We start from the raw sequence: 45723 nt of genomic DNA, 5'->3' as shown, positions 1-45723 counted from the left end.
TCTCGTTTCCCGCTCCAAATTCAGGATGGTAGATTTCACAGATATCTGCAAATCCGCAATAGAAGTACATATGAAAAAAGCGCCTTTTGGCGCTTTTTTCGTTTCTTCGCTCTCTCTGGCTCATTTTCATCATTACACGGCCTTTGCCAACTCTTTCAGCAATGTTTCCTTACGTTCCATCATGCTTTTTATTGCTTTTTGCTTCACATGACCAAAACCACGTACTTGATCGGGAAGTTCGGCGAGTTTTTTACAGATAGACAAATTATTGAGATCCATTTTTTCTATTAAAAAATCAATGAGTTTTTCATATTCGAGCAGCAAATTTCTTTCCTGTTTACGCTCTTCTTGATAACCAAAAATATCGAATGCCGTACCGCGAAGCGACTTGCATCCAGCCAGAAAGCGAAATACTGGAATGATCCATGAACCATACTCGCTTTTTCCACGTTGGCCTGTACGGGGATCTTTGCGGTTGAAAAGAGGAACGCTGAGGTGAAAACGAATGTTGTCCGTATTATCAAACTGTGAGCGGAGATTATCGAAGAAACCCGTTTTAGTGTAGAGACGCGCAACTTCATATTCATCTTTGTACGCCATGAGTTTGAATAAGTTTTCAACAATGGATTTCGTGAGATCTTCTGCATCAATCTGTTGGGTCGCTATCTGTACTTGGGCGATGCGGCTGAGATAGCGCATGGCATATCGTTCGTTTTGGTATTCAACCAATAGTTGATACCTTTCCATAATCAGATCGTCTAAATTTTTTATGCTTTCTTTCGGGTGGATACCCAGACGTTCCAGCAAAATATCAGGCTGTTCCGCCGCAAGACGGCCTATATCAAAGGCCTTGCGGGCTTTCTCTGCGGCATGCCCCAATGCCTGAATGGCAATGTCGATAGAAGATAGCGCGATTGGGAGCTTGCCCAGTTGCCATGCATAGCCGATCAACACGATATTTGTTTGATTTCTGTCCCCCACCAGATGCGATGCCATGATTTCAGCATCAATTGAACGCAGTGTTTGGATGTGCTGCTTCAGGATATCGAGCATTTTGGGATAGTCTAAATCCAATATGGGATCTCTGAGCATCGTGCCGATTTGGGTTTCATGGGTATTCAGTATGCATTTCGTTAAACCCCGTGACATCACTTCCAGCGAGTTTTGCCCGGTGGCCGCAACCAAATCAGCTGCAATGATCAGATCAGCCCGCCCCTTATCAATTCTGACTTGATGCAACTGGCTTCTGTCGCGACTTAGCCGGACATGGGTTATGGCTTCACCTCCCTTTTGAGCAAAGCCAGTAAAATTGAGCAGGCTGACCGAACAATTATCTAACTGAGCAGCATTTGCCAATAAATGTCCTGCGGTAACAATGCCTGTCCCACCGATACCAACCAATAGAATTTCATAGGGGATCTCCACAGAAGGAACTATTGGTTGTGGTAATCGGGAAACCATTCTTCCCAGATCATCAGAAGAGATGATCCTGCTGAGATCGGGACGGGGATTGGCATTTTCAACCGTGATAAAGCTGGGGCAAAATCCTTTCAGGCAGGATAAATCGGAGTTACAAACGTGTTGATCTATTTTGCGTTTAGTGCCCAGTGGTGTTTTTGTCGGAATGACAGCAAGGCAGTTCGATTGAACCTGACAATCGCCGCATCCTTCACAAACAGATTCGTTAATAACGGCGCGGCGCGGTGCTTTTGGAATCAGGCCACGTTTTCTTTTGCGGCGTAACTCCGTTGCACAGGCCTGATCATAAATGATCACTGTTACGCCAATTGTCTCCCGAAAACGTTTTTGCACATCTTCAAGATAATCTCGACCATAGAGTTTTACCTTATTCGGCAGGCAGTTTTTATCTTTATATTTGTCGAGATTTTCTGTTACGACGGCGACTTCTGACACCCCTTCCGCGAGCATTGAGGAGGCAATTTGCGGGATAGTTATGTTGCCTTCCACTGGTTGCCCGCCGGTCATGGCTACCGCTTCATTGAACAGTAATTTATAGGTAATGTGGCTTCCCGCCGCTACGGACTGACGAATGGCTAAATGGCCGGAGTGAAAATAGGTGCCGTCTCCCAGATTTTGAAATACATGGGAGCGGTTAATAAATGGCGAATGTCCTATCCAGTCGACGCCTTCTCCTCCCATCGGCAGGAGACCGTTTCCTGTGTTGCGATCCATCCAGGCAGCCATGACATGGCATCCGATACCAATTTGAGCTTGGCTTCCTTCAGGCAAACGGGTTGATGTACTGTGAGGGCAGCCCGCGCAGAAATACGGGGTACGTTTTGGCAAACTGCTATTTGGCAAACTGCTATCGTGCGAAGCAGAGGTTGTTGACCATTCTAATGGCACAGAGAGAAACAGGTTGAATTGCTGTAACCATCCGGCAAGGGGAGCAGCGACACGAGAAGGGCGCAATTCAATGTCCGCTGGCAATAATTCTTGGCCAAGATGATTATGCTTGCCTATCAACCTGACATTTTTCTGCAATTTAACCAGTTGATGCGAAAGCAATATTTCAACGACGGCGGCTTTTTCCTCAATGACAAAAATATCAGTGGCCTGTGCTGCGAGTTCGATAAGCAGGGGGGACAGGGGATGAACCAGACGAACATGGAGAACCGCAATTCCTTGTTGTGCCAGTTCCGTTGGTGTTAAACCGCCGGTGCGTAAAACCTCCATGACATCCTGATGAGCTTTGCCTACTGTGACTAATAAGGCTCGTGGGTGTTCACAGGGGGCAAGGAGGAAATCGATGGGGTTAAGTCTGGCAAAAGCTTCAATGGCTTTGAGCTTATAGGCTAGGCGTTTTTCAATTTGCGGGCCGGGGAGATCGGGCCAGCGCCAATGAAGCCCGTCAGGCCCGGGATCAACCTGAGGTATTTTATACTCAGGAAATGGCTTGCCTATTCGGACTGCACCACTTTCCACGACCTCACTGATTGCCTTGAATCCAATCCATGCGCCGCTCACGCGAGAGGCCGCCCAGCCCCATAAGCCGACATCAATGTAATCGGCAACCGATGCCGGATGTAAAATAGGCATACTCCATGACATCAGGCTGATATCGGATTGGTGGGACATCGAAGAGGAGACACAACCGTGGTCATCCCCGACGACAACGAGCACGCCACCATGTGGGGAAGAGCCATAGGCGTTGCCATGTTTGAGGGCATCACCGGAGCGATCCACGCCCGGCCCTTTGCCATACCACATTCCGAAAACACCGCTGACCTGCTTGTCAGGGTCGGATTCTACTTTTTGCGTACCTACCAGAGCACTTGCGGCGAGATCTTCATTAATTGCGGGTTGAAAGCGAATATTTGCTTGAATCAATTCTTTGCTGTGTTGCCATAAAACTTGATCTAAACGAGCCAAAGGTGAGCCTCGATAGCCTGAAACAAACCCTGCTGTACTGAGATTGTGGATTTCATCCATTTCAGCCTGAGCAAGTAAAAGATCGACCAATGCTTCTGTGCCTGTAACGAATTTAGAGTGATAATGTCGAGCCATATCTTTGACCCTCTCTGAAGAGAATAATCATCTAAGTTGCTACTAAAATAGAAGTTAATCTATTTTCCTAACATACTAACGACAAGCATAAATCTTATTAGATGTTATTTAAATGTATTATTTGTGTTGCAAGATGGTTGTTGTTTATTTTAGATAATTGTTTCGATTATGGTACGTATTTTTTGTATTGGAGAGAGAAAGAATATCTTTTGAGCGGTTGATATGATTATGCATGTAAAGGGCTTGCCATCTTAGCGGAACACGTTCATAATGGCGCCCGTTCCTGATGTTCAGCTTCAAAAATCCCATTTTGAAACAAGCAATCAGGTATCTCTGGCTTAGATTAGCCATCAGCGACGCGGGAATAGCTCAGTTGGTAGAGCACAACCTTGCCAAGGTTGGGGTCGCGAGTTCGAGTCTCGTTTCCCGCTCCAAATTATAAAGTCCAAATCCAAATCTTAAAGAAATTTGTTTCCTCACCATTATTTCATCTGTTTTTTCTTATCTTCATTACCGTAATTACCGTAGCCAAATTTTGTTGAAACCAAATCGCTGGCAAATAATCTATGGCATGTGTCAGATTTCGTCATAACAGACTGATATCTTGTGGCAATTTGGCTCCAACATCATTATCTTTCCAACACAATGCTATCCAATCAATTAATGCTGATATTCGGCTGGGCACATAGTGACTTTTCATTCTCAGCAGATGAATCGGCAATGACGGTAATTGCCAGTCAGGCAAGAGTCTGATCAGTTTTTTATTGAGAATGGCCTCATTGAAAAGCCAGGCTGGGCCGGCATGAATTCCGACGCCATGACATACGGCTTGGTATATTGCACCGATATTATTCAGATAAAAATGACCGGATAGATCCACGTGCTCTATGACATGCCCCCGAGAGAGTTGCAAGCGAGTTGGGGAGGCACTTTGATGGAGAGAATAAATCACCGATTTATGATAACTCAAGTCTTGGGGATGTTCTGGTGTCCCGTATTTCAGCAGATATTCAGGGCTGGCACACAATACATTAGACATATTGCCCAGCTTTTTGGCGATCAAAGTCGAAGCCGGTAGTTCTCCGATACGGATGGCAAGGTCGATGCCTTCTTGCCGAAGATCCAAACAGTGGTCTGAAAGTACCAAGTCGAAGGTGATATCGGGATGTTGGCGTTGAAAAAGAGTCAGCCATTGCGTGACATAATGCTCTCCGAAATTCACTGGGGCGGTTATTTTGATCTTTCCAGCCAATGACTTATTGCTGATATCACCCAATACCCCCTCAATTTCGTCCAGCAATGGGCGCATTTGTTCATATGCCACGGTTCCGGCCGCAGTCAGGCTTAATTTCCTGGTCGAACGATTAAGCAATTGGACTTTAAGTTGATGTTCAAGTGTTGCTAAACGTCGGCTGGCAACAGAAGGATCTATATGTAAATCTTTCGCTGCTTTTATCAGGCTGCCTCTTTCAACAATGCGAAAAAAGAGATGCCAGAGAGCCAGGTCATGATTCATGCTATTTCCGCAATTAATATTTGAGAATATAGCAATATTATTGCTGTTTTTACATAAGTAAAATCAAATTTTCGAGAACGCTCTCTATTGATCGAAAAATATTGTGGAGAATGCAGCATGCAAATAGTGCAGAAAAAATCACTGAGCCGTTACTGGGTTTTAGTTTCTGTTTGTATAGCAGGGCTCATTCTGCCCTTGGAATATACTGGTCCAGCAGTGGCTTTGCCTGCGATCCAAAACGAATTGGGTGGCAGCGGAATTGCCTTATCTTGGGTCATTAATGCATTTGCGTTAAGTTTTGGCAGTGCTGTCATGGCTGCGGGGGCATTGGCTGATCAATATGGGCGCAAAAGGATGTTTGTAATAGGCATCGCGGGCTTCACGCTCTTTTCGGTCATTGTCAGCCTTGCCAACAATGTCGTTTTTCTGGATTTAGTCAGAGGATTTCAAGGCCTTTTTGCCGCTTTAGCGATGGCGGGAGGAAATGCATCTTTGGCCCAGGAGTTTGACGAACGTGCAAGAACTAAGGCGTTTGGATTGTTGGGAACGGCCTTCGGTGTGGGATTGGCATTCGGGCCTGTGATATCAGGCTTTTTGGTAGAAGTCTTTGGCTGGCGTTCCGTTTTTCTGCTGGGCGCTGCATTCGGCACCCTTACATTGGTAATTGGCGGACTCCATATGCGAGAGTCTCGAGACCCTGATGCGGCTAAACTCGATATCAAGGGCTTGATCAGCTTTACCTCATTTTTAGTTTTGTTGACCTTTGGCATCATGCAAATTCCGCAAAGTGGAATAGGCAGCTTAACGGTTATCTCGTTACTCGGCGCTGCGATAATAATGTTAGCTGTTTTCATTGCCTGTGAGTTAACCCATGCTCGCCCAATGTTGGATATTTCCCTCTTTCGTTACAAAAAATTTGTCGGAGTACAATTCCTGCCATTGGCAACGGCCGTCTGTTTTATTGTTCTGCTGATATTGTTGCCGCTTCGTCTGATTGGCATTGAAGGCTATAGTGCAATTCAAGCGGGAGAAATGATGATTGCTCTATCAGCCCCAATGCTTTTTGTTCCATTTCTGGCAGCATTACTGAGCCGTTGGGTTTCATCTCCGGTGCTCTCTTGCATGGGGTTAGTGTGCGCAGCCATTGGGCTGGCATGGTTGGCCGATATGCCTGTTGGAACTGAGCCGACAATGCTAATGTTTCCACTATTGTTGATCGGCATTGGCACGGGATTTCCTTGGGGATTGATGGATGACCTTTCAATCCGGGTTGTTCCTATTGAGCGGGCGGGAATGGCGACGGGTATTTTCACGACCATGCGTGCTTGTGGTGAAGCGATCTGTGTGGCAGGCGCACTGGCAACGCTAAATTTCCTTCTGCATGTGGGGTTGAGACAGGCCTTCCAATCACCTTCAAATAAAGTCATTTCGGAGATGTCAAATAATTTGACAACCGGAAATCTTGAGCGTAACAAAGAATTGTTTGCCAGCTTACCGGGACAGGATTTGATGGCCATTTATAGTGACGCTTTCAGTATCCTGACATACTCCTTGATGGGCATAACGCTATTGGCTGTTGCGATTTGCTTTTTGGCCTTGAAAGATGATCGCACAATTGCAAATGCTAAGTAATAATAATAATGTATATTTATGTTGGATTGGTATGTGAAATACTTATCTATAACAACATAAAAATGTATTTGCAGTTATTAAATTAATCTTTAAATATAATTGACAATGCAATAGATTATATTGTATTTTTTTTGTCCACATATAAAAACCAAAAAGGAATAATTTAGTGGCGAATATTATTTATTTAACGATTAATGGTAAGAAGCAAGGTTTAATATCTTCTGGATGTTCATCAGAAAATTCCATTGGAAATCTATACCAATGTGGAAGAGAGGATAAAATATATATTTATGAATTAAATCATTCTTTATCTAGAGAACAAAATGTAAATCACTACCCTATTACGATAAAAAAACCGGTAGATAAGTCAACTCCATTATTAGGAATCGCTATATCAAATAATGAGGAATTAGAATGTGTCTTTGATATGTACAGGACAGATAGTAATGGTGGGTTGTCTCTTTATTTTACTATAAAGGTAACAGGTGCCACCATAAGCAACATAGATATTATTTGCCCTAACTCATTAACTCACAATGATGCTCAACCATTGGAAAGCGTATCTTTTAAATATAAAAGCATAACGTGGCAACATTACTTAGCAGGAACTAGTGGATATAGCATTTGGGATGATAGGGTTTACTAATTATGTATATAAATAGAAATAATAATTATTATTCTTCAATGGGAGCATTGACTGCCAGAAGCGTAATAGAGTCAGCTTTAACTTCATCAAGGTTTCTAGACAATTTCTTAGTAAAACAAAGATTTCAAAACGAAGTAAAAAAATTCACTGACCATAAACTAGATATTATCTCAAGTAAATCATCTTCGGAAGCATCTAAATTACAAGCAATACAGGATTTAAAACAGGAGAAGTCATATTTAACCAATCAAGAAAGCATAATAAGAAATAAAAAGCTAGAAAAATACGCATACATTGGAATGAAAAAAGAAAATGATGCGTATTCTTATGTTTTAAGAGGAATTGGTTTAGTTTCAAGTGCTGTGCAATTTATTACAGGTATTGCTATTGTAACCGCGACGTCTCCAACAGTAGTTGGCTATGTTGCCGGATCATACCTTATAGTTCAAGGAGCTGGTAGTTTTGAGGAAAATTTAACTTCATTACTTGATAATGACGCAGAATATAAAGGCTATTTAAGAAGAGGGTATGAAGACACTTTTGAATTTTTCGGTTCAGATAAAAGAATGGCAAATTTAGTTTATGGTGGAGTAGATATTGCACTATCTGGATATGGGGTGTTTAGAAATGTATTAAAACCAGAAGCGTGGAGATTATTCTATTATATAAAAGAGGATTATGTTACTAGTTACAAAACCATGGGTGGCTATGCTCTTACTTTAGAAATATCAGCAGATGTAGTAACATTAAAATCAATCTACGATACATATAATGATACCGATAATAAAAAATGATTTTTACAGTCGTTTATATTTACGCATAAATATAAACGACTTATAAGATAGCTTAAACGAAGTCATAAATAGAGAAAGTGGCATTAAAATAAGAATAGCTATAACAAGACCTATTATATTTATTTTTTCCGCCATTAAAAAAAAGAAAATCAAAACTGAAAATGACAAAGGAAGCACAACTAATAATCGATAGAAACGACTTTCCAAATTAATCATCTCGTCTAGCAGTGTTGTATTGTCTCTTTGATTTATGGACTTTAATAGTTTTATTTCATTAGAAGTAAAGCCACTTTCTTTTATTAACTCTTCTATGTTTTTATTAGTCATTTTTTCCTTTCCTATATGCTTATACTATAAATAAACACGTGAGTTTAAATTGCTAAATAAAAACTTTATTTCAAATTACTTAGCAATTTTTATCATTATAACTTGATTTTTTTATTATAATCCATTTATTTTTAACTTTTTATTGCTATGAACGATTGCATTTTGGGGCTTGGATTCAGCTAATAAGCTACCGTTTTGTTGGTCAAGTTTTGATAGCATAGTTTTCATCATATGATGGCTGCATATTTAATACTCCGTAGCACAGATGAACTAATTTACGCATCGCAGTTACTAAAACCAACATTTTTGCTTTTCCTTTATTAACCAATCGATTATATAAATCATGGGGCTGTCCTAGATAACCAATATAATCTAGGGTAGTTCCATGAGAAAAAGTCGACTCAGCCAGTATCAGTAAGGGCGGTTATTAGAACTGTTTATTGCTGGTGCTACCGCACGCACAGCCGGTGAACTTGTGGGTGTTCACCGGAATACAGCAGCATACTACTTTCATCGCCTTAGAGTCCTTATCGCTGAGTACGTAGAGCAGCGCTCTATGTTTGATGACGAAATTGAACTGGATGAAAGCTATTTCGATGGGTGGCATAAAGGGCTGCGGGGTGGCGGAGCTGCTGGTAAAGTCCCTGTATTCTGGATCTTAAAACGGGGCGGTAAGGTCTATACAAAGGTTATTCCTGATGCAAAATCGAGAATCTTATTGCCCATTATCGAATCGAAAATTTGCCCTGATAGTGTTGTATATATCAATAATTTTGCCAGTTATGATGTTCTTTATATGAGTGATTTTAAGCACTACCGGACCAATCATGGTACTGAGTTTGTTGACCAAAAAAATCATATCAATGGTATCGAACATTTTTGGAATCAGGCTAAATGTCATTTACGTAAATTTAACGGTCTTCCTAAGGCACATATTGTTTTGTATCTGAAGGAATGTGAGTGGCGATTTAACACTAAAGGAGTAAAGAAGAAATTAGCTATTTTAAAACAAATAGTTAAAGGAAGTATTTAGCTATCATCTAGGACAGCCCCATTTTTAATACATTGCCATAACAGGAGAATAACCATTTAGTAATATAGCAATTACGGCTGTAATACTAAGCTCATCTATCTATTATTAGCTATCACGATGATACTGGAATTTGATATAGCTTTTCCGGCTTATTCACAGGAATATAGCCCAGTGCATTGAAAAGTTATTTTTTAGCACCGGAAAGGCAGTATTCTCATTTATTAGTGATACCAATTTAGTAATACCAATAGATCTCTGCTTTTGTGATATTCAACTGATGTATTTTGTCATATTTTCCCTTGCTAGGGAGGTTATCGTTTTATTAATCATAGGTGCTAATTAAAAATCTCTTTTCTTGACCTTTAAAATCCGTAACTGGCGATAGGAGCCTGGAAGAGATGATAAGAACCGGAGAAAAGTATCTTAATGATTTACGTGATGGGCGAACCATTTTTATTAATGGAGAGAAAATCACAAATCATGTAGATCATCCTGCGTTTAAGAATGCGTTCAGGTCGGTTGCAAATTTATATGATTATAAAGTTGCCCATACCGATAGTATGACTTTTAAGACGGAAACAGGTGAACAAATGAGCCTGTACTGGCAATTGCCGTCTACACCGGAAAAATTAATTGCCCGTGGTCATGCTGCGTATGAATGGGCCAAGCAAACGATGGGGTGGCTGGGGAGAAGCCCCGATTATGTCGCATCGGCGCTGACAGGCATGATGACCCATATTGAGCTGTTTGAGTCTTATTCACAGGAGCGTGCCGATGCTTTGCGAAATTATTTTTCTTATGTGAGTGAGAACGATCTCTATTTGGCTTATGCGCTGATCAACCCGCAAGGCGATCGTTCAAAGACCCCCGGTGAGCACACGAAGAATCTGTATCACACCCTTGGTGTAGTGGAAAAGAATGCGAAGGGCATTATTGTCCGAGGTACAAAAATGCTGGCAACGGGAGCGGTTCTGGCAGATGAGGTGTTGGTTGGTTCACACAAGCCACTCAAGCCGGGTATTGATGAACGATATGCGCTCTCTTTTGCTCTGCCACTCAATACGCAAGGTATCAAAATCCTTTCACGGAAATCTTACGAATTGGGGGTAAATCCGCAGGATTATCCGATATCGTCTCGGTTCGATGAAACAGATTCAATGATCTATTTTGATGACGTGCTGGTGCCGTGGGAAAGAGTCTTTGTCCTTGAAGATATTGAGATGGTTACCAACCAACTGAGGTTAACCGTGTCAGAAGCAATGATGGATATTCAAAGTCTGGCTCGTTATGCCGTGAAATTGCATTTTCTGGCAGGGCTGGCTCAATCCATGGTTGAGGTAAATGGCGTTGTCCAAATCCCTGCAGTCAAAGAATCCCTTGCCCAATTGGCCTGCTATGCAATGCATATTGAGGCATTGTTCAACAGCGCCATCCATTGTCCAAAAGTTTATAACGGATTTTATTTGCCGGATAAAATTCAGCTTGATACGTATCGTGTCATCTCGCAATCAACCTATCCAAAGGTACTGGAAATCATTAGAAAACTGGCGGGTGGCGGTGTTCTAATGCTGCCATCGAGTGAAGCCGATTTAGAGAATGAGGAGATTTTAAGCATCATTGAAAAAGCCCAATATTCGTCTATTATTTCTCCAGTTGAAAGAGTCAGAGTGATGAAATTGGTGTGGGATGTCATTGGGTCGGAGTTTGCGTCAAGGCATCATCAATATGAATTGTTTTATGCAGGTGCTGCTTATCAGACGTTAGGGCGTCTTTATAATCAATATGATTGGGAAGCCTCTCGGGAGTTGGTTGAAAAAATTAAAACGCTCTGAGCGGGCTTTTAGTCAGTCTCTTCGTAAGGGTTTTCGGGCTGGAAAGAGTGCTGGCACATTGATGTTGGCACTTACTATTTTAAATCAACCAACAGAAACTGACCCCAAGACATTCAACAAAAAATGGGCAAAATAAATTGTCGATAAAGCGCTTGCTATCCTGCACCAACAAGTCCATAATGCCGCCTCATTTTTGAAGTGGCAGGGGAAATTTTCTCCACCGGCATCCTGAATGGGTGTATGTTTTTTTGTTTCGCTGCTGATATCTGGTGTTTTCTAGTAAAATTCAATTCTTATTTTTTTATCCACAATATTAAAGGTTACTGCTGTATTGAGTTAGCTGGTGACGCTCAACTTGTTACACAGAGTTATCCACAGGTGCCATTCCTGTACTTTAGTTTTTTAATTTATTTTTCCAAAAAGTAATTTCTTTTTAACTTATTGATTAATTAACTTAATTGACTTTATTCATATAACTCATTGATTGATATTCATGCGGTATTTGTTTCTTGATCAGAAACATATTTTTATTTTATTCACAAGGAAACAGAAGCGCTTTTTAATAACAAATCGGCGTGGTTGATTATTAAGCATCTCTGGGGAGTCCTTTGGTAATTGCACGAATTAATCGTTTTTGTTGTGACGTTTGGACTTCAATTGCATGACTATTACGGCGGGTTATTTGTTGTTCAATGGCCCAGTGAATATGTTCATCCAAAACATCACTCAAACCGATTCTTTTCTCCAGCGCCAAGACAATATTATCTTGATAAGGGGCATTGCCCAAGGCGACAGAAATATTACGCAGCCAGCGCAAATAACCAATGCGGCGGATTGCAGAGCCTTCCGTAATTCGCAGAAATTTCTCTTCACTCCAATTAAATAAATCCAATAATTCCGGAGTATGCAGCGCAGCGCGGGGGCTGAAATCGGTTTCATCCGTCAATTGTGAGAAACGGTTCCACGGGCAAATCAGTTGGCAATCGTCGCAACCATAAATCCGGTTGCCCATTAGCGGACGAAATTCTTCTGGTATCGCGCCTTCCAGTTCTATTGTCAGATATGAAATACAGCGTCGGGCATCAATCGTATATGGCTCAACAATGGCACCGGTCGGGCAGGTGGTCATGCAGGCAACGCAACGTCCACATTGTTCTTCTTGGGGAGCATCAACAGGCAGGGGAAGATCAATCAGTAATTCGCCAAGGAAAAACCAAGAGCCAGATTCTCTATTTAATATAAGTGAGTGTTTACCAACCCAGCCAAGACCGGCTTTTGCTGCCAGAGGACGCTCCATGATCGGTGCAGAATCAACAAAAGGACGAAAATTCAGAGTTCCCTGATAGTCATGGGCGGTGCAATAGTTTTGTATTTGGTCACCCAGTTTTTTAAGACGTTGACGCAGGAGTTTATGGTAATCTCTGCCCAGCGAATATCGGCTGACATATCCCATGTGTGGGTTATTCAGGGTGCTGGCAAACGCTGCCTTTGCGGGTAAATAATTCATGCGTACACTAATAACCCGCAGGGTTCCGGGCAGTAATTCGTGGGGTCGGGCGCGCATCATACCGTGGCGTGCCATCCAGTCCATTTCGCCGTGGTATTGTTTATCAAGCCACTGCTGTAGCCTGGGTTCTTCTACCGATAAATCAGTATCACAGATACCAACTTGCTGGAAACCAAGGGAAATTCCCCATTGTTTGATGTTTGCTGCCAGAAGGTTTAGATCGAGAGGGGTTGCCATGGAATATCAGTTTACTGCTAAAAAAGGAAACGTAGCTTAACATAATGTGATGCGAATGCTGTAGATTGAATATATATCCGTCGTCTTTTAAGTTGCCTTTTTTTTGGCTGAGTTCATTCACTCCGGTCACCGTTTTTATAAGCATACGGTTATCTGTGCTCCCGGAGGTTTATTCCCTTGCCGACGCAACACATCTTGAAATCCATAGGGTATAAAAAATGCAGTGTCGTGGCATTAACAGGTTGAAGATGTTCAATGATAATGTCTGGGTTATGTTACGGTTATTCGTTAAGCTACTTAATAGATAAGCCCATTTTCAGGGCATCATTCAATAAATAAAAATAGATATTATTCGATGAAAGAACTCGTTTTATCACTTCCAAATGAAAATGCCACAGTTGCTTTGGGCAATGCAGTGGCGGCAATCAGCAATCGCGGCTATGTTATTTATTTATATGGTGATCTCGGTGCCGGGAAAACCACTTTTAGCCGTGGTTTCTTGCAGGCCCTTGGTCATCAGGGACATGTAAAAAGCCCGACTTATACGCTGGTCGAACCTTATGCTTTACAGCCACGCCCTGTCTATCATTTTGACCTTTACCGTCTGGCAGATCCTGAAGAGCTGGAATTTATGGGGATCCGTGATTATTTCCATCAGGATTCTATCTGCTTAGTGGAATGGCCCCAGCAAGGCGAAGGCGTTTTGCCAAATGCGGATATTGAGCTGTACTTGAGTTATGACAATGACGGGCGACAGGCGCGTTTTGTCGCGTTATCTGAATATGGTGAAAGTTTGTTGGATAATTTGAAGTCCTGATGAAGGAATACCCGACCATGCTGAATGCCTTTTTCGTGAATGTCTTTTTTGTGAACACCTTTTTTGTGAACATACGCAAAAAATGGCGGGCCCATTGGGTGATAGCCTGTACTTTGTTTGTCATGTTGAGCCAGTTGGTGGTGGCGACGGCCTCAGCAGCAACGTTGTCTGATGTTCATGTAAATAATAGTCCATCTGAAGCGACAGTAACGTTGAAATTTACCGGCGGGCATCCTGACTATCGTTTTTTCCCCCTGAATTCCCCTGAACGTTTGGTGGTCGATATTCGGCAATCCGGCAAGATTGCTGGGCTGCCGATGCACCTATCAGGCCAGAATTTAGTTAAGCAAGTTCGTTCCAGCCGGCCACCAGATGCCCAACATCAGCGAATTGTGCTGGAATTGGCGCATAAAGCTACTGCCAGCTCTGTGGTGAAAAATTCGACAGGTAACTCTCAGGTTGTACTGACGTTGAAAGCCAATGGTTTAGTAAACAAACCATCTGTTTTCAGGAATAACAATACTAAAAACGAAAGTGAGCGTTTGCTTACAGAACCGACCCAGATAGCACAGCCGGAGGTAAAAAAACCGGTAGCAAATCACCTTGGGCAAAATGCGAAAGCCCCGGCTGTCCAAGCAACGAGGGGGAAAGGCATACTCCCGGTTGTGATTGCGATTGATGCGGGACATGGAGGGCAAGATCCGGGTGCCATTGGTCAAAAGGGATTAAAGGAAAAAGAGGTCACGATTCAGGTGTCACGTAAACTGGAAACCCTTTTGCGTGATGACCCGATGTTTAAGCCTGTCTTGACGCGCAATGGTGATTATTTTATCTCGGTAGCCGGTCGTTCTGAAGTTGCCCGTAAGCACAAAGCCAATATGCTGGTATCAATTCATGCTGATGCAGCCCCTAATCGCAGTGCTAAAGGCGCATCTGTCTGGGTGCTTTCGAACCGGCGTGCAAACAGTGAATTGGGAAGTTGGCTGGAGCAACATGAAAAACAATCAGAATTATTGGGTGGGGCGGGAGATGCGCTTGCCAATGGTTCGGATCCTTTTCTGAGCCAAGCTGTGCTGGATTTACAATTCGGGCATTCCCAACGGGTTGGCTATGATGTTGCTGTGCAGGTATTGAATCAGCTCGCAAAAATAGGCGCTTTGCACAAGCGAATGCCGGAACATGCGAGCCTCGGTGTTTTGCGTTCACCGGATATTCCATCCATCTTGGTGGAAACAGGCTTTATCAGCAATTTGTCTGAAGAAGAATTACTGGGTTCGAACCAGTATCAGGAAAGATTGGCTCAAGCCATTCATATGGGATTACGCCACTATTTTCAGGCCAATCCATTGCAGAAAGCCCCAAAATAATCAATATCTGCGAATAAGAACAGGTTTGTAAATAGCATAAATTTAAAAATAATAACTTACTGAAATAGTTAATAAGGTCGAATATGGCTATCAAGATACTCCCTCCACAATTGGCAAACCAGATTGCTGCCGGCGAAGTCGTTGAACGCCCTGCATCTGTAGTAAAAGAGCTGGTGGAGAATAGCCTTGATGCTGGTGCCACCCGCATTGATATTGATATTGAGCGAGGCGGCGCAAAGCTTATCCGGATCCGTGATAATGGGTGCGGGATCGGCAAGCAAGATCTTACTTTGGCGCTTGCCCGCCATGCCACCAGCAAAATTGCCTCTTTGGATGACTTGGAAGCGATTGTCAGCATGGGGTTTCGTGGCGAAGCGCTGGCGAGTATCAGTTCTGTTTCACGGCTGACATTGACCTCTCGCCCGGAAAGCCAGGCCGAAGCGTGGCAATCCTATGCAGAAGGCCGCGATATGGCGGTGACGGTTAAACCCGCTGCCCACCCTGTGGGAACAACGGTTGAAGTGCTGGATCTGTTTTATAACACCCCAGCTCGCCGCAAATTTCTGAGAACGGAGAAGACTGAGTTTGGTCACATCGATGAGGTTGTACGCCGGATTGCGCTGGCACGGCTGGATGTGGCAATCAATCTGAGTCACAACGGAAAGTTGGTGCGCCAGTACCGCCCTGCCAAAGAAGAATCGCAACATGAGCGGCGTTTGGCGGCAATTTGCGGAACCGGCTTTGTGCAGCAATCCCTTGCTTTGTCATGGCAGCATGATTCCCTGTCGATTAAGGGCTGGGTTGCTGATCCCAGCAGTGCCAAGGTCGCGGGAGAGATTCAATATTGCTACGTGAACGGGCGCATGATGCGTGATCGGCTAATTAATCATGCTATTCGCCAAGCCTATCAAGACTTGATCCACGGCGAGCAGCAGCCTGCGTATGTTTTGTATCTCGAAATAGATCCGCATCAAGTGGATGTCAATGTGCATCCTGCGAAACATGAGGTGCGTTTTCACCAAGCTCGCTTGGTGCATGATTTTATTTACCAAGGTGTGGCTGCTGTATTGAAGCAGCGTGGTGCGGGTACTGAACTGGGGTTGGGGCTTCAGGAACCGACAGAAAGCTGGGTGCCGGAGAATCGCCCTTCTGCGGGAGAAAACCATTTTCTAAGGAAGAATACAGAAGCAGAGGTTACTTCTTCCCGTCATCATGATGAGGATGGCCGCCACAAGGAGCAGGAGCGAGATAAACGCCAATATTCCGATCGTGGGGCGTCGCAACCTCATCACGGTGAAAGCTACCAGAAAAAACAAGGCGAGTTGTACCAGAAATTAATACAGGTTGCACCGCCACAGGAAAAGCGTCCTTTATTTCCCGAAAGGCAAACAGCGACAGGCAGCGAAAGCAGCCGTTCTGGCCTTGGCAATAGCCAGAAGCTTAGTTATAGCCCTAATCTTAGCCATAACTCTAAATTGGGGAATAATCACAGTTTCGGCAAGGTTTTGAGTATTTATGCTGATACATATGCTTTGCTTGAATCTCCATCGGGAGTTGGCTTGCTCTCTTTGCCCGTGGCAGAACGCTGGTTGAAGCGGGCACAGTTAACGCCGGGAGAACAGGGGCTTAAACCCCAGCCATTGCTGATCCCGTTGAAACTTGCTCTTAATCAGGCAGAAATGGGCGCCTTAAAGCAGAATAGTGAGCTACTGAAGACTTTTGGTATTGAATCCACAGTCGCTCATGGAAAAGTAACCATTCATGCGGTATCGTTGCCTCTGCGCCAACAGAACCTGCCGAAACTTCTGCCGGAACTGTTGGGTTATCTTGGGGAAAAGTCAGCGGTTTCTGCTGAACAGATTACAATTTGGCTTTCCCGCCATATAGGTAGCGAGCATGAAACGTGGAACGTCGCACAAGCTGTCCAGCTTTTGGCTGATGTCGAGCGTCTTTGTCCCCAATTGGTGGCATCGCCACCAGAAGGATTATTACAATTAATTGACTTACAAGCAGTGGTGGCACTTCTTAATCATGAGTGATGTAAAAACTCAGCATCTGCCGAAAGCTATTTTTATTATGGGGCCAACGGCTTCAGGAAAAACGGCACTTTCAATAGCCTTGCGTCAGCAACTTCCAGTTGAGCTTATCAGCGTTGATTCTGCGCTGGTTTACCGTGGCATGGATGTTGGAACCGCAAAACCTTCAGCAGAGGAGCAATTACAGGCTCCCCATCGCCTAATTGATATTCTCGATCCTGCTGAAGTTTACTCCGCCGCCGATTTTCGCCGTGATGCCCTGAAAGAAATGGCAGATATTACGGCGGCAGGGAGAATTCCACTCCTGGTTGGTGGAACCATGCTATATTTCAAAGCATTGTTAGAAGGATTATCTCCCTTACCTTCGGCAAATTCTGAAATCAGGATGCAAATAGAACAGCAGGCGGAAGAGCTGGGATGGGATGCATTGCATCGGCAATTACAGGAAATTGATCCGGTTGCCGGAACAAGGATTCATCCGAATGATCCACAACGTATTACTCGCGCACTGGAAGTTTTTCGGATTTCGGGTAAAACTCTAACAGAATTGACTGAAACGTCTGGAGAAATATTGCCTTATCAAGTTCATCAATTTGCGATTGCACCTGAAAGCCGAGAAATTTTGCATCAGCGCATCGCCGCCCGTTTTGAACAAATGATCAAATCAGGGTTTGAAGATGAAGTGAAAGCGCTTTATGCTCGTAGTGATTTGCATACAGATTTACCCTCCATTCGTTGTGTCGGTTATCGTCAGATGTGGTCTTACCTCGCAGGCGAGATTTCTCATGATGAGATGGTTTATCGTGGTATCTGTGCGACCCGCCAACTGGCGAAACGCCAGATCACGTGGCTCAGGAGCTGGGACAGTGTGACGTGGTTGAATAGTGATCAACCTAAACAAGCGTTAAATAAAGTAATACAGGTTATTAGTACATAAATTCATTGATTGTGTACAATTATCAGTACAAAGTGTCATTTTTGAGTAGTTACTTTTTCGAACCAATAGGTTCTTAGTTAAAACAACAAATAAGGAAAATATAGAATGGCTAAGGGGCAATCTTTGCAAGATCCATTCCTGAATGCTTTACGGCGTGAAAGGGTCCCGGTTTCTATTTATCTGGTTAACGGCATCAAATTACAGGGTCAGATTGAATCTTTTGACCAATTTGTCATTTTACTGAAAAACACGGTCAGCCAGATGGTTTATAAACATGCCATCTCTACTGTTGTTCCTTCCCGTCCTGTATCACATCATGGTAGCAACCAAGGTGCGACTACTGGCGTTGGAAATTATCATGCTGGTAGTAACCCAGCAGTGCAACAGGAAAGCGATGGTACTGAGTAAATCAGTTGCCGTACCTGACGTAAATAAAAACATAGGTAGGGAGACTTTACCTATGTTTTTCCTATGGATTTTTTACTCAGCCTGAGGGGTTGCACCGTTGTTTGATCGTTATGAAGGCGGAGAATTAGCCGTTCTGGTGCATGTTTTCTTCTCACAGGAAAAAGATACGGAAAATCTCAATGAATTCGAATCATTGGTGACTTCCGCAGGTGTTTCTCCTGTGCAGATTGTAACGGGAAGCCGGAAGGCGCCTCATCCGAAATATTTTGTCGGAGAGGGCAAGGCAGAGGAAATTGCGGAAGCTGTAAAAAACAGCGGCGCAGATGTGGTGCTGTTCAACCACGGCCTCAGTCCTGCGCAAGAACGCAATCTTGAACGATTGTGTCAATGCCGTGTTGTTGATCGCACGGGTGTGATTCTGGATATTTTTGCTCAGCGAGCAAGAACGCACGAAGGTAAATTGCAAGTCGAACTGGCGCAATTGCGTCACCTGTCTACCCGTCTGGTTCGGGGTTGGACCCACCTTGAGCGTCAGAAAGGGGGGATCGGCCTGCGCGGGCCTGGCGAAACCCAGTTGGAAAGTGACCGCCGTATGCTACGTGACAAAATCAAACAGATTTTGGGGCGTTTGAGTAAGGTTGAAAAACAACGGGAGCAAGGGCGTCAGGCGCGTAATAAAGCAGACATACCTACAGTCTCTCTGGTGGGTTATACCAATGCCGGAAAATCAAGTTTATTCAACAGAATAACTGCTGCTGAAGTTTATGCGGCCGACCAGCTTTTTGCCACTCTTGACCCAACGTTGCGTCGAATCGATGTCAATGATGTGGGAGCCGTTGTTCTGGCGGACACCGTAGGTTTTATTCGTCATTTACCCCATGATTTGGTGGCAGCGTTTAAGGCGACTTTGCAGGAAACCCGACAGGCCCGGTTATTGCTGCATGTTGTTGATGCTGCGGATAATCGTCTGGATGAAAACATTATCGCCGTGAACAGTGTGCTGGAAGAGATTGAATCTCATGAGATTCCAACTCTGCTGGTGATGAATAAAATCGATATGCTGGAAGATTTTGTTCCACGCATTGACCGCGATGAAGAAAATCGCCCTGTCAGAATATGGTTGTCAGCCCAGACCGGTGAAGGCATTCCATTACTGTTCCAGGCATTGACCGAGCGTCTTTCAGGTGAAATTGCGCACTACGAATTACATCTTCCACCAGAAGCAGGGCGGTTGCGCAGCCGTTTTTACCAGCTTCAGGCCATTGAGCGTGAGTGGATGGAAGAAGATGGACAGGTTGGTCTGGAAGTCAGAATGCCTATGGTAGATTGGTGCCGTTTATGCAAACAAGAACCCAATTTACCTGACTATGTTGTCTGATTGATTGGCGCAGGGCAACAAACAAGGTATTATTTTACCCGCCATTTCGGTACTTATAGTTATGGAATAGCGGTGATGAAATGGTGGTGATGAGATGACCGTGGCGAAATAACTGTGTCAGAATTGCAGTGATTGATTAGCACGGTCAAAAGTATCACCTGATAATATTGGTTGCTTACAAAAACGATGAAGTTTGTCGTTTCTGCCCATGGAGGCCGCTGTCAGACCTATCAAGGACAGTCAACGGCCTGGGAAGTGGGAAGCCTCACCCATCTGGGTGGAGAGCAGTCACCTCTGAAAAACCAGTGAAAAACTAAAAAGTGGAGCTAAAACATGGCGTGGAATCAGCCCGGTAATAACGGACAGGACCGCGACCCGTGGGGAAGCAGCAATAATAATGGCGGCAACTCCGGCGGCAACAACAATAAAGGTGGTCGAAACCGTGGGGCGACTGATCTCGACGATCTATTCCGTAAACTGAGTGAGAAGCTCAGTGGTCTTGGTGGAAACAAAGGTGGAAATGGTTCTGGGCAGAACTCTAAATTTGGCGGACGTCTCGTTGGTATCGCCGTTGCTGCTGCAGTTGTTGTCTGGGTTGTAAGTGGTTTCTATACGATTAAAGAAACAGAACGTGGTGTGGTTACCCGGTTAGGTAAATTCAGCCATGTTGTTCAGCCTGGCTTGAACTGGAAAATGACGTTTATCGACCGGGTACGTGCGGTTAACGTCGAATCTGTTCGCGAACTGGCGACGAACGGCGTCATGCTGACGTCGGATGAAAACGTTGTACGTGCTGAAATGAACGTTCAGTACCGTGTGACAGACCCTGCTGCCTATCTTTTCAATGTCACTAATCCTGACAACAGTCTGCGTCAAGCAACAGACAGTGCGGTGCGTGGGGTCGTTGGCAAGTATTCAATGGAAAAAATTCTGACGGCAGATCGTACTATTGTACGTAACGATACTCAGAAAGTACTGGAAGAAACTATTCGTCCATACCATATGGGGATCACGCTGTTAGACGTTAACTTCCAGGCTGCGCGCCCACCAGAAGAGGTGAAAGCCGCATTCGATGATGTTATCGCAGCTCGCGAAGAAGAGCAAAAAACCATCCGTCAAGCAGATGCTTATAAAAACTCTGTTCTGCCGATCGCCAATGGTGACGCTCAACGCATCATTGAAGACGCCAAAGCCTATAAGGTCAGTGTCGTCTTGAACGCTCAGGGTGAAGTGGCAAGTTTTGCTAAAATACTGCCTGAATATAAAGCAGCACCAGAAATTACCCGTGAGCGTCTTTACATTGAAACAATGGAACGTGTTCTGGACCATACCCGTAAAGTTATTGCTAATGAAAAAACCAATAACATGCTGGTATTGCCATTAGACCAGGTTCTGCGTAATCAATCTGAGGCACCAAAATCTAACTCAGGCACCAATGTAGCGCCAGAACAGGGCATGACATCGCCTGCAACTTCGACACAAAGGCATTCAAGTTACGATGGCAAATCGAGTTATGGTAATTCAGACTATGGAAATTCAAGCAACCTGCGTAATGATACGCAAAGACTAGGGAGACCATAATCATGCGTAAGTCGTTCGTCTTTGCTATTGTCGCCGTATTGGTTGTGTTGTATTCGTCGGTATTTATCGTATATGAAGGTCAGCGTGGCATCGTGCTGCGTTTTGGTAAAGTAGAGCGTGACTCTGAAAATAAACCTGTGGTTTATCAGCCTGGTCCGCATTTCAAAATTCCATTTATTGAAACTGTTAAAACGCTCGATGCGCGTATCCAGACTATGGATATCAAGGCCGACCGTTTCTTGACAAGTGAAAATAAAGACCTGATTGTTGATTCTTATCTGAAATGGCGCATTAAAGATTTCAGCAGCTATTATCTGGCGACAGGTAATGGGGAAATTTCTCAGGCTGAGCTGCTATTGAAACGTAAATTCAGTGACCGTTTGCGTTCTGAGATAGGTCGTTTGGATGTACGTGGCATCGTGACTGATTCCCGTGGTCGTTTGACGACCGATGTGCGTAATGCACTGAACGAGGGAACCAATGATGATGATTCAAGTGCAGATAGCGATATCGCTTCAGCAGCAGCCCGTATAGAGAAAGAAACGAAAGGCAAGCAAGTCATCCTGAACCCGAATAGTATGGCGGCCCTGGGGATTGAAGTTGTGGACGTTCGTATCAAGCAAATTAACTTGCCGGATGAAGTGTCAGATGCAATTTACCAGCGTATGCGTGCAGAGCGTGACTCTGTAGCACGTCGACATCGTTCTCAAGGTCTGGAAGAAGCTGAGAAGATCCGTGCTGTTGCTGATAAGACGGCAACTGAAATCAAAGCCAAGGCAAACAGCGAGGCATTGGTTCTGCGTGGTGAAGGTGATGCGGAAGCGACTAAACTGTTCGCAGATGCATTCAGCAAAGATCCTGAATTCTATGCATTTATCCGTAGTTTGCGTGCTTATGAGAAGAGTTTCCAGAATGACGGCAACGTCATGGTGCTCAGCCCGGATAGCGATTTCTTCCGTTATATGAAAGCGCCATCCAAGCAACGTCGTCAGGCAAATGACTAATCTAGCTAAGATAACCCAGTGATACTGGCAGTTAAACTGCCTTAAAAATCACTTGGTTGACAAAATGAGGCTGGTGAATCCGGCCTTATGCAAAGCCACTGTAAAAAATTTGCAGTGGCTTTTTTGTGCTCGTTTATCATTACTAATGTTTACTTCGCCACCCATTTATATGACAAAACGAAATAACAGAAGTAACAAAAAATACTGAAAGGTGCTAAATGAGATGGTAGAATCCATTTTTAAGCAACCGAGTGAACTTTTGAAATGGGTAAGAACGTTGTCGTATTGGGCACCCAATGGGGTGACGAGGGCAAGGGTAAAATCGTCGACTTGCTGACTGAACGAGCTAAATATGTAGTTCGTTATCAGGGGGGCCACAACGCGGGCCATACACTAGTCATCAACGGTGAAAAAACCGTTCTCCACTTAATCCCATCTGGGATCTTACGTGAAAATGTCATTAGCATTATCGCAAATGGGGTCGTTTTAGCACCAGATGCTTTGATGAAAGAGATGAAAGAGCTTGAATCACGTGGGGTTCCTGTACGTGAACGCTTGCTGATTTCTGAAGCCTGTCCGTTGATCCTGCCTTACCATGTTGCACTGGACAATGCCCGCGAAAAAGCGCGCGGAGCTAAAGCAATTGGTACAACCGGTCGTGGTATCGGCCCTGCATACGAAGACAAAGTTGCACGTCGCGGCCTTCGTGTTGGTGATTTGTTCGATAAAGAAACTTTCGCAGCCAAGCTGAAAGAAATCATCGAATACCATAACTTCCAATTGGTTAACTACTACAAAGAACCAGCAGTAGATTACCAAAAAACCTTGGATGATATTCTGGCTGTTGCCGATATTCTGACTGGCATGGTAGTTGACGTTTCTGACCTGCTGTACAAAGCAACCCAGAAAGGTGAACTGGTCATGTTTGAAGGTGCTCAGGGCACATTGTTGGATATCGACCACGGCACCTATCCTTACGTGACTTCTTCCAACACCACTGCTGGTGGCGTTGCAACAGGTTCCGGACTGGGGCCACGTTACGTTGATTACGTACTGGGGATCGTGAAAGCATACTCTACCCGTGTTGGAGCAGGCCCGTTCCCAACTGAACTGTTTGATGAAACAGGTGAATACCTGCGTAAGAAAGGTCAGGAATTTGGTGCGACAACAGGCCGTAGCCGTCGTACAGGCTGGTTGGATATCGTTGCTATCCGTCGCGCGATCCAAATTAACTCCCTGTCTGGCTTCTGCATGACCAAACTGGACGTGCTGGATGGTCTGAAAGAAGTGAAAATCTGTGTTGGCTACCGTCAGGCAGATGGCACTGTCATTGATACCACTCCATTGGCAGCAGAAAACTGGGAAGGTTTGGAAGCTGTTTATGAAACCCTGCCAGGTTGGGATGAAAGCACTTTTGGCGTGAAAGAACACAGCCAATTGCCACAAGCAGCATTAAACTACATCAAACGTGTAGAAGAGCTGACTGGTGTTCCTGTTGATATTATTTCTACAGGCCCAGATCGTGCAGAAACTATGATTCTGCGTGATCCATTTGATGCTTAATTGACAGCTTAGTCTTTTTAGTACGCATAACCGGGCTTAATGCCCGGTTTTTGTTTTTAGGTCACTCGTTTTGCTTAATTTTTAAAATAGCCACATAATGATAAACAACTAACGAAAACCAATATATAGACTCCAAATAATTTCCATTCTATTCAGTCTCCCAGAGGTGAGTGTGCAGTTAACCAGTTTTACCGATTATGGATTACGTGCCCTGATTTACATGGCGTCATTGCCGGATGGCCAAATGACGAGCATTACTGAAGTCACAGAGATTTACGGCGTCTCACGTAACCACATGGTAAAGATCATCAATCAACTTAGTCACTTGGGCTTGGTGAATGCTGTCAGGGGAAAAAATGGTGGCATTAGTCTGGGGAAACCTGCCGATGAGATCAGAATTGGTGATGTGGTTCGTTCATTAGAACCGCTGTCACTGGTTAACTGTAGTGCCTGCCAAATCACTCCTGCGTGTCGCTTAAAATCAGTTTTGAATCAAGCGGTAGAGAATTTTTTGGAAGAGTTGGATAAACATACTTTGGCCGATATGGTCAAAGATAATCGTCCCCTTTATCAATTGCTTCTGGCTAAATGAAGTAAGGGGATAAACAGCTTGCTGATGACAACAGAGGAATGACGATGTCAAAAGATCCTTTTCAGGAACGAGAGGCTGAAAAATACGAATCTCCAATCCCAAGCCGTGAATACATCTTGGATATCATTTCTAAACACACCACTCCGGTAAACCGTCAGGAATTAGCACAAGAACTTGAGTTAAACAGTGCAGAGGCACAGGAAGCATTGCGCCGCCGTTTGCGGGCAATGGAACGTGACGGGCAATTGGTTTTTACCCGCCGTCAATGTTATGCATTGCCAGAAAGACTGGATTTGCTGAAAGGGACGGTGATTGGTCACCGTGATGGCTTTGGCTTCCTGCGTGTGGAAGGCCATAAAGACGATTTTTATCTGTCTGCTGAACAAATGAAAATGGCTATCCATGGTGATGTCATTTTGGCGCAGCCTTTGCGTCCGGACAGAAAAGGCCGCATTGAAGTGCGCGTCGTGCGGGTACTGGAACCAAAAAACAGCCAAATAGTCGGCCGTTACTTTATGGATGCCGGCATGGGGTTTGTTGTGCCCGATGATAGCCGACTGAGCTTTGATATCTTGATCCCCAAAGAAGAAATTTGTGGGGCGAGAATGGGGAATGTTGTTGTGGTTGAGCTGACAAGCCGCCCAACTCGCCGCACAAAAGCCATTGGTAAAATAGTGGAAGTTTTGGGTGAAACAATGGGAACGAATATGGCGGTTGAAATCGCCCTGCGTACCCATGAAATTCCCCATAGCTGGCCACCAAAGGTGGAACAGCAGGTCGCCTCTCTGGATGAGAATGTCCCTGAATCCGCCAAGCAAGGCCGTGTCGATTTGCGTGAACTGCCTTTGGTTACGATTGACGGCGAAGATGCCCGTGACTTTGATGACGCCGTTTATTGTGAAAGAAAGCGCGGTGGCGGCTGGCGTTTATGGGTTGCGATTGCGGATGTCAGTTACTACGTTCGCCCGCAAACAGCGTTGGATGCAGAAGCACGCAGCCGTGGTAATTCGGTTTATTTCCCATCTCAGGTTGTACCTATGCTGCCGGAGGTATTGTCAAACGGGCTGTGTTCTCTCAACCCGGAAGTTGACCGCCTGTGTATGGTGTGTGAAATGACGGTTTCAGCGCAGGGCAAACTGTCTTCCTATAAGTTTTACGAAGCAGTGATGAATTCACATGCCCGTTTGACGTATACGAAAGTCTGGAAGATGTTGCAGGGCGATCAGGAGCTGCGTGAGCACTATAAGCCATTGGTGAAGCATATTGAGCACCTGCATGAACTTTATCAGGCATTGGAACATGCGCGTGAAGAGCGTGGTGCGATTTCATTTGAATCTGAAGAAGCCAAGTTCATCTTTAACGCAGAGCGCCGAATCGATCGCATTGAGCCAGTTGTGCGCAATGATGCGCATAAACTTATCGAAGAATGCATGATTCTGGCGAACATCGCGGCAGCCCGCTTTGTTGAAAAACACCGTGAACCTGCATTGTACCGCATTCATGACCGTCCGAGAGAAGAGAGCATCCTGAACCTGCGTACGGTCTTTAATGAGTTGGGTTTGAACTTATTGGGTGGACTGAATCCAGAGCCGAAAGATTATGCGCAATTGATGAAAAACGTTGCCGAACGGCCGGATCATGAATTGTTGCAAACCATGTTGCTGCGCTCGATGAAACAAGCAATCTATGAACCGGAAAATCGGGGGCATTTTGGCTTGGCTCTGCGCGCTTATTCTCACTTTACATCACCGATCCGTCGCTATCCTGATTTGGCGTTGCACCGGGCCATTAAGTACTTGTTGCACAAAGAAACGCTGGAGAGCGAAAAATTAGCGCAAGAAAAGGGGGTGGCTGAACATCGCGGGACACCAACGGGAGGATGGCACAATGATATGGAGCACATGCTGCAATTGGGTGATCATTGCTCCATGACTGAGCGTCGTGCCGATGAAGCAACGCGGGATGTGGCCGATTGGCTGAAATGTGATTTCATGCAAGATCAGGTGGGAAATGTTTTCACCGGCTTGATTACCAGTGTGACTGGTTTCGGCTTCTTTGTCCGTTTGAATGATCTGTTCATTGATGGTTTGGTTCATGTATCAACACTGGATAATGATTATTACAGATACGATAATGTCGGCCAGCGTCTGATAGGTGAATCGTCCGGGCAAACTTATCGCCTCGGTGATGAGGTTGAGATCCGCGTGGAAGCCGTTCATATGGATGAACGCAATATTGACTTCACTCTGCTTTCAACGACACGCAAGGCCCGCAATCAAGGCAAGACTGCACGTGATAAGGCCAAAAAAGGCAAGCCCGAGCGTAAAAATGGCAAAAAAGGCCGTGATAATAAAAAATCCGCCAATTTTGAGCCAGACAGCGCTTTTCGCAACAAAAAGAAAAAAGCGGAAGCGCCAAGCTCTAGTGACACTAAGTCTGGCAATAAGCCAGGCAAAAAGAAAAAGCAGTCAGACAAAACCAAAAAAATTACAGCAAAACTGAAAGCGAAACGTGCGAAAAAAAGCACGGAAAAATAGCCGCATTCAGTCAACATGCAGTAACTAGTTAATCAGTGAATCAGGTATCAGCCAGTCATGAGTGAAATTATCTACGGAATCCATGCCGTTAAAGCGTTATTAGAAAGTGATCCGCAGCGGTTCATGGAAGTTTATGTATTGAAAGGGCGGGAAGATCGTCGTTTAACCCCGTTGCTGCAAGAGTTGGAAAGTGTCGGCATTTCCGTGCAACTGGCTAATCGCCAATGGCTGGACAGCCAGACAGAAGGTGCTGTCCACCAAGGCATTATTGCGCGGGTCAAACCGGGGCGTCAGTATCAGGAAAATGATTTGCCTGATTTGTTGTCCCAACTGGAACGCCCGTTCTTGTTGGTGCTGGATGGTGTCACCGATCCACATAATTTGGGAGCTTGCCTGCGTACCGCGGATGCGGCGGGCGTTGATGCGGTTATCGTTCCCCGTGATCGCTCGGCACAACTGAATGCAACAGCCAAAAAAGTGGCTTGTGGTGCCGCAGAAAGCGTGCCCCTTATTCGTGTGACGAACCTTGCCCGTACCCTGCGTCTATTGCAGGAGCACAATATCTGGATTGTCGGAACGGCGGGTGAAGCAACCCATGCACTCTATGAAAGCAAGCTGACCGGCCCGATGGCGTTGGTGATGGGAGCGGAAGGTGAAGGCATGCGCCGCCTGACGCGCGAGCATTGCGATGAACTGATTAGTATCCCAATGGCGGGGTCAGTTTCTTCCCTGAACGTATCGGTGGCAACAGGAGTTTGCCTGTTCGAAATCGTGCGCCAGAGAAACGCCCAATAAATTTCAAGTTGCATCTGGGCGATTAAGGAAAGGATTAATTCGTCGAAAGCGAATTTTCGCAGCCAAAGCCAAGAAGGGCGTGGCTTGAAAGACGAAGGGGTATCCTCACAAGGCTATCTAACGCCATCGCAAGATGACCTGAAAAAATATAAACGCGTTTTTTATGTACCCATACCTTGAGTTTTTTACATTGTGTGGGTATAGTTACGCGTCAATTTTTCAGCCGTACTAAACACGTTCCTTGCCTCCATGGGCCACGGCTGACCCTGACAGGAGGCTGAATAATCCGTAAGGAGCAATGCTAATGCGTCATTACGAAATCGTTTTTATGGTCCACCCTGACCAAAGCGAACAGGTTCCGGGCATGATCGAGCGTTACAGTGCGACTATCACTAACGCGCAAGGTCAGATTCATCGTCTGGAAGACTGGGGTCGTCGTCAACTGGCTTACCCAATCAACAAACTGCACAAGGCTCACTACGTTCTGCTGAACGTTGAAGCGCCACAAGAAGCGATTGATGAGCTGGAAACTAATTTCCGCTTCAACGACGCCGTTATCCGCAGCATGGTTATGCGCGTTAAACACGCAGTAACTGAAGCATCACCAATGGTTAAGGCTAAAGACGAACGCCGCAGCCGTGATCTGGTTTCAGAAGAAGACCTGATCGATGATGCAGATGAAGCTGGGGATTCTGAAGAGTAATTGCTGTGACAACTAATCGGTTGGTGCTTTCAGGCACAGTGTGCAAGGCACCGATACGAAAAGTTAGTCCTTCCGGTATTCCACATTGCCAATTTGTGCTCGAACATCGTTCACAGCAACAGGAAGCCGGATTCAGCAGGCAATCATGGTGCAGAATACCCGTTATTGCCAGCGGACAATTGTTACAGGAACGTACTCACAGTATAACGGTCGGCAGTCGAATCACTGTTTCAGGATTCATCAACACCCACAATGGGCGCAATGGTCTTAGCAAACTGGTTCTTCATGCCGAGCAGATTGAATTGATAGATTCTGGAGACTAGCCAAATGGCACGTTATTTCCGTCGTCGCAAGTTCTGCCGCTTCACAGCGGAAGGCGTACAAGAAATCGATTATAAAGATATCGCTACGCTGAAAAACTACATTACCGAAAGCGGTAAAATTGTACCAAGCCGTATCACTGGCACCCGTGCAAAATACCAGCGTCAGCTCGCTCGTGCTATCAAGCGTGCACGCTACCTGTCTCTGTTGCCTTACACTGATCGTCATCAGTAATAGGCTCAGTCCATTAACGACTTTGAGAGGATAAGGTAATGCAAATTATTCTGCTTGATAAAGTAGCTAACCTGGGTAGCCTGGGTGATCAAGTTAACGTTAAAGCGGGTTATGCCCGTAACTTCTTAGTACCACAGGGCAAAGCTGTTCCTGCGACTAAGAAAAACATCGAATTTTTCGAAGCTCGCCGTGCTGAGCTGGAAGCTAAGCTGGCTGACGTTCTGTCTGCAGCAGAAGCTCGTGCAGCGCAAATCAGTGCTTTGGGCTCTGTTACCATCGCTTCTAAAGCGGGTGACGAAGGCAAACTGTTCGGTTCTATCGGTACTCGTGACATCGCTGATGCAGTAACTGCTGCTGGCGTTGAAGTATCTAAGAGCGAAGTTCGCCTGCCTAACGGCGTTCTGCGTACTGTTGGTGAGCACGAAGTTGACTTCCAAGTACACAGCGATGTATTCGCAAAATTGAACGTTAACATCGTTCCAGAAGCTTAATCCCTGATTAGGTTTACGAACATGTGACAAAAAAACGCTGGCATTGCCGGCGTTTTTTATTTATTTCACCAGATGAAAACAGATTAAGACCTTTCCCGCGTTTACCCATCCAGATAGTGCTGTTATGCTTGAACCTTCATTCATTTAATAACAGGTATTTTCATGACAAAACCTTCTTTAGAATCTATTGAAGCGCGAGCGAGCTACGGTATTGGCTTGCAAGTTGGGCAACAATTACAGGAATCTGGCTTGCAGGGCCTGGAGCCGGAAGCATTGTTGGCTGGCCTGTGTGATGCACTGGAAAGCCGTGCTCCTGCGATCCCTGTTGAAGAATTGCATCGTGCGCTGCGTGAGATTCATGAACGTGCTGACGGCGTTCGCCGTGAACGTCAGCAAGCGATGGCTGAAGAAGGCAAAACATTCCTGGCAGAAAATGCGCAGCGTGAAGGCGTGAGCAGCACGGAATCTGGCTTGCAATTTTCTGTCCTGACACAAGGTGAAGGTGCAATCCCTGCCCGTACAGACCGTGTTCGCGTTCATTATACTGGCCGCCTGATTGATGGCACGGTATTTGATAGCTCAGTGCAGCGTGGCACACCAGCAGAATTCCCGGTCAGTGGTGTCATTCCGGGCTGGATCGAAGCCCTGACCCTGATGCCAGTGGGTTCGAAGTGGGAACTCTATATTCCTCACAATTTGGCTTATGGTGAGCGTGGTGCGGGTGCCTCCATTCCTCCTTACAGTGCGCTGATCTTTGAAGTTGAATTACTGGAAATCCTGTAACTGGCAGTTGATAAAACTTAATCAGTTAAAGCTCTATTTCCTGCATAAATCCCTTGGTCTATCCGAGGGATTTTTTTTGATTGATTTTTTATTCGCTTTTTTAGCTTACTAAAAAATAGGGAGCGAGATGGAATTTATGCCAAATAATAGCTGAACGGGTTCCACTCTGGGTTTTACTTTTGTAAAACATTCAAATATTGTTATACTCAAGTATAACTTAGGCAAGAGGAGAAACAGACATGACTGCTGTTGTTATTCGTCAATCTGGCGGTGCTAGCATTGTTAGCATTCCAAAAGCTATAGTAAAAACACTTAATTTGCACATTGGTTCAAAGCTAGAGTTATCCATTCAGGATAAAAAAATTGTGCTCACTCCAATTGAAGAAGAGTTAACGTTGGAATCGCTGTTAGCAGGAAGCCCTAAGGAATGTTTCAGGGTTACAGACGAGGATAGAGAGTGGCTTGAGGCTAATCCTGTTGGTAAGGAAGAGATTTAATGTACATACCAGATAAAGGCGACATTGTTTCATTAAATTTTGCTCCGAGTGCAGGAAAGGAAATTATGAAACGCCGCCCTGCATTCGTTATATCACGTAAAATGTTTAACGAGCATACTGGATTTGCGGTTGTGGTTCCAATCACGAGTACAGCGAGAGGAATGAAGCTAGAAGTTATTTTACCCGAAGAAGCCTCTATTCAAGGTGCAATTCTCATTCATCAGGTGAAGTCCTTAGCTTTTCTAGAACGTCAGGTCAAATTTATTGAGAAAGCGCCTCAATATATTATCGATAGAGTAACTGAACTGACTAAGGCCATCATTTTATAGCCATACGAAAATAATAAAATACTCGCTATTGCAGTAAAAAATGCGTTAAAAATATAGCTATCAAATGTTATACCTAAAATAATTTTCAATTTGCAGCCTGCTGATAAGGCAGTGGCTTGGGATTATTGACGGGAATAGCTGAACAGTGAATGTAGGGGTGTATGATGCTACAACAGATCTGTCAATTAGCACGCGAAGCAGGGGCTGCGATCATGGCGGTTTATCAGGCCGAGCAACCGTTGCAAGTAGAGCGCAAGACTGATGACTCACCGGTTACTGCTGCGGATATTGCCGCACACAAGATCATTAAAGCCGGCTTATTGCGTATTTCGCCTGATATCCCATTGATATCAGAAGAAGATCCACCCGTCTGGGAGGAGAGAAAAAACTGGCGGCGTTACTGGCTGGTTGATCCACTGGATGGCACAAAAGAATTTATTCGCCGGAATGGTGAATTCACTGTCAATATCGCATTGATTGAAGACGGAATCCCAGTGATGGGGGTGGTTTATGTCCCAGCCCAGAACATTCTGTACTCAGGGCAAGATCGCCATGCATGGAAAGAATCCAATGGGCATGTCCTGCCGATTAAAGCGATCCCGGCAACTCCACCCGTCGTAGTCGTCAGCCGTTCTCATCGCGATGATGAAGAATTGAATGATTATCTGACCCAGTTAGGGGTACACGATACGCTTACCGTAGGTTCATCACTTAAATTCTGCATGGTTGCGGAAGGGAAGGCTCAACTGTACCCGCGCTTCGGGCCAACCAATATTTGGGATACTGGTGCCGGTCATGCTGTTGCAATTGCCGCGGGAGCTCATGTGACTGACTGGGAAGGAAAAACGCTGGATTACTCTCCACGTGAATCATTTCTGAACCCGGGGTTTAGAGTCAGTATTTTTTAATGTTCAGGTGATAATGGCTCACAGCGATGGAACCATTATCACGGAACTATTTGGCTTTGACGGGTTATTATTTCAGTTCATCTTTGATAAGGCTGATGACGTGCTGAATTTCCTCGTTGCTTAATTTGCCATCTTTAACAAATTTCACGTTACCCTGTTTATCCAGCACAATGATTGCTGAACTGTCGGGTTCCAACCCCCAGGCTTTTTTGGCCAGCCCATTGCTGTCGACAATAAATTGTGACCATGGAAATTCTTTTTTACTGTCTTCGAGGCTATTGCGAACGAAAACGCTGGTACCAAAAATAGCGTCATCGGTATTCACAACACTGGTAGTTTGGTATTTATCTTGGGGTAAATCGGCAGCTTTCAGGGCTTGAATCAGCGGGTCATTCATCTCTTTTGCGGAGCTACGACCGGCAATGTGCTGGATTGTTCTCACCTTGCCCGGAAGTTCAGCGCTGCTCCAATTTTTATAGCTGAACTTGCCATCATTGAGCTGCAGCTCGCCTTTATCAGTCACACTAACCGCAGGGACTGGTTGCCCCAATGTGATGTTGTGGGCAAATGCAAATATTGGCATTAAGCTCAATATTGCAGATAACGCAATGTTTTTTATCATATTTATTCCTTACTTAGCATGGTGTGGCATGTTATCAGGGAATGTCACACTCAGCATAGCGCTTGTTAACTGGTCTGTCCTCATTAAAGTAAACAATTCGATAACATTTAGCACAAAATATACTTAAGTTTATAAAAGGCGGGCTATAATACTCCATTCATTCATCAGGTTATGTAAAGATAGTGATTGAATCTTAATGTCTGGGGAACAAATTTTCAGATAGGCAGTCTATAGATGTTACATGGCAGTGATGTGTCGTTTGACTCGCTGATTATGTGATGTAAAAGAATGGTACGGTAAGAAGCATGGGAGGAAAAAAACAGAGATGAAAATCTTTCACCACTATAACCCACTGAAAATTGCTCTTTACGTCAAAACTCTATTTAGTGGGCGTTTATATATTAAAGATATGGGCGCTTTTGAATTTAATTATGGGAAAATTTTACCACCAAAGATAAAGGATAAACGTCATTTCCACGTAATGAGTGAAGTTAATCAGCAAGTACTACGCCTACAAACCGAGATGGGATAACTTTCTGCAATGGCTCACTTCTACGGGGAGTTACTCGTTTACTGATGGATGCATAGCTTATCGATAGCACATCATGAGTATAATAAACGGCCTTGCGGCCGTTTTTTGATCCCAGTCGTTGCTTTCCCTGCCTTACGCTTCCTGCGATTGCTCAGTACTGACTGGATGAACTTGTACATTGGGGGAAGCCACTTTTGTCACCAGCAATTGATCAATTTTATAATTATCAATGTCCACTACTTCAAATTTATAGCCACTGAATTTGACATAATCTGTCCGCTTTGGAATTTTTCGCAGTCGGAACATCATAAAACCTGCGATGGTTTCATAATTGCTGGAGTCCGGGAAATCATCGATATCCAGAACACGCATGACATCTTCAATCGGTGTGCCGCCTTCTACCAGCCATGAATTCTCATCACGAACAACGATTTGCTCTTCTTGCCCCTGACCGATTAAATCGCCCATTAACGTTGTCATGACATCGTTGAGTGTGATAACTCCCATGACCAAGGCATATTCATTGAGAATAATGGCAAAATCTTCTCCTGAAGCTTTGAAGCTCTCCAGCGTATCGGAAAGCGACAGGGTATCCGGGATCATCAGGGCATTGCGGATCTGAACGCCATTTTTCAGGCTGAGGCTTTGCCCACTCAGAACACGGTTGAGGAGATCTTTTGAGTCCACATATCCGATGACATGGTCGATGTCACCATCACAAACCAGGAATTTTGAGTGAGGATGCGTGGAGATTTTTTCTTTAATACTGTCTTCATCTTCATTCTTATCAAAATACACCACACTTTCGCGTGAGGTCATTGCAGAAGGTACTGTGCGGGACTCCAGTTCGAAAACATTTTCAATTAATTCATGCTCCTGCTTACGTAGCACCCCGGCGACTGCGCCTGCCTCAAAGACCGCATAAATATCATCAGATGTGATGTCTTCATTGCGCACCATCGGGATCTTGAAGATTTTGAAGATAAAATCGGCCAGCCCATTGAACAGCCAAACCAGAGGACGGAAAACAGCCAGGCAGAAACGCATTGGATTGACAATTTTCACGGCAACAGCTTCAGGTCTAATCATGCCAATGCGTTTAGGTGTTAAGTCAGCAAGCAGGATAAAGATACTGGTAACGATAGTGAAAGAGCAGATGAACCCTAGTTGGTCAGCCCACTCAGGATTCATAAACTTCATGAACAGGGTTCTCAACGCAGGTGAAAATGCGGACTCACCGACAACCCCGGCAAGGATTGCAACCGCATTCAGGCCAATTTGCACCACTGTGAAAAACATACCGGGAGTTTCTTGAAGTTTAAGGACATGAGCGGCATTGATGTTTCCTTCATCGGCCATGAGTTTTAGTTTAATTCTTCTTGAAGCCGCCAATGAAATTTCTGATAGGGAAAAAAAGGCACTAATCGCACAAAGTAAAAGTATTATCAATAAACTGTTTAACATAAAGTATCCGTGTTTCATCTCCAGTAATAGGGTAGGTTTTATTTGAATAACACTGGAAGAGAGATAAAAAAATATATACCGATAAAAGTCATCACCACGAAATGTGGTAACTAAATAATTTTAGCCCAATTATTATAACATTGGGCTAATTGAACCGGCTAGTTTTTGTTCGCAGGAGGGAAGCAAATACCCGTACCACCTAATCCACAGTATCCTTCTGGATTTTTATGGAGATATTGCTGGTGATAGTCTTCCGCAAAGTAAAAAGGCCCGGCTTCACGGATTTCTGTTGTAATTGTCCGTTGATCACCATTTTGAATCATGGCGTGTTGAAATTGCTCACGGCTGGCGAGTGCCTGTTCAAGCTGCTGCTGCGAAACAGTATAAAGGGCTGAGCGGTATTGGGTGCCGATATCGCCATGTTGGCGCATGCCTTGGGCGGGATCATGGTTTTCCCAAAACAGTGTCAACACTTGTGCATAAGTGATCTTGGCTGGATCAAACACAATTCTGACCACTTCTGCATGCCCGGTCATGCCAGTGCAAACTTCCTCATAAGTTGGATTTGGCGTAGTGCCACCACTGTAGCCGGCAGAGGTCGTGTATATTCCTTCCTGTTGCCAGAAAAGGCGCTCAACCCCCCAAAAACAACCCATGCCAACATAGGCAATTTCCATATTTTCAGGAATGTTACCTATCGAATGCTGTGTGATGGCATGATAGGGTGATACAGTTAAAGGAGTGTTTCTGGCAGATGAGCTATTCTGTGCGGAAACATGTTGGCTTTCATTGGCTGGATTTGGCACAATTTTTTCCTCATACTCGCGAAATTTATGGTTGTGTGCTGCTTGTATATATTTAAAACTTTACCAGAATTAATTTATGGCAGCTTTTTAAATTATTGGATTTTACTTTACAGATAGATAAATATTAGGAGTTCGAGTGTCACGATACCCCCTCATATGTGCGCTTTTTGTATCTATCGCAACTCCATCGGCTTATAGTGCAAATTTACGATTGAAAGTAGAAGGGCTTTCTGGTCAATTGGAAAAGAATGCCAGAATACGACTTTCAAATATCAGCACCGATGAAGTTTCTCCTGATAGACATTTTCGTACCCGCGTAGAGAACGCAATAAAGGAAGGGCTTCGTCCATTGGGATATTATGATCCCACCGTTGAATTTACCTATCAAGAAAATATACCGCCAACCCGTCCTGTTTTGACAGCAAAAGTCACGCTTGGTGAACCCGTACGTGTTGCTAAGGTGAACGTTGAGCTGGAAGGTGGCGCGAAAACAGACAAAGATTATGCCACCCTGATTAAAAAAAATATGCCGAAGGAAGGGGTGGTGCTTAATCATGAAGAATATGAAAATCTTAAGGATTCATTGAAGAATCTGGCTGTCAAAAAAGGCTATTTTGATGCAGTGATGAAGAAAAGCGAGCTCGGTGTGTCAAAAGAATTACACGAATCCATTTGGAATTTCGATTTTGACAGTGGGCAGCGCTATCGCTTTGGCCAGGTGACATTCCACGGTTCGCAAATCCGTGATAGTTACCTGAATAATCTTGTTCCATTCAAGCAGGGTGAATATTACACCTCAGAGCAACTGGCTGAATTCAACCGTCGCTTAGTGGATATCGGCTGGTTCAATTCTGCTGTTGTTGTGCCTGACTTCAAAGCAGGGCATAAGAGTAAAGATAAATTATTGCCACTGGATGCCGCTTTAACCCCCCGCTCTGCCAACTATGTTGAATTGGGGGGAGGGTATTCAATGGATGTCGGCCCCCGCGCTCAGGTGAAATGGAAAAAACCGTGGCTCAATTCCCGTGGGCATAGCCTGAGTACCAACCTAAATGTGTCATCACGAGAACAAGTCATTGATGCATCCTATAAAATGCCGCTTAAAGTCAATCCACTTGAAGAATATTTTAAGCTGCAAACCGGCTATAAACGTAAAGATCTCAACGATACGATTTCAGATACAGCAACTCTGAATCTTGCCCGCAATTGGGATCGTTCCACGGGCTGGCAATATGGCGTCAATCTTCGCTGGAGTCTCAGCCACTTTACCCAGGCGAATGTAACAAATACCACCATGCTGCTCTATCCGGGGGTGAACCTCACCCGTATTCGCCAGCGAGGCAGTACAATGCCTTCCTGGGGTGATAGCCAACGTTATTCGTTAGATATTTCTAATAAAACATGGCAATCCGATGTGGATTTTATCGTGTTTCAGGCAAACCATGTCTGGATCAGAACATATAACGAGGATCACCGTTTTGTGATGAGGGCAGATTTTGGCTGGATCGAAACCAATGAGTTCGACAAAGTCCCGCCTGACCTTCGCTTCTTTGCTGGTGGTGATCGCAGTGTCCGCGGTTATGATTACCAGAAAATTTCACCGAAAAATAATAAAGGCAAATTAGTTGGAGCATCAAAACTGGCCGTCGGTTCATTGGAATACCAATATAACGTTTATGGGAATTGGTGGAGTGCGTTGTTTGTTGATTCGGGTGAAGCGGTGAATGATATTAAAAAGAGTAATTTTAAAACAGGGGCCGGAATTGGTGTTCGTTGGGCTTCCCCAGTCGGGCCGATAAAATTTGATATAGCGATGCCAATTGGTGATCCAGACAGCCATAAGGTTAATTTTTATATTGGTCTGGGGGCTGAGCTATGAGTTGGGTAAAAAAGCTCAGCATTGTTTTCTTGCTGTTTGTTGGCCTGTTATTGGTGACGATTGTGGGATTGGTCGGCACCCAATCTGGTCTGCATTTTATGATTAACAGCGCAGCCCGTTGGGTGCCGGGGCTGGATATCGCCAGTGTCAGCGGAGGATGGCGCGATTTAACGCTAAAAGGCGTAAAGTATCAGATGCCGGGGGTAGATGTCAGCGCAGATAATTTACATCTTTCGTTACAACTTTCTTGTTTTAGGCACAGCCATGTGTGCGTCAATGCCTTGACGACGGAAGGCGTTAATGTTTTGGTCAATACGGCTGAACTTCCGCCTTCGGAACCTTCCCCTGAATCTGAACCCCTGACCGAATTGCAAACACCTTATCCCATCTCGCTGGATTTACTCTCATTAAAAAATATTCATGTCAAAGTGGATGATATTGCCATTGATTTGAGCGAATTTAAAACGGCTGCGCAATGGCGGGAAAAGCAACTGATATTAAAGCCGACGGAAATCAATTCGTTGTTGGTGGCGCTGCCAAAGACATCACCAGAACAGATTAATCAAAAGCCTAAGGTTAAACCTAAAACTAAACTAAAAACCGGCCAGCCAGTCGTAACGGAACATTCATCGGGCGAGCAGTCATTAGGCGATAGCTTAAAAGCGTTGTTTGCGAAGCCTATGTTATCTGAATTGCCAAATGTGCCCATTCCTCTTGATATAACGGTAGAAGGTATTCACGGGCGTAATCTTCGCCTGACCGGAAATACAGATATCACGGTAAATGATTTGCTATTGCAAGCCCAAAACCAAGGGCAGCAAATTGATGTAAAAACCTTGAATGTGCTGGCACCGGAAGGTTCTCTGACGATACAGGGAACGGCAAAACTTGAGCAGCAGTGGCCGGTCAAGCTGGCAATCAAGGGAAATATCAATAAGTTAAATGATGCGCATTTGGATGAGCTGCAAGGGCAAAAAATTAATTTAACGCTCAATGGTGCTTTGTTGCAGCAGCTTGATCTTGCACTGCATCTTTCTGGGGCGATAACTGCCCATTTGGATGCTCAGACCGAATTGGCAAAAGCAGGTTTGCCGCTGCGGTTAACGTTACAGAGCCAAAAATTGCAATGGCCATTAAAAGGCAAGCCTGAATATCAGCTTGATGGTGTCAAACTGCGTTTGAATGGTGAGGCGAAAGATTACGCTCTTTCTCTGCGCTCTGATATCAAGGGCAATGACATTCCTCCAGCATCATTAATGTTGGATGCGAAAGGAAATGAAGAACTATTGCGATTAACCCGTCTACGTTTGGTAGCCTTACAGGGGAAAGCGGATGTGACGGGGGTTGTTGGCTGGGGCAAGGCGGTTAGTTGGAATGCCAAACTGCTTTTGGAGGGGATCAATACCGCCAAACAGTGGCCGGAATGGCCTGCCAAGGTTGAGGGTAGAATGGCGGTGCGCGGCAGCCTGTATGGCGGCAGTTGGCAGCTCCAAATCCCTGAGATATCCCTCAATGGTCATGTAAAAGAGAACGTGGTGAACGTGCATGGCAAGGCATCGGGTAATGCTGCCGGTCAGTGGGACATTCCTCGGTTTGATCTGGCTTTTGGGCGTAATACATTAAATGTGCAAGGGCAGCTTACGGATGAAACGTGGAAACTGGATGGCGACATTAATGCGCCGCAATTAAATGGGTTATTGCCTGGTTTGGCAGGTCTGATTACGGGTAATGTTAAACTGCGCGGAAATATGAAGGCACCGCAAATTCTGGCGGATCTGAATGCACGGGGAGTCCGGTGGCAGGATGATATTCGGTTGGATCGTGCCACAATTAAGGGAGACATCCGCTCGACAGATCAAATTAAAGGCCAGTTATCAGTTGTTATTCACCAATTGAAACAAGCGAATCTGACTATCAATAATCTGGTGCTGAATGCTAAGGGCACAGAAAGGCAACATGATTTACAGCTGAAAATTGAAGGGGATCCGGTCTCAGGCCAGCTGGCGCTCAATGGTAGTTTTTATCGCCAGCAGGAACGCTGGAAAGGCAGTATCAACAAGACTTACTTTGATACGCCCGTTGGTGAATGGCGTTTAAGCAAAGCAATATCCATTGATTATCTGAACTTATCGCAACAAGCCACGATTGGTGCCCACTGTTGGCTCAATCCTAACGCGCATATCTGTATTCCAAAACCCATTGAAGCAGGAAATAATGGTCATGCCCAAATTGCGCTTGAACGTTTTGATTTGGCGTTGGTTCAGCCATTCCTTGATAAGGATACCCAGCTTAAAGGTATATTCAGCGGTAATGCTGATATCAAATGGGCAAAAAATAAAGGATTGCCGCAAGCAAAAGTGACCTTGCAAGGGAGCGGTGTTCAAGTCAGGCAGATTGTGGAAGGTGCTGTGTTACCGATTGATTTTGAATCACTCACGTTGAATGCAGGGCTGGCAAATGGTAGCGCAAAATTAGCATGGCTCTTCAAATTGTCTGGAAATGGCCAATTGAAGGGGGATGTTCAGGTCGCTGATTTAGAAAATAGCCGTAGATTATCCGGTAATGTTGATATACAAGACTTCTCCTTAAATTTGGCTAAGCCTATTTTGGTTGCAGGTGAAAAAATGGAAGGGGGAATAAATGCGAATTTGCGTCTTGGTGGCAATGCCAAAAGCCCACAGCTATTCGGCTTATTTAAAGCCGACAACCTACAAATGGTCAGTCATTTGTTGCCATTTAATGTCTCACAGGCCCAGCTGTCAGTCCGTTTTGATGGTACGCGTTCTGATTTAAATGGGATGATTAAGAGCCCGCAGGGGCAATTAAATCTGCATGGCAATGCTGACTGGCGTCGTTTAGATGCATGGTATGCCAAAATTGCCGCCAATGGTAATAAGTGGCGCGTTACTATTTCACCGACGGTGGACAAATTGCGCGTTACTGCTCCACCGATGGTGAAGATGGATGTTAGCCCGGATCTTGTATTGGAAGCCAGCCCGAATTTGCTGCAACTCAATGGGAAAATCGATATTCCGTGGGCACGGATTACAGTGCGGGAATTACCGGAATCAGCGGTCAGCATCTCTTCTGATGAAGTAATGTTGGATAAAAACCTCCATCCGATAGAGAAGAAAAAACCTTCCATCCTGATCCAAAGCAACTTAAATATTCGGGTTGGTGATGATGTGCGCGTAGATGCATTTGACCTAAAAGCACGGCTGGCCGGCGTGTTAAACGTTATCCAGGATCGGAAGGGGCTGGGATTGAATGGTCAGATAGATATCCCGGAAGGGCGTTACCATGTTTATGGACAAGATTTAATGGTACGTAAGGGAACGATTATATTTTCTGGCCCGCCTGATCAGCCTTTGCTGAATATTGAAGCTATCAGGAACCCCGAATCGACGGCAAATAACGTTATTGCCGGTATCAAAATGTCAGGGCTTGCAAATAAACTCAAAGTAGAGGTTTTCTCTGAGCCTGCAAAATCACAACAAGAAGCGCTTTCCTATATTTTGCGCGGCCAAGGCTTGGAAAAAGGGGGATCGGATAGCTCCCAGATGACGGCTATGTTGATTGGCTTGGGGGTTGCCCAGAGTGGTCAATTATTAGGTAAGATTGGAAAGACCTTTGGTGTTTCTGATCTGGCTTTGGATACACAAGGTGTTGGTGACAAATCTCAGGTGGTTGTAAGTGGAAGGATTACCAATGACTTACAAGTGAAGTATGGTGTTGGTATTTTTGACTCTTTGGCGACACTGACATTACGCTATCGAGTTATGCCAAGATTGTATCTGGAAGCAGTATCTGGTATTGATCGAGCTTTAGATCTGCTCTATGAGTTTGAGTTTTAAAATGCGAGTTATTGTTTATGGTAGCCTGAGGCACAAGCAAGGTAATCATCACTGGATGACGGATGCCCAATTGTTAGGGGAACACAGATTAGAAGGTTATGAAATTTATGATCTGGGGCATTATCCGGCGGTTATTCGTGGCGAAGGGACAATTGAGTGCGAAGTCTATCGCATTACGCCATCTATCCTGACAGAACTGGATGAATTGAAAAAGAATTCTCAGGAATATCTAAGGGAACTGATTACAACACCTTACGGCAAGGCATGGATTTATCTTTATCAATTGCCTGTTGAAGGGTTGTGCCGGATAGCAAGTGGTGATTGGTTGAAACGCCATGAAGAAGGATAGAGGCCAGAGGTTTTTCTGGCTGTTCATTGAATCGCTTTAATTTAATTTTATAAAATCGAGAAGCAAACTAAAAAACCTCTGTTTTTTGTACAAATACAGAGGTTTTTTTGAAATCAAAATCCGTTGTTATCCATACGGATTATTTTTTTGCAGCACGTTCAAAAGAAGCCACAATCTCAGCTTTAGCGGCTTCGGCGTTATCCCAACCGTCGACTTTAACCCACTTGCCTGCTTCCAGATCTTTGTAGTGTTCAAAGAAGTGAGTGATTTGCGCGCGCAGTAATTCTGGCAGATCGTTCACATCTTTAATGTGATCGTATTCTTTGCTTAATTTGGTGTGCGGAACAGCAACTAATTTCGCGTCTTCGCCGGATTCATCGGTCATCTTCAAAACACCGACAGGACGGCAGCGAATAACAGAGCCTGGCTGTAACGGGTATGGAGTTGGAACCAGCACATCCACAGGGTCGCCATCCAGGGACAGTGTGTTATTAATGTAACCGTAGTTGCATGGATAGAACATAGCAGTTGACATGAAACGGTCTACAAACAGAGCACCAGACTCTTTGTCTACTTCATACTTGATAGGATCTGCATTCGCAGGGATTTCAATGATGACATAGATATCTTCAGGCAGTTCTTTACCCGCCGGGACGTTGTTCAGGCTCATAAAAGGTTTCCTTCAATTTCAAACCAAAATGGAGTGCGGGGTATTATAGCGAAAAGAGGTGTAAAATCCTCAGATTTTTCGGTTGCGTGGTAGAGCGTCAGGTAGGGTATTACTGCAATGCGGGGCTATTGGTTACCTGGTTTTGGGATTAGAATTACTGTTTGACATTATCTGAAAAACAGACCCAATAATATTTGGGTCTGTTTTTCCTATCTTAATTTAACTTATCATTAATAATTATCAATAATCAACAAGTTTAAGCAAGCAAAGTACATGCCCTTTTAGTACGTCCTTCCCGTTTTCTATGTGGTATGGATTTCTTATATCTCCCTGTTCATACCCTTCTTCCATCTCTTTTTTTGTCAGCTTTCTGTACGGTGGCTGGTTTAAGTTGTACATTCGAGTTTCTTCTGCGTTCAAATCAGGGGGGGCTAAATTAGTCCGTGGTATTACTGAATTCGTTGTGTAATCGAACAGTAGGAAGTAGCTGTACTCAGGCTCAAGTGTATTTGTTGGGGTCCCCATAAAGTTTATATAATTGGATGAATGAGTTGAATTATTGAAGATGCCAAGATATGGATCTGCAGCACCATACTTACCGGAACCATACTCATCGAATAAATCCCTTAGACTAGTATAAACCGGGTCTATAAATACAGTGTACTCCGGTTTATCAGCATAGTAGATCTGATTTAAACAGGTCTTCGATGGGTTAATATTCTGGCCGCCTTTATTGTTTTTAAAACCAATATACGTCTCCTGAAATATGTTGGGGTTATAGTAGAATTGTTGAGGCTTGAAGTTATAGGTGTATTTTGATTTGGCCCCTGTTGCGGTATCCGTGATGTCCGCAGTGACCTCAGTAACTGGAGGTGGTTGTTTAAACTCAGTGATCCAGACAGGCAAGGGGAATGTAATCTTGCCATTCTCATGTATGATTAGCGGGTTTTGTGTGCTGTTAGCAGGGCTGAATTGGATGTGTTCTGACGAACCCGCCGCATCTTTTTTTATCGGTGATGCCGTTGTTTCACCGGGCAGTTTCCGGGTCAGGTACACTTCCAATTGTTCATGAATGTTGTGAGGCCTTTGTTGCATTTCAGGCGGGAATTCCAGCTTAAAATTCGGCGCAATGGCTGACTGCAGCAGAATGCCGGCTTCTTGTGAAACTGTCTCAAATTTCACTGGGTTCGATGTCAGGGTTTTAATGACATTGGTGGAGGGTTTATCAGTGGATGAATTATCGGTAGCGGAATTCAGGGTGGCTTCCACAATGACTTCATCAAAACCATAATGGCTCGTTAGATGTGCGACTAAATTCCCTTCGCCATCGGTTTTGGCGTTCTCAGGCGTCACCAACGTCAGCTGATCTTTTGCGCCTCTGTTATCTTTGATTTTCCAGGTGACACCGGAAATGACCTGGTTTCTGACCGGATTATTCTGGGCATCAAGTACTTTGACTTTAAACGTGTACGTGTCGCTACCGTTGCCTTTCAGGGGGCCTGCGGGATCTTGGTGCATTTCATTGTCGAACTTGACACTGTCGAAGTTGACTGTGCCGCCTCCGCCGTCTCCGCTGCCTTCGCCACCTATCTTAGCATCCCTCATGCCATCCATTACCAGATAAATCTGGGTATCCTTGTGCAATGGGCTGGTACTGGTCAGGGTGGCGGTCAACTGGCCTTCACCGTTGGTTCTCCCTGCTTTATCCCACGTCAGTGTCGCGTTATCATTCTTTGGTTTGAGATACCATTTCACGTTTGAGAACGTGTGATCCTTCAGGGGGATGTTATGTGGCGTGCTGTGGGTGATGACGGCAGCCAGATTGTAAGCAGATTTGCCATTGGCAATCATGGGGCCATCTGTTGCTGGCTTGATACTGTGCGATTTCACGATAAACGGCTCAACCGTCACCTTCATTTGGGTTGCTCTTTGCCTGCCATCTTCACTGTCGGCGTTGGCCCTGAGTGTATAGTCGTTTATTGCATCAGCGGCGGTATTGTAGGTGGGCAGTACCAAACCAACCCGGTTGCCCTGAGGGCTTATCTTTCCGCCATTATCAAAGAATTGTTTATCCACCTGCCAGTTAATGGGTTTTACCGACCTTTCGGAGATTACCGTGGCGTTCGTGTGCATAGATTGGGCACTATAGCCGCTCAGGAGATTGGGCAGGGTGATATTGAATTCCGGTTTTTTCCTGTAATCCAATACGATATCGTTGTTTCTTTCCACCAGATCGTAGCGGCTTCCCGCCAGTGTCCGCATTGAATCTACATTATGCGGCGTAATCTGCGCTTCAAAAGGGGTTCCGAAACGGTAATTCAGGTTGGCTTGGAACAGGGTTTCACTTTTTCCGCCATTGCCGTATTTGTAATCCACACCCATGGTTACCAGAGGAACCGGGGTATAATTCACGCCGATCCTGGCCAAACCGGGATTCTTTTGTGTGGTTTCACGATTGAATAAGGCGACGTTATCCCCAAAATATTGCTCATACCCCAGTCTGCCGCCCAAGTTGGGGTAAGAGGGTAAGTAGAATTCACCGTTGAGATCAAACCCATTGGCCGGGCGCTCTTCGTACTCAATGCCTTTGCCTTTGAGGGAGTTATGCCACTCAGTGACCCGCCAATAGGTGTTGGCCGAAAGTTTGACATAATCTGTCCAGGCTTCACCGCCTACGCCTACCCGTTTATTTTTTCCGGTCACGTCATTGTCAAAGAAGGTATTGATCCCGTACATCCAACTAGGCGTAAAATAACGCGCGCCCACGCCGAGATTGAGGGTATGGCGGCTGTCTTTGTGTCGGTAACCCAATTGGGTGAATGCCAGCCAATTTGTTTTGTTGTCATACAGAGGCAGCAGCAAATCGACCGCGCTGTTATCCCATTTCCCTTTTCTATCCAGGGCAAAATTAATTCTGGCGGTGCCGAACTGAGACAACCAGTCGTGGGCTCGGCTGGCCAGAGTATTGTTGACTTGCCCTAAGGCATAAGATTTAGCCTGCTCAGTCAACTCGGCGGGGGACGAGGACAGAAGATTGCTGACCCGTTGGATGTTTTGGGCAATTACCCCGGCATTATCTTTTTCTGTTGTAGGTGCAGCTGTTGAATTTAACCAGGTTTCTGATGCTGCCTTGCCCTCGAATGTTCTTTCCTCTTCCGAAAAGGCATTCATGGACGCCATGGGCAACAAAAGCGAATACAAAAGAACGGAAAAT

Annotated in this window: 38 protein-coding genes, 1 tRNA gene and 1 pseudogene; 30 read left to right on the top strand and 10 right to left on the bottom strand. The window is 44.8% G+C overall.

Translation table 11 applies throughout. From position 1 onward, the window contains the following. Positions 1–132 precede the first annotated feature (132 nt). Positions 133–3528, bottom strand: a complete 3396-nt coding sequence (locus FE392_RS16195; protein ID WP_319931243.1) for an indolepyruvate ferredoxin oxidoreductase family protein — start codon at positions 3526–3528, stop codon at positions 133–135. A gap of 358 nt (positions 3529–3886) precedes the next feature. Here FE392_RS16195 and FE392_RS16190 point away from each other — a divergent pair. Next, positions 3887–3962 (top strand) — tRNA-Gly (locus FE392_RS16190). A gap of 152 nt (positions 3963–4114) precedes the next feature. Here FE392_RS16190 and FE392_RS16185 read toward each other — a convergent pair. Next, positions 4115–5044 carry a LysR family transcriptional regulator gene (locus FE392_RS16185; RefSeq protein WP_319931242.1) on the bottom strand — a complete coding sequence of 310 codons (930 nt, stop codon included), beginning with the start codon at positions 5042–5044 and terminating at the stop codon, positions 4115–4117. 117 nt (positions 5045–5161) lie between these two features. On the opposite strand from FE392_RS16185, the gene FE392_RS16180 reads away from it, so the two are divergent. From FE392_RS16180 to FE392_RS16170, 3 genes are all read left to right on the top strand, one after another. Beyond that, positions 5162–6676, top strand: coding sequence for an MFS transporter (locus FE392_RS16180; protein ID WP_319931241.1), 1515 nt, complete (start codon positions 5162–5164; stop codon positions 6674–6676). A gap of 166 nt (positions 6677–6842) precedes the next feature. After that, positions 6843–7322: an Hcp family type VI secretion system effector gene (locus FE392_RS16175; RefSeq protein ID WP_319931240.1), complete on the top strand. Its 480-nt coding sequence runs from the start codon at positions 6843–6845 to the stop codon at positions 7320–7322. Between the two features lie 2 nt (positions 7323–7324). Further along, positions 7325–8116, top strand: coding sequence for a DUF4225 domain-containing protein (locus tag FE392_RS16170; RefSeq protein WP_319931239.1), 792 nt, complete (start codon positions 7325–7327; stop codon positions 8114–8116). Between the two features lie 3 nt (positions 8117–8119). Here the strand turns inward: FE392_RS16170 and FE392_RS16165 are convergent, their stop codons facing one another. Beyond that, a complete protein-coding gene (locus tag FE392_RS16165) occupies positions 8120–8443 on the bottom strand; it encodes a hypothetical protein (protein WP_319931238.1) in 324 nt (107 codons plus the stop codon). Between the two features lie 202 nt (positions 8444–8645). Next, a pseudogene (locus FE392_RS22155) lies at positions 8646–8780 on the bottom strand (IS110 family RNA-guided transposase); the annotation flags it as partial. A 96-nt stretch (positions 8781–8876) separates the two neighbouring features. Between FE392_RS22155 and FE392_RS16160 the strand changes: the two are divergent. Together FE392_RS16160 and FE392_RS16155 are read left to right on the top strand one after the other, a co-directional pair. Then, positions 8877–9476, top strand: a complete 600-nt coding sequence (locus tag FE392_RS16160; RefSeq protein ID WP_319931245.1) for an IS1595 family transposase — start codon at positions 8877–8879, stop codon at positions 9474–9476. Positions 9477–9874: 398 nt separating this feature from the next. Then, on the top strand, positions 9875–11308 hold the full coding sequence (locus tag FE392_RS16155; protein ID WP_319931237.1) for a 4-hydroxyphenylacetate 3-hydroxylase family protein: 1434 nt from the start codon (positions 9875–9877) through the stop codon (positions 11306–11308). Between the two features lie 586 nt (positions 11309–11894). On the opposite strand, the gene queG is transcribed toward FE392_RS16155, so the two are convergent. Beyond that, entirely contained in the window at positions 11895–13052 is a 1158-nt protein-coding gene (queG, locus tag FE392_RS16150; RefSeq protein ID WP_319931236.1) for a tRNA epoxyqueuosine(34) reductase QueG, read from the bottom strand. Between the two features lie 355 nt (positions 13053–13407). On the opposite strand from queG, the gene tsaE reads away from it, so the two are divergent. The 20 genes from tsaE to cysQ all read left to right on the top strand — a co-directional run bounded on the left by tsaE (position 13408) and on the right by cysQ (position 32333). After that, positions 13408–13869, top strand: coding sequence for a tRNA (adenosine(37)-N6)-threonylcarbamoyltransferase complex ATPase subunit type 1 TsaE (gene tsaE / locus FE392_RS16145; protein WP_319931235.1), 462 nt, complete (start codon positions 13408–13410; stop codon positions 13867–13869). After that, complete coding sequence (gene amiB / locus FE392_RS16140) at positions 13869–15236, top strand: N-acetylmuramoyl-L-alanine amidase AmiB (protein ID WP_319931234.1); 1368 nt, start codon at positions 13869–13871, stop codon at positions 15234–15236. Before tsaE ends, amiB begins: the two co-directional genes overlap by 1 nt. 83 nt (positions 15237–15319) lie before the next feature. Continuing rightward, positions 15320–17275 (top strand): DNA mismatch repair endonuclease MutL, encoded by a 1956-nt coding sequence (gene mutL / locus FE392_RS16135; protein WP_319931233.1) that lies wholly within the window; start codon positions 15320–15322, stop codon positions 17273–17275. Continuing rightward, positions 17268–18209 (top strand): tRNA (adenosine(37)-N6)-dimethylallyltransferase MiaA, encoded by a 942-nt coding sequence (miaA, locus tag FE392_RS16130; RefSeq protein ID WP_319931232.1) that lies wholly within the window; start codon positions 17268–17270, stop codon positions 18207–18209. Before mutL ends, miaA begins: the two co-directional genes overlap by 8 nt. Positions 18210–18314: 105 nt before the next feature. Next, positions 18315–18617 carry an RNA chaperone Hfq gene (hfq, locus tag FE392_RS16125; protein WP_319931231.1) on the top strand — a complete coding sequence of 101 codons (303 nt, stop codon included), beginning with the start codon at positions 18315–18317 and terminating at the stop codon, positions 18615–18617. Between the two features lie 97 nt (positions 18618–18714). Then, positions 18715–19995: a ribosome rescue GTPase HflX gene (hflX, locus tag FE392_RS16120; RefSeq protein ID WP_319931230.1), complete on the top strand. Its 1281-nt coding sequence runs from the start codon at positions 18715–18717 to the stop codon at positions 19993–19995. A gap of 333 nt (positions 19996–20328) precedes the next feature. Then, positions 20329–21576 carry an FtsH protease activity modulator HflK gene (gene hflK / locus FE392_RS16115; RefSeq protein ID WP_319931229.1) on the top strand — a complete coding sequence of 416 codons (1248 nt, stop codon included), beginning with the start codon at positions 20329–20331 and terminating at the stop codon, positions 21574–21576. A gap of 2 nt (positions 21577–21578) precedes the next feature. Next, on the top strand, positions 21579–22580 hold the full coding sequence (hflC, locus tag FE392_RS16110; protein ID WP_319931228.1) for a protease modulator HflC: 1002 nt from the start codon (positions 21579–21581) through the stop codon (positions 22578–22580). A 264-nt stretch (positions 22581–22844) separates the two neighbouring features. Beyond that, a complete protein-coding gene (locus FE392_RS16105) occupies positions 22845–24143 on the top strand; it encodes an adenylosuccinate synthase (protein WP_319931227.1) in 1299 nt (432 codons plus the stop codon). Between the two features lie 172 nt (positions 24144–24315). Next, complete coding sequence (gene nsrR / locus FE392_RS16100) at positions 24316–24735, top strand: nitric oxide-sensing transcriptional repressor NsrR (protein WP_319931226.1); 420 nt, start codon at positions 24316–24318, stop codon at positions 24733–24735. Between the two features lie 44 nt (positions 24736–24779). Beyond that, a complete protein-coding gene (gene rnr / locus FE392_RS16095) occupies positions 24780–27272 on the top strand; it encodes a ribonuclease R (RefSeq protein WP_319931225.1) in 2493 nt (830 codons plus the stop codon). A gap of 57 nt (positions 27273–27329) precedes the next feature. After that, a complete protein-coding gene (gene rlmB / locus FE392_RS16090; RefSeq protein WP_319931224.1) occupies positions 27330–28067 on the top strand; it encodes a 23S rRNA (guanosine(2251)-2'-O)-methyltransferase RlmB in 738 nt (245 codons plus the stop codon). A 304-nt stretch (positions 28068–28371) separates the two neighbouring features. Continuing rightward, on the top strand, positions 28372–28770 hold the full coding sequence (gene rpsF, locus FE392_RS16085) for a 30S ribosomal protein S6 (protein WP_092508315.1): 399 nt from the start codon (positions 28372–28374) through the stop codon (positions 28768–28770). Between the two features lie 5 nt (positions 28771–28775). Beyond that, positions 28776–29093, top strand: a complete 318-nt coding sequence (gene priB, locus FE392_RS16080) for a primosomal replication protein N (RefSeq protein ID WP_319931223.1) — start codon at positions 28776–28778, stop codon at positions 29091–29093. A gap of 4 nt (positions 29094–29097) precedes the next feature. Continuing rightward, positions 29098–29325: a 30S ribosomal protein S18 gene (gene rpsR / locus FE392_RS16075; RefSeq protein ID WP_000135199.1), complete on the top strand. Its 228-nt coding sequence runs from the start codon at positions 29098–29100 to the stop codon at positions 29323–29325. Positions 29326–29363: 38 nt separating this feature from the next. Beyond that, positions 29364–29816: a 50S ribosomal protein L9 gene (gene rplI / locus FE392_RS16070; RefSeq protein WP_319931222.1), complete on the top strand. Its 453-nt coding sequence runs from the start codon at positions 29364–29366 to the stop codon at positions 29814–29816. Positions 29817–29978: 162 nt separating this feature from the next. Next, positions 29979–30599, top strand: a complete 621-nt coding sequence (gene bamJ, locus FE392_RS16065) for a BamJ family beta-barrel-assembly machinery protein (RefSeq protein WP_319931221.1) — start codon at positions 29979–29981, stop codon at positions 30597–30599. A gap of 239 nt (positions 30600–30838) precedes the next feature. Then, complete coding sequence (locus tag FE392_RS16060; protein ID WP_319931220.1) at positions 30839–31096, top strand: AbrB/MazE/SpoVT family DNA-binding domain-containing protein; 258 nt, start codon at positions 30839–30841, stop codon at positions 31094–31096. Then, positions 31096–31425, top strand: a complete 330-nt coding sequence (locus FE392_RS16055; RefSeq protein WP_319931219.1) for a type II toxin-antitoxin system PemK/MazF family toxin — start codon at positions 31096–31098, stop codon at positions 31423–31425. The genes FE392_RS16060 and FE392_RS16055 overlap by 1 nt, the downstream gene beginning before the upstream one ends. A gap of 164 nt (positions 31426–31589) precedes the next feature. Then, on the top strand, positions 31590–32333 hold the full coding sequence (cysQ, locus tag FE392_RS16050) for a 3'(2'),5'-bisphosphate nucleotidase CysQ (RefSeq protein WP_319931244.1): 744 nt from the start codon (positions 31590–31592) through the stop codon (positions 32331–32333). Positions 32334–32400: 67 nt separating this feature from the next. On the opposite strand, the gene FE392_RS16045 is transcribed toward cysQ, so the two are convergent. Then, complete coding sequence (locus FE392_RS16045) at positions 32401–32955, bottom strand: YtfJ family protein (RefSeq protein ID WP_319931218.1); 555 nt, start codon at positions 32953–32955, stop codon at positions 32401–32403. 325 nt (positions 32956–33280) lie between these two features. Here FE392_RS16045 and FE392_RS16040 point away from each other — a divergent pair, with 325 nt between their 5' ends. Further along, complete coding sequence (locus FE392_RS16040; RefSeq protein ID WP_092508303.1) at positions 33281–33487, top strand: DUF1107 domain-containing protein; 207 nt, start codon at positions 33281–33283, stop codon at positions 33485–33487. 132 nt (positions 33488–33619) lie between these two features. Here the strand turns inward: FE392_RS16040 and paeA are convergent, their stop codons facing one another. Both paeA and msrA read right to left on the bottom strand, forming a co-directional pair. Then, positions 33620–34951 (bottom strand): polyamine export protein PaeA, encoded by a 1332-nt coding sequence (gene paeA / locus FE392_RS16035; protein ID WP_319931217.1) that lies wholly within the window; start codon positions 34949–34951, stop codon positions 33620–33622. Positions 34952–35109: 158 nt separating this feature from the next. Further along, on the bottom strand, positions 35110–35757 hold the full coding sequence (gene msrA, locus FE392_RS16030; RefSeq protein WP_319931216.1) for a peptide-methionine (S)-S-oxide reductase MsrA: 648 nt from the start codon (positions 35755–35757) through the stop codon (positions 35110–35112). A gap of 136 nt (positions 35758–35893) precedes the next feature. Between msrA and tamA the strand changes: the two genes are divergently transcribed. From tamA to FE392_RS16015, 3 genes are read left to right on the top strand one after another with little or no spacing between them, the layout of a single operon-like run. Continuing rightward, positions 35894–37636 (top strand): autotransporter assembly complex protein TamA, encoded by a 1743-nt coding sequence (gene tamA / locus FE392_RS16025; protein ID WP_319931215.1) that lies wholly within the window; start codon positions 35894–35896, stop codon positions 37634–37636. Further along, positions 37633–41490: an autotransporter assembly complex protein TamB gene (tamB, locus tag FE392_RS16020; protein ID WP_319931214.1), complete on the top strand. Its 3858-nt coding sequence runs from the start codon at positions 37633–37635 to the stop codon at positions 41488–41490. The genes tamA and tamB overlap by 4 nt, the downstream gene beginning before the upstream one ends. A gap of 1 nt (position 41491) precedes the next feature. Beyond that, positions 41492–41839, top strand: a complete 348-nt coding sequence (locus FE392_RS16015; protein ID WP_319931213.1) for a gamma-glutamylcyclotransferase family protein — start codon at positions 41492–41494, stop codon at positions 41837–41839. Positions 41840–41978: 139 nt separating this feature from the next. On the opposite strand, the gene ppa is transcribed toward FE392_RS16015, so the two are convergent. Beyond that, positions 41979–42509, bottom strand: a complete 531-nt coding sequence (gene ppa, locus FE392_RS16010; RefSeq protein WP_319931212.1) for an inorganic diphosphatase — start codon at positions 42507–42509, stop codon at positions 41979–41981. Positions 42510–42749: 240 nt separating this feature from the next. Further along, on the bottom strand, positions 42750–45723 hold a 2974-nt coding region (locus FE392_RS16005; protein WP_319931211.1), incomplete at its 5' end, for an inverse autotransporter beta domain-containing protein.

This window comes from Xenorhabdus santafensis, from assembly GCF_033949405.1.
Classification (GTDB): domain Bacteria; phylum Pseudomonadota; class Gammaproteobacteria; order Enterobacterales; family Enterobacteriaceae; genus Xenorhabdus; species Xenorhabdus santafensis.
Note: the sequence above shows the minus strand (reverse complement) of the source record. Positions and strands in the feature narration are given on the sequence as shown.

Excerpts from the sequence above, each read along its gene's own strand:
- FE392_RS16195 (WP_319931243.1), bottom strand. The coding sequence starts at position 3,528 with ATGGCTCGACATTATCACTCTAAATTCGTTACAGGCACAGAAGCATTG.
- FE392_RS16185 (WP_319931242.1), bottom strand. The coding sequence starts at position 5,044 with ATGAATCATGACCTGGCTCTCTGGCATCTCTTTTTTCGCATTGTTGAA.
- FE392_RS16180 (WP_319931241.1), top strand. The coding sequence starts at position 5,162 with ATGCAAATAGTGCAGAAAAAATCACTGAGCCGTTACTGGGTTTTAGTT.
- FE392_RS16170 (WP_319931239.1), top strand. The coding sequence starts at position 7,325 with ATGTATATAAATAGAAATAATAATTATTATTCTTCAATGGGAGCATTG.
- FE392_RS16165 (WP_319931238.1), bottom strand. The coding sequence starts at position 8,443 with ATGACTAATAAAAACATAGAAGAGTTAATAAAAGAAAGTGGCTTTACT.
- FE392_RS16155 (WP_319931237.1), top strand. The coding sequence starts at position 9,875 with ATGATAAGAACCGGAGAAAAGTATCTTAATGATTTACGTGATGGGCGA.
- queG (WP_319931236.1), bottom strand. The coding sequence starts at position 13,052 with ATGGCAACCCCTCTCGATCTAAACCTTCTGGCAGCAAACATCAAACAA.
- tsaE (WP_319931235.1), top strand. The coding sequence starts at position 13,408 with ATGAAAGAACTCGTTTTATCACTTCCAAATGAAAATGCCACAGTTGCT.
- amiB (WP_319931234.1), top strand. The coding sequence starts at position 13,869 with ATGAAGGAATACCCGACCATGCTGAATGCCTTTTTCGTGAATGTCTTT.
- mutL (WP_319931233.1), top strand. The coding sequence starts at position 15,320 with ATGGCTATCAAGATACTCCCTCCACAATTGGCAAACCAGATTGCTGCC.
- miaA (WP_319931232.1), top strand. The coding sequence starts at position 17,268 with ATGAGTGATGTAAAAACTCAGCATCTGCCGAAAGCTATTTTTATTATG.
- hfq (WP_319931231.1), top strand. The coding sequence starts at position 18,315 with ATGGCTAAGGGGCAATCTTTGCAAGATCCATTCCTGAATGCTTTACGG.
- hflK (WP_319931229.1), top strand. The coding sequence starts at position 20,329 with ATGGCGTGGAATCAGCCCGGTAATAACGGACAGGACCGCGACCCGTGG.
- hflC (WP_319931228.1), top strand. The coding sequence starts at position 21,579 with ATGCGTAAGTCGTTCGTCTTTGCTATTGTCGCCGTATTGGTTGTGTTG.
- FE392_RS16105 (WP_319931227.1), top strand. The coding sequence starts at position 22,845 with ATGGGTAAGAACGTTGTCGTATTGGGCACCCAATGGGGTGACGAGGGC.
- rnr (WP_319931225.1), top strand. The coding sequence starts at position 24,780 with ATGTCAAAAGATCCTTTTCAGGAACGAGAGGCTGAAAAATACGAATCT.
- rlmB (WP_319931224.1), top strand. The coding sequence starts at position 27,330 with ATGAGTGAAATTATCTACGGAATCCATGCCGTTAAAGCGTTATTAGAA.
- rpsF (WP_092508315.1), top strand. The coding sequence starts at position 28,372 with ATGCGTCATTACGAAATCGTTTTTATGGTCCACCCTGACCAAAGCGAA.
- rpsR (WP_000135199.1), top strand. The coding sequence starts at position 29,098 with ATGGCACGTTATTTCCGTCGTCGCAAGTTCTGCCGCTTCACAGCGGAA.
- rplI (WP_319931222.1), top strand. The coding sequence starts at position 29,364 with ATGCAAATTATTCTGCTTGATAAAGTAGCTAACCTGGGTAGCCTGGGT.
- bamJ (WP_319931221.1), top strand. The coding sequence starts at position 29,979 with ATGACAAAACCTTCTTTAGAATCTATTGAAGCGCGAGCGAGCTACGGT.
- FE392_RS16060 (WP_319931220.1), top strand. The coding sequence starts at position 30,839 with ATGACTGCTGTTGTTATTCGTCAATCTGGCGGTGCTAGCATTGTTAGC.
- FE392_RS16055 (WP_319931219.1), top strand. The coding sequence starts at position 31,096 with ATGTACATACCAGATAAAGGCGACATTGTTTCATTAAATTTTGCTCCG.
- cysQ (WP_319931244.1), top strand. The coding sequence starts at position 31,590 with ATGCTACAACAGATCTGTCAATTAGCACGCGAAGCAGGGGCTGCGATC.
- FE392_RS16045 (WP_319931218.1), bottom strand. The coding sequence starts at position 32,955 with ATGATAAAAAACATTGCGTTATCTGCAATATTGAGCTTAATGCCAATA.
- FE392_RS16040 (WP_092508303.1), top strand. The coding sequence starts at position 33,281 with ATGAAAATCTTTCACCACTATAACCCACTGAAAATTGCTCTTTACGTC.
- paeA (WP_319931217.1), bottom strand. The coding sequence starts at position 34,951 with ATGTTAAACAGTTTATTGATAATACTTTTACTTTGTGCGATTAGTGCC.
- tamB (WP_319931214.1), top strand. The coding sequence starts at position 37,633 with ATGAGTTGGGTAAAAAAGCTCAGCATTGTTTTCTTGCTGTTTGTTGGC.
- FE392_RS16015 (WP_319931213.1), top strand. The coding sequence starts at position 41,492 with ATGCGAGTTATTGTTTATGGTAGCCTGAGGCACAAGCAAGGTAATCAT.
- ppa (WP_319931212.1), bottom strand. The coding sequence starts at position 42,509 with ATGAGCCTGAACAACGTCCCGGCGGGTAAAGAACTGCCTGAAGATATC.